This is a genomic window from Dysgonomonas sp., from assembly GCF_035323175.1.
Taxonomy (GTDB): domain Bacteria; phylum Bacteroidota; class Bacteroidia; order Bacteroidales; family Dysgonomonadaceae; genus Dysgonomonas.
The window spans coordinates 13369-71039 of record NZ_DAOKYH010000003.1 but is presented as its reverse complement, the minus strand read 5'-3'; the positions used below and the strand labels follow the sequence as shown (position 1 = coordinate 71039).

Annotated in this window: 45 protein-coding genes and 1 tRNA gene (1 of these 46 running past the window's edge); 26 read left to right on the top strand and 20 right to left on the bottom strand. The window is 39.3% G+C overall.

The features are described 5' to 3' along the window. Nucleotides 1-1219 carry the 5' portion of an ABC transporter ATP-binding protein gene (locus PKC55_RS06000; protein ID WP_291127011.1) on the bottom strand. Its footprint begins 623 nt before the window's first position, so only the first 1219 of its 1842 coding nucleotides appear in the window; the start codon lies at nt 1217-1219; its stop codon lies beyond the left edge, outside the window. Nucleotides 1220-1757: 538 nt separating this feature from the next. Here PKC55_RS06000 and PKC55_RS05995 point away from each other — a divergent pair. From PKC55_RS05995 to PKC55_RS05950, 10 genes are all read left to right on the top strand, one after another. After that, nucleotides 1758-2327: an RNA polymerase sigma-70 factor gene (locus tag PKC55_RS05995; RefSeq protein ID WP_135104631.1), complete on the top strand. Its 570-nt coding sequence runs from the start codon at nt 1758-1760 to the stop codon at nt 2325-2327. 130 nt (nt 2328-2457) lie between these two features. Beyond that, on the top strand, nt 2458-3417 hold the full coding sequence (locus PKC55_RS05990; RefSeq protein ID WP_283686751.1) for a FecR family protein: 960 nt from the start codon (nt 2458-2460) through the stop codon (nt 3415-3417). A 145-nt stretch (nt 3418-3562) separates the two neighbouring features. Further along, the gene (locus PKC55_RS05985) at nt 3563-6910 is read left to right on the top strand and encodes a TonB-dependent receptor (protein ID WP_291127008.1); all 3348 of its coding nucleotides are present in this window, start codon (nt 3563-3565) and stop codon (nt 6908-6910) included. A 48-nt stretch (nt 6911-6958) separates the two neighbouring features. Next, nucleotides 6959-8536: a RagB/SusD family nutrient uptake outer membrane protein gene (locus PKC55_RS05980; protein WP_291028117.1), complete on the top strand. Its 1578-nt coding sequence runs from the start codon at nt 6959-6961 to the stop codon at nt 8534-8536. A gap of 330 nt (nt 8537-8866) precedes the next feature. After that, complete coding sequence (gene ruvX / locus PKC55_RS05975) at nt 8867-9292, top strand: Holliday junction resolvase RuvX (protein WP_291127006.1); 426 nt, start codon at nt 8867-8869, stop codon at nt 9290-9292. Nucleotides 9293-9299: 7 nt separating this feature from the next. Continuing rightward, nucleotides 9300-9863, top strand: a complete 564-nt coding sequence (def, locus tag PKC55_RS05970) for a peptide deformylase (protein WP_283686754.1) — start codon at nt 9300-9302, stop codon at nt 9861-9863. An 11-nt stretch (nt 9864-9874) separates the two neighbouring features. Continuing rightward, complete coding sequence (locus tag PKC55_RS05965; RefSeq protein ID WP_283686755.1) at nt 9875-10687, top strand: polysaccharide biosynthesis/export family protein; 813 nt, start codon at nt 9875-9877, stop codon at nt 10685-10687. Between the two features lies 1 nt (nt 10688). After that, nucleotides 10689-11432: a polysaccharide biosynthesis/export family protein gene (locus PKC55_RS05960; RefSeq protein WP_135104636.1), complete on the top strand. Its 744-nt coding sequence runs from the start codon at nt 10689-10691 to the stop codon at nt 11430-11432. Between the two features lie 49 nt (nt 11433-11481). Then, entirely contained in the window at nt 11482-13878 is a 2397-nt protein-coding gene (locus tag PKC55_RS05955; RefSeq protein WP_324372275.1) for an exopolysaccharide transport family protein, read from the top strand. A 109-nt stretch (nt 13879-13987) separates the two neighbouring features. After that, nucleotides 13988-16048: a tetratricopeptide repeat protein gene (locus tag PKC55_RS05950; protein WP_283686757.1), complete on the top strand. Its 2061-nt coding sequence runs from the start codon at nt 13988-13990 to the stop codon at nt 16046-16048. Nucleotides 16049-16315: 267 nt separating this feature from the next. Here the strand turns inward: PKC55_RS05950 and PKC55_RS05945 are convergent, their stop codons facing one another. Beyond that, nucleotides 16316-18253: a hypothetical protein gene (locus PKC55_RS05945; RefSeq protein WP_291127003.1), complete on the bottom strand. Its 1938-nt coding sequence runs from the start codon at nt 18251-18253 to the stop codon at nt 16316-16318. A gap of 682 nt (nt 18254-18935) precedes the next feature. Between PKC55_RS05945 and thrS the strand changes: the two genes are divergently transcribed. Next, on the top strand, nt 18936-20888 hold the full coding sequence (gene thrS, locus PKC55_RS05940) for a threonine--tRNA ligase (RefSeq protein ID WP_291127001.1): 1953 nt from the start codon (nt 18936-18938) through the stop codon (nt 20886-20888). Between the two features lie 115 nt (nt 20889-21003). Here the strand turns inward: thrS and PKC55_RS05935 are convergent, their stop codons facing one another. Beyond that, entirely contained in the window at nt 21004-21465 is a 462-nt protein-coding gene (locus PKC55_RS05935) for a hypothetical protein (RefSeq protein ID WP_291126999.1), read from the bottom strand. Nucleotides 21466-21744: 279 nt separating this feature from the next. On the opposite strand from PKC55_RS05935, the gene PKC55_RS05930 reads away from it, so the two are divergent. The 6 genes from PKC55_RS05930 to PKC55_RS05905 all read left to right on the top strand — a co-directional run bounded on the left by PKC55_RS05930 (nt 21745) and on the right by PKC55_RS05905 (nt 25250). Further along, nucleotides 21745-22314 (top strand): DUF4468 domain-containing protein, encoded by a 570-nt coding sequence (locus PKC55_RS05930; protein WP_291126997.1) that lies wholly within the window; start codon nt 21745-21747, stop codon nt 22312-22314. 223 nt (nt 22315-22537) lie between these two features. Next, nucleotides 22538-23161, top strand: a complete 624-nt coding sequence (infC, locus tag PKC55_RS05925) for a translation initiation factor IF-3 (protein ID WP_252638338.1) — start codon at nt 22538-22540, stop codon at nt 23159-23161. Between the two features lie 53 nt (nt 23162-23214). Further along, the gene (gene rpmI / locus PKC55_RS05920) at nt 23215-23412 is read left to right on the top strand and encodes a 50S ribosomal protein L35 (RefSeq protein WP_006843779.1); all 198 of its coding nucleotides are present in this window, start codon (nt 23215-23217) and stop codon (nt 23410-23412) included. 102 nt (nt 23413-23514) lie between these two features. Continuing rightward, complete coding sequence (rplT, locus tag PKC55_RS05915; protein ID WP_006798843.1) at nt 23515-23859, top strand: 50S ribosomal protein L20; 345 nt, start codon at nt 23515-23517, stop codon at nt 23857-23859. A 269-nt stretch (nt 23860-24128) separates the two neighbouring features. Next, nucleotides 24129-25043: a DMT family transporter gene (locus PKC55_RS05910; protein ID WP_291126995.1), complete on the top strand. Its 915-nt coding sequence runs from the start codon at nt 24129-24131 to the stop codon at nt 25041-25043. A 135-nt stretch (nt 25044-25178) separates the two neighbouring features. After that, a tRNA-Arg gene (locus PKC55_RS05905) sits at nt 25179-25250 on the top strand. A 223-nt stretch (nt 25251-25473) separates the two neighbouring features. Here the strand turns inward: PKC55_RS05905 and PKC55_RS05900 are convergent. Then, nucleotides 25474-28506, bottom strand: coding sequence for a metallophosphoesterase (locus tag PKC55_RS05900; RefSeq protein WP_291126993.1), 3033 nt, complete (start codon nt 28504-28506; stop codon nt 25474-25476). Nucleotides 28507-29102: 596 nt separating this feature from the next. On the opposite strand from PKC55_RS05900, the gene PKC55_RS05895 reads away from it, so the two are divergent. Then, nucleotides 29103-29414, top strand: coding sequence for a hypothetical protein (locus tag PKC55_RS05895; protein ID WP_291126991.1), 312 nt, complete (start codon nt 29103-29105; stop codon nt 29412-29414). A gap of 378 nt (nt 29415-29792) precedes the next feature. After that, the gene (locus tag PKC55_RS05890) at nt 29793-30221 is read left to right on the top strand and encodes a hypothetical protein (protein ID WP_291126989.1); all 429 of its coding nucleotides are present in this window, start codon (nt 29793-29795) and stop codon (nt 30219-30221) included. A 160-nt stretch (nt 30222-30381) separates the two neighbouring features. Here PKC55_RS05890 and PKC55_RS05885 read toward each other — a convergent pair whose 3' ends face one another. The 6 genes from PKC55_RS05885 to PKC55_RS05860 all read right to left on the bottom strand — a co-directional run bounded on the left by PKC55_RS05885 (nt 30382) and on the right by PKC55_RS05860 (nt 38106). Continuing rightward, on the bottom strand, nt 30382-32991 hold the full coding sequence (locus PKC55_RS05885; RefSeq protein WP_291126987.1) for a hypothetical protein: 2610 nt from the start codon (nt 32989-32991) through the stop codon (nt 30382-30384). Nucleotides 32992-33085: 94 nt separating this feature from the next. Further along, nucleotides 33086-34258, bottom strand: coding sequence for a PBSX family phage terminase large subunit (locus tag PKC55_RS05880; RefSeq protein WP_324372266.1), 1173 nt, complete (start codon nt 34256-34258; stop codon nt 33086-33088). Between the two features lie 196 nt (nt 34259-34454). Next, a complete protein-coding gene (locus PKC55_RS05875) occupies nt 34455-36179 on the bottom strand; it encodes a hypothetical protein (RefSeq protein ID WP_324372264.1) in 1725 nt (574 codons plus the stop codon). A gap of 264 nt (nt 36180-36443) precedes the next feature. Next, nucleotides 36444-36908, bottom strand: a complete 465-nt coding sequence (locus PKC55_RS05870; protein ID WP_291124904.1) for a hypothetical protein — start codon at nt 36906-36908, stop codon at nt 36444-36446. Nucleotides 36909-36921: 13 nt separating this feature from the next. After that, a complete protein-coding gene (locus tag PKC55_RS05865; protein ID WP_291124906.1) occupies nt 36922-37470 on the bottom strand; it encodes a hypothetical protein in 549 nt (182 codons plus the stop codon). A gap of 123 nt (nt 37471-37593) precedes the next feature. Beyond that, a complete protein-coding gene (locus PKC55_RS05860; protein ID WP_324372261.1) occupies nt 37594-38106 on the bottom strand; it encodes a hypothetical protein in 513 nt (170 codons plus the stop codon). Between the two features lie 425 nt (nt 38107-38531). Here PKC55_RS05860 and PKC55_RS05855 point away from each other — a divergent pair, with 425 nt between their 5' ends. After that, nucleotides 38532-39404, top strand: coding sequence for a DKNYY domain-containing protein (locus PKC55_RS05855; RefSeq protein ID WP_291128014.1), 873 nt, complete (start codon nt 38532-38534; stop codon nt 39402-39404). 118 nt (nt 39405-39522) lie between these two features. Here PKC55_RS05855 and PKC55_RS05850 read toward each other — a convergent pair whose 3' ends face one another. Together PKC55_RS05850 and PKC55_RS05845 are read right to left on the bottom strand one after the other, a co-directional pair. Further along, on the bottom strand, nt 39523-41613 hold the full coding sequence (locus PKC55_RS05850; RefSeq protein ID WP_291128017.1) for a T9SS type A sorting domain-containing protein: 2091 nt from the start codon (nt 41611-41613) through the stop codon (nt 39523-39525). A 559-nt stretch (nt 41614-42172) separates the two neighbouring features. Further along, complete coding sequence (locus PKC55_RS05845; RefSeq protein WP_291029058.1) at nt 42173-42562, bottom strand: hypothetical protein; 390 nt, start codon at nt 42560-42562, stop codon at nt 42173-42175. A gap of 265 nt (nt 42563-42827) precedes the next feature. On the opposite strand from PKC55_RS05845, the gene PKC55_RS05840 reads away from it, so the two are divergent. After that, on the top strand, nt 42828-43880 hold the full coding sequence (locus PKC55_RS05840) for a phage portal protein (RefSeq protein WP_291128020.1): 1053 nt from the start codon (nt 42828-42830) through the stop codon (nt 43878-43880). 61 nt (nt 43881-43941) lie between these two features. Here the strand turns inward: PKC55_RS05840 and PKC55_RS05835 are convergent, their stop codons facing one another. Then, nucleotides 43942-44304 carry a hypothetical protein gene (locus PKC55_RS05835; protein WP_291128023.1) on the bottom strand — a complete coding sequence of 121 codons (363 nt, stop codon included), beginning with the start codon at nt 44302-44304 and terminating at the stop codon, nt 43942-43944. Nucleotides 44305-44599: 295 nt separating this feature from the next. On the opposite strand from PKC55_RS05835, the gene PKC55_RS05830 reads away from it, so the two are divergent. After that, the gene (locus PKC55_RS05830; RefSeq protein WP_291128026.1) at nt 44600-45142 is read left to right on the top strand and encodes a DUF6712 family protein; all 543 of its coding nucleotides are present in this window, start codon (nt 44600-44602) and stop codon (nt 45140-45142) included. Between the two features lie 131 nt (nt 45143-45273). On the opposite strand, the gene PKC55_RS05825 is transcribed toward PKC55_RS05830, so the two are convergent. Next, entirely contained in the window at nt 45274-46164 is an 891-nt protein-coding gene (locus PKC55_RS05825; protein WP_291128029.1) for a hypothetical protein, read from the bottom strand. A gap of 250 nt (nt 46165-46414) precedes the next feature. Here PKC55_RS05825 and PKC55_RS05820 point away from each other — a divergent pair, with 250 nt between their 5' ends. Further along, nucleotides 46415-48838 carry a hypothetical protein gene (locus tag PKC55_RS05820; protein WP_324372256.1) on the top strand — a complete coding sequence of 808 codons (2424 nt, stop codon included), beginning with the start codon at nt 46415-46417 and terminating at the stop codon, nt 48836-48838. A gap of 268 nt (nt 48839-49106) precedes the next feature. On the opposite strand, the gene PKC55_RS05815 is transcribed toward PKC55_RS05820, so the two are convergent. From PKC55_RS05815 to PKC55_RS05790, 6 genes are all read right to left on the bottom strand, one after another. After that, nucleotides 49107-49613 (bottom strand): hypothetical protein, encoded by a 507-nt coding sequence (locus tag PKC55_RS05815; protein WP_291127824.1) that lies wholly within the window; start codon nt 49611-49613, stop codon nt 49107-49109. A gap of 68 nt (nt 49614-49681) precedes the next feature. Further along, complete coding sequence (locus tag PKC55_RS05810; protein WP_291127826.1) at nt 49682-50890, bottom strand: hypothetical protein; 1209 nt, start codon at nt 50888-50890, stop codon at nt 49682-49684. Nucleotides 50891-50900: 10 nt separating this feature from the next. Continuing rightward, on the bottom strand, nt 50901-51368 hold the full coding sequence (locus PKC55_RS05805; RefSeq protein ID WP_291127828.1) for a hypothetical protein: 468 nt from the start codon (nt 51366-51368) through the stop codon (nt 50901-50903). 299 nt (nt 51369-51667) lie between these two features. Beyond that, complete coding sequence (locus PKC55_RS05800; protein ID WP_324372253.1) at nt 51668-52330, bottom strand: VOC family protein; 663 nt, start codon at nt 52328-52330, stop codon at nt 51668-51670. A 207-nt stretch (nt 52331-52537) separates the two neighbouring features. After that, a complete protein-coding gene (locus tag PKC55_RS05795; RefSeq protein WP_291127239.1) occupies nt 52538-53326 on the bottom strand; it encodes a hypothetical protein in 789 nt (262 codons plus the stop codon). A 175-nt stretch (nt 53327-53501) separates the two neighbouring features. Beyond that, nucleotides 53502-54326: a hypothetical protein gene (locus tag PKC55_RS05790; RefSeq protein ID WP_291127237.1), complete on the bottom strand. Its 825-nt coding sequence runs from the start codon at nt 54324-54326 to the stop codon at nt 53502-53504. Nucleotides 54327-55558: 1232 nt separating this feature from the next. Here PKC55_RS05790 and PKC55_RS18175 point away from each other — a divergent pair. The 3 genes from PKC55_RS18175 (at nt 55559) to PKC55_RS05775 (ending at nt 57535) form a co-directional block, all read left to right on the top strand. Beyond that, a complete protein-coding gene (locus PKC55_RS18175) occupies nt 55559-56299 on the top strand; it encodes a hypothetical protein (protein WP_524536936.1) in 741 nt (246 codons plus the stop codon). 86 nt (nt 56300-56385) lie between these two features. Continuing rightward, nucleotides 56386-57333 carry a hypothetical protein gene (locus PKC55_RS05780; RefSeq protein ID WP_324372249.1) on the top strand — a complete coding sequence of 316 codons (948 nt, stop codon included), beginning with the start codon at nt 56386-56388 and terminating at the stop codon, nt 57331-57333. Nucleotides 57334-57388: 55 nt separating this feature from the next. Continuing rightward, the gene (locus tag PKC55_RS05775) at nt 57389-57535 is read left to right on the top strand and encodes a hypothetical protein (RefSeq protein WP_324372247.1); all 147 of its coding nucleotides are present in this window, start codon (nt 57389-57391) and stop codon (nt 57533-57535) included. The last annotated feature ends 136 nt before the right edge of the window (nt 57536-57671 follow it).

The following is a 57671-nucleotide window of genomic DNA, read 5'->3' as shown; positions in this document are numbered from 1 at the left end:
GGGCAACTGTTTTCCCTTTAGGTATGGTGAGGCTTACATTCTTGATGACCCAATGGCTGGTTTCGTATTTGAATTCTACATTTCTGTAGGTGATCGATTCGTTTAGCGATACTGGTTTCGGATTAGCCGGATTTTTAATGTTGTTCTCTGCTTTCAGTATCTTGTCGATACGTTCAACCGAAGCCATCCCTTTTTGTATGGCATAAACCGATTTGGATAGGTCTTTGGCCGGATTGATGATCAGATAAAATATAGTCAGGTAATAAATAAACTTCGATGCGTCCATCGATCCCGATCCGTCTAATATAAGTGTTCCTCCAAACCAGAGTACACAAACCACTGCAATCGTTCCCAAGAATTCGCTCATGGGGTGTGCCATCTGTTGGCGGCGAGCGATCTTGTTCGACATGTTTCTGAAAATATTGTTAGACGAGTCGAAACGGGTTTTCATTTTCGGCTCGGCATTGAATGCTTTGATGATACGCAATCCGCCCAGCGTTTCTTCTATCTGCGAAACAAGGCTTCCCCATTGGTTTTGTGCTGTCACCGACCTGCGTTTGAGGCTTTTGCCTACCTTGCCCATAATGTATCCGGCTATAGGTAATAGTATCAATACGAAGATGGTAAGTTCCCAACTGATAAAAAGCATTGTACCCAGATATACGAGTATCATGATCGGGTTTTTGGTAACCATATCGAGCGAACTCATCACCGAGTTTTCCACCTCGTTTACATCCCCTGTCATACGTGCAATAATATCGCCTTTGCGTTCTCCCGAGAAGAAACCGAGAGGCAGCGATAGTATTTTGTCGTTTATCTGTTTGCGGATATCCCGTACCACGCCTGTGCGTACATCTACAATATAGTGAGCACTGAGGTAGGTGGCGCCGGTTTTGAATAAGGTCATTACCACAAGGGTTAGCCCCAAGCCAAGCAATACTGCTCCGCCCGAGTGTGTGGCCATCATATCCGAGAGGTATGCGTAGAAGTTGTTTTCAAGAACCTTATAGTTGAGCATCGTGCTGATGCTTGAAGTATCCACAGGCATGTATTCGTATACCTTTTCGTCTACCTTAAACAATATACGGAGTATAGGTACTATCAGCGCAAAAGAAAATACATTGAGGATAGCACTCAGTATGTTGAACACAAGATTTAGTACTACTTGCCTTTTGTATGGAGGTACAAACCTCCTTATCAGTGTTATAAAGTCTTTCATCAGAAAGTTTTTGGGTGAAAAAATGTCGGGGTTTACGTCCCGGCGAAAAACGGCTGCAAGTTAGCCATAATTCTTTATTTATAGAATAGCTTTCAGGTATTTTAGATAATTGGCATATATGTTGTTTTAATGGAAATGTTTTGTGATATTTGACACTTAATTGGGTGAAGCAAGGCAAATATAGAGTATGGTAATGATATACGGTACGCAGCAGTTGTGCCGACTCTTTTTATTGTGAGATTTTGTGTTAGTATTTCCGTTGTGAAAGATTTACAAAAAAATGTAATCTTACAGTTAATATTTTAAGAGTCTGTTTGAATTTTGCTCGTTCCAATTTTTAGAACTATTTTCAGGATGATTTATTCTTTTGAGAAACGATAATAGCAGGCTATTAAAGTTGAACAAAAGGATAAAGGGGACAAAAAGAGACTAAAAATGAACGAAGAAAATCGGAGAAATATTCATAGAAAAATATTCGTGGAAAATTTAAACAGGTTCTAAATAGTTCCTACTTTTGTATTGTCTAAATGATGTATGAATGGTTAACCCTGTAAATCCAAAGTTTAATAGTTTTTTCACTAAATACTATAACCGCTTTGTTCGTTTTGCTAATTCGTATGTACGTAGTATGGATGTTGCAGAAGACCTCACCACAGAGGCCTTCATGATTTATTGGGACAATAAGGATAGCCTGAGTGCAGATTCTAATATAGAGGCATATATATTGACGATAATAAAAAACAAATGCCTCAACTACCTCAAACAAACAGAACGCAGAAGCCAGATACTTACCGATATGGGTAGCTACGCCCAATGGGAGCTCGATGTGCGTATCAGTTCGTTGGAAGCATGCGACCCCGAAGAGATATTCTCCGAAGAGATACAGCAGATTGTGAGAGATACACTGGCCAAACTACCACAGCGAACAATCGATATATTTGTTGAGAGCCGTTACAAAGAAAAATCGCATAAAGAAATAGCCGAAATGTTTGGCATTACTACTAAAGGAGTTGAATTCCACATCTCAAAAGCCTTGAGCTTGCTTCGACTAAACCTGAAAGATTACCTTTCGGCGTGGATAGCACTTTTCTTTATTCTGAATAAGTAGCTCTTGTTTATAACCGAATTTTATTTTTAATATTTGTTAACAATATTTTGACTAGGGATGTACTGCCTTCGGTTGTTATTCTTATACACGACATTCTTATAGAAAAAATATAAATAGTCGCAAAAAGTAAATGGATTCAGAATTGTTATTTAGGTTTTTTGAAGGTTTAACTACTGATAGTGAAGACCAAACAATAAAAGAATGGTTTGATGCATCGCCTCAGAATCAGGAGCAGTTTTATCAGGAGAGAAAACTTTTTGATGCCTTGATCTTGCATCACGATCAAAGCAGCATCACTGCCGATAGTAGCATATTGGTAGAAGAACCGTCGACAGACCGTAAACGAATACTGTTCGGTACATTTATGAAAGTGGCGGCTGTTATTGCTATCTTGCTTATGAGCGGATTGCTGTACATGCAAATAAAAAACAGTAATGAAGACTATGGAATGCAGTCTATCAGTGTTCCTGCCGGGCAATATGTAAACCTTTCTTTGCCCGATGGTACACAAGTATGGCTCAATGCCCGTACCAAAATAGAATATCCGGTCTCTTTCAATAAAAAACAACGTATCGTAAAGCTCGACGGGCAAGCCTATTTTGAGGTGGTGCACAACGAGGATAAACCCTTTATAGTAGAAACATCGAAAGGAAATGTGAGTGTACTGGGAACCAAGTTTGATGTGATGGCGTATTCGGGTGAAGACGATTTCGTGGCCACACTGATGGATGGTAAGGTAAAAGTAGATCTTACGTCCGACCCTAGCCAGTCGTTGATCCTCAGCCCCAACACCAGAGCCGTTTTGAGAGATGGTAAGCTCGAGGTTTCGGGTATCGAAGATTATGATGCCTACCGATGGAAAGAGGGTTTGATCAGCTTCAACAATGCATCTTTTGGCAGCATTATGCGCGACTTTGAAAAAATATACGGACTAAAAATCAATATAGAGAATACGCACGTAGGCAAATATTCGTACACCGGTAAGTTCCGTTTTGTAGACGGCATCGACTATGCGTTACGGGTTTTGCAAAGAGATATAAAATTTGAATACCAAAGGGATCCTGAGACCCATATCATTAATATCAAGTAAAAATACAATCACTCTAAAATGTAAGCCAATGAAAAATACCTGATCGTAACAAAAAGTGCCAAAAAATGCTGCAACATTTTTTGGCACGTGAAACCAATACAGTTTTAATAAAAAAGAGTATCAATCTCATTAACAAAACAAATCTATGAAAAATAATGATTTGAAGGATGTTTTTTATTTAAAATATCCGGAATTAAAACAATTGACAAAAATCATGAGGGTTTTTATTTTATGTCTATTATGCAGCATCCAATTTCTATTTGCTGAAAACTCTTACTCTCAGAGTGCAAGAGTGACAATGAACCTGAAAAATGTTAAGTTAGCCAAAGTCTTAAACGAAATCGAAAGCCAAACCAGCTATTTGTTTATTTATAACAACAAGGTTGGTGTAGATCAGACAACGACTGTGAACGTAAAAGACAAGCCCACTGCGGAGGTGCTTGATCATGTGTTGAAGAATACAAATATCAGCTATAGCATGGAAGGTGCGCATATTATCCTTTCGGCGAATGCAAATACCAAAGAAACCGGTGCAACTCAGCAAGACAGGTTGGTAACAGGTACTATAAAGGATAAGAATGGCGAACCGCTTATCGGGGTTAGTGTAGCCATAAAAGGTACTTCTACAGGTACAATGACCGACATTGACGGTAATTTCTCGATAAAAGTTCCTGCAGGAAAAACGTTGGAAGTAACTTATATTGGTTATGTTTCGCAAACGCTGAATGTAGGAAATCAAACTTCGTTCGACGTAGTATTGAAAGAAAGCGACGTGAACCTTGACGAAGTGGTGGTAACCGCTTTGGGTATCAAGAGAGCACAAAAAGCATTGAGCTACAATGTACAAGAAATAAAAGGCGATCAGCTTACAGGTGTAAAAGATGTAAACCTGATGAACTCCCTGTCGGGTAAAGTTGCCGGTGTAAACATCAATGCATCTGCTGCCGGTATCGGTGGAGCTACACGTGTGGTAATGCGTGGATCTAAATCTATAACAAAGGATAACAACGCATTGTACGTGATAGACGGTGTGCCTATCTTCAACGCTAATAAGGGCGGATTGAATCAGAACAATGAGTATGCCGATCAGCCTCGTGGAGAGGGAATCTCAGACCTCAACCCCGACGATATCGAAAGCATGTCGGTGCTTACAGGTCCTGCCGCTGCTGCCCTTTACGGGTCTAACGCTGCAAATGGTGCGATTGTGATCACAACCAAAAAAGGAGCAACAGGTAAACCAAAAGTGACAATATCGAACCAGACTACATTCTCTCGTCCGTTTGTGATGCCTGATTTCCAAAACAAATATGGAAACAAAACAGGTGAGTATAAGAGCTGGGGCGATGTGCAAAACAAATACACTTACAATCCTTCAGACTTTTTCGATACAGGTGCTACTTCCCAAACATCGGCTACACTGTCGGTAGGTACAGACAAGAATCAGACATTTATGTCGTTGGGTTCTACTAAAGCCAATGGTATAATACCTGAAAACGATTATATGAAATACAATGCAACGTTGAGGAATACAACTAAATTCTTGAACGATAAAATGATCCTCGATTTCGGCTTTAGCTATATCAAGCAAAAAGACCAGAATATGATGGCTCAGGGACAATATTACAATCCGCTTACTGCAATATATACGTATCCGAGAGGTGAAGACTTCAGCTATGCTAAAAACTATGAATTATATAGCGATGCATTGGGATACAACGTACAACAGTGGAAGTTTGGAGACCAAGGCTTAGGGATGCAAAATCCATATTGGATTATCAACCGCAACAGAATGGTAAACAAGCGTGACCGTTATATGATGAACGTCAACCTGCAATACAATATCTTCGACTGGATGAATGTAATGGGACGTGCACGTCTCGACAATTCGCAGAATAACTTCACTCAGAAGAATTATGCTTCTACTCACCAATTGTTTGCATCCGAAACAGGACGTTTCAAGTCTACAAAAGAAGACTATAAGCAAGCGTATGCCGACTTGTTGTTAAACATCAACAAGTACTTCGGCAGCTACTCTTTGTCTGCCAATATCGGTACAAGTATCTCTGATATGCGTTCCGACGAAAGTGGCGTAGATGGTGCATCGTTGATGATCCCTAACTTCTTTGCGATAACAAATATCGACAAGAATGCTCCTAAAACCAGATTGATACAAGATGGCTGGCACGAACAAACTCAGTCGGTATTCGCCAATGTGGAACTAGGCTGGAAGAGTATGTTATACCTTACATTGACAGGTCGTAACGACTGGGCTTCTGCTCTTGCAAATACAAGCAACAGCTCATTCTTCTATCCATCAGTAGGGGTTTCGGGTGTGGTATCCGAAATGGTGAAATTACCAAGCTTTATTTCGTACATGAAAGTACGTGGGTCTTACTCTTCGGTAGGTTCTGCTATTCCTCGCAACCTGTCTATCCCGACATACGAATATGACGAGCAGGGCGGTTTCTGGAAAACCAACACATATATGCCGATTACAGACCTTAAACCTGAAAGAACAGGATCGTGGGAAGCCGGATTGAGCTCTAAATTCTGGGGTAACAGAGTAAGCTTCGACATGACATGGTACAAGTCTAATACCAAAAATCAGACGCTTAAAGTACCGGTATCACCTACTACAGGATACACATCGATGTATATACAAACAGGTAATGTAGAAAACCAAGGTGTGGAAATCACATTGGGAGCCGACAACAAATGGGGTAACTTCAACTGGAACTCTACATTTACTGCCAGCTACAACAAAAATACGATTAAGCAGCTCGGTAAATATGCTGATCCTGTTACTGGTGAAATGGTTACACTTGAGTCTATTTCTCAGGGCGGTATCGGAGCTTCAGAATTCCGTTTGATGGCAGGCGGTACAATGGGTGACTTCTATGTTAAGAAAAAATTGAAATATGATGATAAAGGCGCTGTCGTTCTGAACGAAAACGGTAGTCCTGAACTCGAAAATACAATGGATAAAGTGGGCTCGGTGCTTCCAAAATGGAACCTAGGCTTTAGAAACGACTTCAGATGGAAAGATATCAATTTCGGATTCCTCGTATCGGCACGTTTGGGCGGTATCGTTGTTTCTCCTACACAGGCTATTTTGGACGGATTTGGTGTAACTAAAGCTACTGCCGTTGCCAGAGACAATGGAGGCGTAATGATCGGTAATACGAAGATCGACCCTTACAAATACTATTCTGTAACAGGACAAACCGAAGGCTTATTGTCAGATTATATCTACAAAGCCACCAACGTTCGTTTGCAAGAAGTATCGGTAGGTTATACCCTGCCTAGTAAATGGTTCAACGATGTAATGAAAGTAAATGTATCGTTCGTAGGGCGCAACTTGTGGATGATCTACAACAAAGCACCTTTCGATCCTGAAGCAACAGCTTCTACCGGAACTTACTTCCAGGGTATCGACTACTTTATGCAGCCAAGTCTTCGCAATTTGGGATTCAGCGTTAAGGTAGAGTTCTAATATTAATTCATTACGATTATTGTTCATACAATATTAAAAGTTAAAATTATGAATAACAATATATTTCAAAAGATAAAAACAGGACTTGCTTCAGCACTGTTGTGCTCACTTGTTTTGGTATCATGTACCGACAACTTCGAAGACATGAACAGAAATCCTGCTCAACCTACCGACAAGGAAATCCTTGAAGGTTACTACAAGCTGGGTGCATTTTTCCCTCAGATGCTCAATTATGCGTACCCTGCACAGGAAAATGCTTATCAGATGGGCGAAAACCTTATCGGTGACCCATACGGACGTTATCTGTCTATTGCAAATACATGGTCTTCAAACTTCTCTACTTTCAATGCACCTGCCGGATGGATCAACTCTCCGTTTAAGGATGCTTTCGAAAAAGTATACGGAGGATGGACACAAGTGAAGGAGCAAACCAAAGGTGAAGGACCTCTTTATGCATGGGCTCAGATATTGCGTGTTACATCTATGCAACGTATCACAGACCTGTACGGACCTATCCCTTACTCCAAAGTGGGTGGTGGAAGCCTTGGTTCGGCTTACGACAGTCAGGAAGATGTATACAAAAATATGCTTACCGATCTGGATGCTGCTATTGCCGAGCTTACAACATTTGTTGCTGCCAACCCGAACTATACGGCGATGGCTAAGTTTGACAAAGTATATAGCGGAGATTTTACCAAATGGATAAAATATGCCAACTCGCTCAAGCTTCGTATGGCAATGCGTATCGTATATGCAAATCCTGAACTTGCTAAACAAAAAGCAGAAGAAGCCGTAAAACATACGTTGGGAGTAATTGTAAGCAATAATGATATTGCACAGAATGCATTCCCTCAAAATCCAATCTGGACAGTAACGACATCATGGGGCGACTCGCGAGCTTGTGCCGATATTATCGCCTATCTGTCGGGCTATAGCGATCCCCGTTTGTCCAGATATTTTACAAAAAGTCAGGTGGCAAATGGTCCTGAATATCTTGGTTTGAGAACAGGTATTGCTGTTCCGGGAAAAGACTGGGCCGATAAATATTCGTCTGCTACTTATACCCAAACAGCACCAACGCTGTGGCTTCCTGCTTCGGAAGTAGCATTCCTAAGAGCCGAAGGAGCACTAAGAGGCTGGGATATGGGTGGTACAGCTAAAGAACTTTATGAAGAAGGCGTTAAGCTGTCATTCTCTCAGTGGTTGGCAAGCGGAGCCGATGCATACCTGCAAGATGCAGTAAGCAAACCGGGCGACTACAATGATCCTGATCCTGCGTTGGCAGCAAAAGCCATAAGCACGATTACAATAAAATGGAATGATGCAGATCCGTTCGAAACCAAATTGGAGAGAGTTATCACTCAGAAGTGGATTGCAATGTATCCGCTGGGACAAGAAGCATGGAGCGAACAACGCCGTACCGGATATCCACGTTTCTTCCCTGTATTGTTAAATTCGAATACCGATGCAAATCTGAAAACAAGATTCGCTTCTCGTATTCCGTTCCCGCCTGATGAGCAGAACAATAATACACAGAACTACAACGAGGCTGTGAAACTGCTAGGCGGACAAGATAACTATAGTACAAAACTATGGTGGGATAAGAACCCGAACAAAGGATGGTAAAAGGTAAAAGAAAGATGATTGCCCTTTTATATGTAAATGCCCGTTTCGGCATCTGATAGATTTAATATTGGATTTCGGATTAGTACAGGCAGTAAGACTCGTTCTTGCTGCCTGTATATATTTTAAGAAAGACTTGTATTGTTACGATTTGCATGCCGACCGAAAACAATTGTTGTTTCATGATGTTACAAATGTAGAGATGATTGATTAGTCGGTATCAAAATTATGCTCCCCAAAAGATGAAGCAGTCAAAAGAAATGACACGCTTATTATATTTACTTCTTTATATTAGAGGGAAATAAATATTTTTTCTACCTTTGCCGAAATAATATGGGAAGATATTTAGCTCTGGATTATGGAACAAAGCGGACAGGTATCGCAGTATCGGATACACTTAAGATAATAGCTAACGGACTGACTACCGTGCCCACCCATACTCTTTTGGATTATCTGAAAACATATTTGCAGAAAGAAGATGTAGAGCGCATCATTGTGGGTTTGCCAAAACAAATGAATAACGAATATTCGGAGAACATGAAGCACATCCGTCCATTTGTTAAGAAGTTGCAATCTCTCTATCCCGATATGCAGATAGAATATTATGATGAGCGGTTCACTTCAGTCTTGGCACACAAAACAATGCTGGACGCAGGATTAAAGAAAACAGACAGACAGAACAAAAGCCTTGTAGACGAGATCAGTGCAACTATTATACTGCAAGGGTACATGGAAAGTTTACGATTACAAAGCAAATAATTAAACAATGATATTACCAATATACTTATACGGACATCCGGTGCTTAGGAAAGTCGGAGAAGATATTACAAAAGATTACCCAAATCTGGAGACGCTTATCGGCAATATGTTCGAAACCATGTACAATGCCGATGGCATCGGACTGGCAGCACCTCAGATAGGATTGGCTATTCGCCTTTTTGTGATAGACCTCGAGCCGCTGGCCGAAGATGAACCCAAATACGCAGGATTTAAAAAAGTGTTTATCAATCCTCGGATAGTAGAAGAGTCAGGCGAGCCTGTGAAGTTGGAAGAAGGATGCCTCAGCATACCGGGAATCAATGAAATGGTGGAGCGTAAAGAGAGAATCCGCATTCAGTATCTCGACGAAAATTTTGTAGCTCACGACGAGGTGTATGAGGATTTCTTCGCACGTTGCATTCAGCACGAATACGACCATATAGAAGGCGTACTGTTTGTAGACCTTATCTCGGGAATCAGAAAACAATTGATAAAATCTAAATTAAATAACCTACTAAAGGGGAGGACAAATTGCCGATATAGAGTAAAACCGGTGCAAACAAAAAACTAAGACCTGTTATTATGAAAAGTGTGATCAAGGTATTTATAATACTTGTTTCTATTTTTTACAGTCTTAGCTCTTGTGTAACAAACAAGGACACAGACTTTTTACAAGACATAAAACTTAAATATCCCGAAACGTCAGTCAAGCCCGATCAATATCGTGTGATACCGGGCGACCAACTCAGCATTGTTGTATATGCATGGGATGAACAAACCAAAGCCATGTTTTCGGCTTATACCCCTCGTTTTTCGGGGCAAGGTATCAGCGAGCGTACAGGTGTAGACGCTTACTCGCAGACAAGAGGTCTCGATGATGCAGCCGGAGTACCTCCTGTAACCGTATATGCCGACGGAACGATAACATTTCCCTACATCGGTAAGGTGTATGTGCAAGGGCAAACGATGCTCGAAATAAGGAATGTTATATCCAACAAGCTGAATGCCTATGCCGACGGAACTACTGCCGAAGTGTCTCTCTACAACAGATACTTCAGCATACTTGGCGAAGCGGGGGCAAACCGCATACATATGCCCAGTACCACTATGACTATCTATCAGGCTCTCTCTATAGCCAGCACGATAGGGGCATACGCCGACAGATCGAAAGTGAGCATTATCCGCCAGACGGAAACAGGCTCTACCGTAAAAACATTCGACCTCCGAAGCAAGGATATCATAGATTCGGAATATTACTATATACAGCCCAACGATGTGTTGTATATCCCTCAGATGAAACGTAAGTTTCTTGGTACAACCACTTCTTTTGCCGGTTTGTTCGGTTTGCTGACATCAGTGGCCGGGGTTATTGTATTTACACTTAGAGTATTTTGATATGAAGGCTATAATATATTACATGTTATCCGGTTTGATGATGGTTGGTATATTCTCTTCCTGCATCTCGAGTGAAGAAATAAATTATCTGCAAAATATCAACTTGCAATATCCTCTACAGCCCTATACCGAATACAGGCTGGCTGTGGATGATAAAATATCATGCTCTATCTCTACCAGCGACGAAGAAGTATTCCGTGCTTTCAACTCGGTGGTGGGTCCCAATCAGAATGCTCTCAAAGCATATACTATATACAGCGACAGTACAGTTATTCTCCCTTTCTTCGGCAAAGTGAAGGTCGCAGGCCGTACGGTTCAGGAGGCAGAAGATATTATCCAGAAGCTGATACAGGAGTCTATCCTCGATGCACAGGTAAAAGTGACATTGTCAAGCAACTATTTTTATATACTTGCGTCTAACAAACAGGGCTTCTATTCTGTTTATAAAGATAATATGACCATTTATCAGGCATTGGCCATATCGCAGCAGACTACGGGTACGATGGATTTGTCGAAGGTAAGTATCATCCGTAGAGACGCTTTGGGAAATTCGATAGTAAAAACTTTCGACCTCAGAACCCAGGATGTGATTCAGTCCGAGTTTTACTATATACGTCCCAACGACCTGATATATTTCCCTACAAACAAGAATTCGTTCTTTAATATAGAATCGTTAGGCTCGTTTGCGGCAACGATGATGATCCCTCTTACATTCCTCGTGTATACGGTGATGTATCGCTGGTGATCGATATAAATACAAAAGCAACCCTTTCTAGCACAAATACTTTTTTACGATGGACATAAATAATAAACCTGGAGCTGATACGGACCCGTATTTCGAAGAGATAAAGGCCAAGACGACCTTGTCTTTCGACTTCGTACTTTGGTTTTACCGCATATTGAAATACTGGTATCTCTTTGTTATTTCGATAGCGCTGTTTATGGCATACGCATTTATAAAAAATAAATCGTGGGTGCCTTTCTACGGAATTCAGGCTATGATAATACTCGAAGACCGGGGATCGAGTATGATATCGGGAGCAGTGCCGCTGGGAAGTATCTTGCGTAACACCGAAAATCAGCAGATTGTATTGGAATCGTACGGGCTTACCGAAAGAACGGTAAAGAACCTGCCGAAGAAGATGCATATCGACTACTTTATCCAGACAAGGTTTAAATATATCAGCCTTTACACCGATTCGCCCATCGAAATTGCTATCGACAGCCTCGAAACAGATATTACGCCCGGGGCATACAGCAAAGTCTTTGATGTGGCATACGTTAGCGATAGCCAGATACGTGTGAGCTACAAGGATGGCTTGGACGGAGAACCCGAAGAAGCCTTCAATGTAGTGTTTGATAGTCCTGTAGAGAATAAATTCTTTAAAGGGACGATTCGCAAAACGAAAAACTTCAAGCGCGACTTTCTGCCCTTTAGCTTCCGCTTTTTTACCAATAGCCAACTCACAGGGATGTATAGCGGACGGGTGTCTACTGCCCTCAAAACCGAAAACTCTACGGCTCTTACCGTCAGCATGTACGGAACAGATCCGGCTAAGGATATGGATTATCTGAAAGCTCTTTTGGATGAATTTCAGGATTATAATCTGGCTTTGAAAAATCAACAGGCCGACCTGACGATCAAATTCCTTGATGCCCAGATAACCGTTATCAACGACTCGCTGAATATATCACGTCTCAAGCTCGAACGATTCCAAAAAGAGACGGGAGTATATGAAGTGTCTTCGGCTACCGTGAGGCGGGAGCTTGATGTTGCCGATGTGGATAGAGATCAGGTGGCGATGCGAGAAAAAACAGTACTGTTTACTACACAGAAGATCAAAGAAGGCATTATGGGTAGTGCAGAGCTGATAGATCCTATAAGTATAGGGTTGACAGACGAAATAAAATTGTCGAGATACGTTGAGGAATATAATCAGGAGCTTAGAAAGTCGAAGAACTTAGGACCTAAGAGCCCGATTTATATGACGGCTATCAACAAGCTGAACGAGAGCCGTGTGCAGATATTGAGGGAGCTGCAACTTATTCAGGTGAAGCTTCAGGATCAGAAAGACCTCTTGGTGAAGAAATACCAGAACCTCGATCTCAAGCTCGACAACCTGCCTCCGCAGGAACGAGACTTGATAAAATATCAGCGAGAATACAATGTCAACGAGATGTATCACCAGTTTCTTACCCAAAGACAGTACGAAGCCAAGATACAAAGAGCATCCAATACACCCGACAACTTTATATGGGAATATCCACGTATGGTTGGCGGAGCGATGAATACGGGCGAGAAGAGCAAAAATTATATGTACTTCCTGATGATAGCTTTGGTTATTCCGTTGATCTTTGTCGTAGTCAAAGAAGAGGTTCTCAATTTTGCGATTACATCTAAAGAGGAGTGTGAAAAAATATCGGGATTGCCTGTTATCGGGACTATCGAGAATATATCGAAAAAGCTGGCGGGCGGTGTTGTGCTGGTGAAGAATTTCCCCAAATCGAGCTTTGCCGAGTCGTTCCGCAATATGCGTGTACGCATAGAATATATGGCTCAGCGTGAAAATAAAATCACCATATTGGTTACCTCTACCGAACCTGCCGATGGTAAAACGTTTATCGCTACCAATGTGGCTTCTGTTTACCAGTTGATGGGTAAGAAGGTAATTATTGTCGATCTCGACCTCAGACGTCCTTCGGTAGGAAAAACACTACAGATCGACGCACAAAAGGGAATATCCAACTATCTGATAGGGCAGGTTACTCTGGACGAGATCATTATTTCGCACCCCGACTACGGATTCGATATTATCCCAGCCGGAACGCTGCCTCCTAATCCGAGTGAGCTGATCAAGACTGCCAAAACAAAGCAATTGTTGGAACACCTGAAAGAAGAATACGACTATGTTATCGTAGACTGTAGTCCGGTAGGTCTTGTTTCCGATGCTTACATCCTTTCTTCTATGGCCGATACAACGCTGTTTGTGGTTCGCCGAGCCAAAACCAACAAGGCGTTCTTCAAGAGCGTGATTACACAACTTGGGTTCGATGGTGTAGAAAATATAGCCTTGGTGTTCAACGATGTGAAGGGTAGGGAAGGTTATTATGGAACATCACGCTACTATGGTGACAAGACATACTATCTGAAGAAGAATTCGTATTATCACGACGACTATTTTGAAAGTTAAATTTCGAAAAACTAAAAAATATAAAAAAGAGAGGCTCCAACGGTCTCTCTTCTTTTTTGTTAATGTATTATTCATATATTTGCCAATCGTTGATTAATACACTATAATCGTGAAAAAGTTTCTATTCTCAATATTCCTTTTATTCAGCAGTCTGTCTAGTTTTGCCCAAATAAATACGGATAGAGTAATCCTCATCGGTCGAAATTCGCTTTATTATGAAGATTACGTGCTTGCTATTCAGTATTTCAATCAGGTGATAAAAGCAAAGCCGTATCTTGCCGAGCCTTATTTTTATAGGGCAATCGCAAAATATTATCTCGACGACTTTAAAGGAACGGAAGACGATTGTACGCTGGCATTGGAGCGAAATCCGTTTATATCGAAGGCATATCAGTTGAGAGCCGATGCCCGTCAAAATCAGAATAATTACGACGGGGCGTTGGAAGATTATAAAGTGTCTTTGGATAACTACCCGAACGATAAGTTTACGCTCGTAAATATGGGTATTGTCAACATTCAGAAGAAAGATTATGACCAAGCCGAGAAATATCTGAACGAGCTGCTTCGCATATACCCCACATATACTCAGGGGTATCTAACACGTGGCGCCATGTATCAGGAAAAAGGAGATACCATTCAGGCCTTCGAAAACTACAATGAAGCCATCAAGCAGGATAAGTATATGGCTCAGTCGTATTCTATGCGTGGATTGCTCCATTACTACAAGAAAGACTATGATAAGGCTTTGGCGGACTTAGACGAAGCTATAAAGATAGAACCTCTCCAATCGGGCAACTATATCAACCGGGGGCTTATTCGTTATTCCAAAAACGACCTTCGTGGTGCTATGGCCGACTACGACAAGGTTATAGAGCTTGATGCAAACAATATAATTGCTCGCTTCAACCGAGGCTTGTTACGTGCACAGGTGGGTGACGATAACCGTGCCATTGCCGACTTCGATGTAGTACTCAAGTTTGAGCCTAACAACTATATTGCTTACTTCAACAGGTCTCTCATAAAGAGTAACATCGGCGACTACAATGGAGCGATTGCCGACCTCAATGTGGTGCTTGCCCAGTATCCCGAGTTTTATCACGGATTCTATAGCAGGGGCGAAATCAAACGCAGGCAAAACGACCTGAAGGGTGCTGAGCGTGACTTCAATTATGCCCGAAACGAAGAGGCCCGTAAGAATAAAGAAATGGCAGCCAAAGGCATTACCGAAGAGGAGGCTAAGACAAGGGAAACATCCGATAAGGATATCGATAAATTTAACTTGCTTGTTGTTGCCGATAAGAAAGACGAAGAAAAGAGCAAGTACGAAAGTAACTCTCGTGGACGTATTCAGAATAAGCAAGTGCGCCTTGAGCTCGAACCTCGCTTTGTGATTACTTATTACGAAAAACCGAACGACATCAGACGTTTTGTATATTATAGCCAGTTGGTAGACGGTCTTAACCGCAAGTCTACATTGCCCAAAAAGTTGAGGATAACCAATAGCGAAGCCGCTCTGAATGAGCCTCAGATAGCGGATCATTTCTGGTCGATAAACGAACTGTCGAAACGGATAGAGGAAAGCCCTGCGAATGCAGAGTTGTACTATGCTCGTGCATTGGATTACATGCTAGTCCAAGACTTTGGCAACTCTATTGAGAATTTCAATAAGGCGATTGCTCTCGATCCTCGATTTACGTTGGCTTATTTCGACTTGGCGGTGGTATATACCAAGCAATTGGAGTTGAAAGAGAACGTTCCTGAATATGATAAGAAATCGGAACAGCCCGATGCCCTTTCTTCTTTGACAGGAGCTAATGCGAAGAAAGATGCTACTTTGACTGGGGCAGGAGCATCGATGCTCGATCCGGGAAAGATGGAGTACGACCTCATTGTGAAGAACTACAGCAAGGTTATAGAGCTTAACCCTGAGTTTGTATATGCTTACTACAACAGGGCGGAAATACGCTACAAGCAAAATGATTTCCGTGCGGCAATCTTAGACTATAACGAAGCCATCAGGCGCGACCCTCAGTTTGCAGAAGCATACTATAATCGTGGATTGGCACGCTTCCAGATCAAGGACAAAGACCGTGCTTTGGATGATATGCGCAAAGCAGGAGAGCTTGGTGTGATAGAAGCTTATAGCATTATCAAGCGTATGACTGAATAGTCTTCTGCTGATTAAGTAACTCAATTGAAATCAAATAATAAACCTTTTATTAGCTCCGAGTTCGGAGCTAATTTTTATTATATCTACGACGGGGATTTGCCGGTGAGAGGTTATGACTAAAAATAATCGGTTGAAATGATCTCTCGAAAATAGGGGATACACTCAACCTTACTTCCCCCCTAAAAAACAAAAGAAGCCTGTTTATATACAGGCTTCTTTCTAATATGCAGTAGAAGTGTTTGTCCCCACTTCTTCAATAATATAAATTTACGGTGTATTTATCCCATTAAATTGAGCTTGCTTTATTGCCCAAGCTAAGGCATTTGCCATAAGTCGTGCATTTTCTACATTACCTCCGGTCCATCCCGTACGTGTGGTAGGTTTGAAGCTGGCGTCGATAGCTAGAGGATATGTAGAAGCCGATCCACCCGCTCCTGATCCTGTCGTACCATTGAAGTTGGCTGCAAACCCGCCCTCACTTATGAAGAGGAGGTTGTATCTTTTGTGCTTCAATATCATTGGTGTTCCACTGTTATTTTTAGATATAATTACTATATCGTCATCATCGGGTAAGCCTTGAGCACCCGAAGCACCATAACTGTCATTACCCCACAAAAGCCCACGTATATCGCCAAACGGACCATTCACAACGTCGTCATTCACAAAGTTTAGAGACATCACATTGGTTGTTGTCCAGTCTGCCGTGATGGTATATCCCGGATACAGAGCTTCAAAAAAAGCTTTCACCATTGCCTGACGTTCGCATACAAAGATAAGGACACCTCCTTTTTTCAGATAATCGACCAAATTGCTTGCCATAGTTGCTTTATCGAGAGGGTCGAGGTCAAAACCAGTGATAACAATATCGGGTTTTGTATCCAGATAGCTTTTAACAGTGGCTGTATTGTAGGCTGCTCCTCCGCTTACAACATTGTATGGATAGAATGTTTGATTCGCTGAATAAGGTACTATCTTAACGGTGCTGTTTTCTGTATTACCAAAGTTGACAGAAGCATCCATCATTTTTCTTAGTCCCGATCCGGGCTGACCTAGATATCCGGCTGTATTTTCATAATATCCGAACGCAAATACCGATTTTGTAGGATAGCTTACCACAACGGTTGCCTTACAGGTGGAAGCATTTGAAGAACTGTTGGATGTGATTGTCATTACCTTGTTTTCTACACTGGTGGGAGTACCATAGCCTTGAAGTTTTACTGTTTGGCTGGCAGTACTTAGCAGACCCGAGCCTTTGAAGTAAATGCCATCTACTGTGTTTGTTTCAATAGAGTAGGTTGCTCCGTATGGGGCTGTTACATTCAATGTCACTTCAATGTAATTTGCATCAGGGTCGAGCGGTTTATTTAGCTCATATACACCTCTCACCTTAGTGGCAGTACAAGACATATTGTAAACAGGTTTCACCGAAGAATCTTCCACATTGATTCGCAAAGGGTCGCAAGTGGTCAGTTGTTTTCCGTTAAATGTTATTTTTATGAGATCACCTGCTGTTCCTACTGTATGGTTGGTTGGTGTTCCTGCACCGGGGATAGAAAGGTAATAATAACCCGTAGTCAGAAAAACGCCCGAAGCAGTAAAGTAATAGCCGTTAGACGGATCGGGCATTGTAATTATATTGTATGCCCCTGCTTTTGTTACGTGCAGTGGTATAGTCATGTAATTGCTTGCGTTTAGCGATACATTGTTTTGGTATATCCCCGCAAAGGTCAACGAGTCGCAATTACCTATTTCTACAACGGCGTTACCAAGCTTAGATTCGAAGCAATTCCACTTTTCACCGTCCCATTGGTTTAGTCCCAGACACAGTTCCTTATCGTCGTCTTCTACCAGATTATATACAATCAGTCCGGTGTGCATCTGATCTATGCCCGTCTTGTTTGCCGCATAATCATCGCTAGGTCCGGAAGTCGGATTGCTCGAATCTTTCAAAAACATAGGGAAGAGCTGATTCTTCTGTGAGAGGTTTACACGTGGTAAGGCTAACCCTTTGGAGGCATTGGCTGTACCATCAATAATATTGTCTTTATCTTTCAGCTGCAATAATGCTCCGGTAGCAGAAGGTTCACCCGAACCAATGGTTACTTGTGCATTTGTTGTCAGATTTGTGCAGAAAATTGCTATCAGCAATAATAATACCCCGAAGGATATGCGTTTTGGCATTTGTCTCATGTTTGTCTGCTTCATGTAGTTTTCAATTTTAAGTTTTATCAATAATCGTGTATAATCGCATAGTCTTGTTTGTTGTAAGTATCTATTTTTTTTATCGCTTTTTTCTTTTTTATGAAAATTGCAAGTCGTGCTATTTATTCTCTGGCATAGAGACAGAGGAATAAGATTTTAATTTTTATAAAATACAGTATTTGTTTAGTATACACTTTTGTAAAGTTTTATGTCTAATTTGTTTATGACAAATAAAAGAGAAGTAAGTGGATTGAAAATAAAGAAAAATTATATGTAAACCGACTTTATGCTACCAATGAAATAAACATATCTTGTGCATCATCAGAAAGAAATATATGCTCAATAAACATATTGTTCTGGTCAGAATTCATAAATAAGTCTTCCGTATTACCGACTTGTGTTGCCTCGTTTAATAAATGTTTGTCACAAATATTATGCAAAGATAATATTATTATATAAAAAAACAACCCTTTAATAATCATATAACTAAATACATAAGAAGAGTTTATGAAGAAAGCTTCAATAACGTAGGTTTCGGAAAGATGGATGCGGGGCGTAAATAGTGGAATTGAATAAAATCTGTGATGGCTAATTATATTAATCTGTAAAAAATGTTTATTTTTGCAAGTTCTGGAAAGCAGCTTATTTGTAGGAGCTGCATAACTAAAAAAAGAGAAAGACGAATATGATTAAAATTACATTTCCGGATGGTTCCGTAAGAGAATTCGAAAAAGGAACAACATCTATGCAGGTTGCTGAGAGTATCAGTTCCCGTTTGGCGCAAGACGTGCTTGCCGCAAAGGTAAACGGGGAGGTTTGGGATTTAACAAGACCAATAGATACGGATGCGACGATCGAATTGCTGAAATGGGAAGATGAAGACGGAAAGCATGCATACTGGCATTCGTCGGCACACCTTATGGCCGAAGCGGTGCAGATACTTTACCCTCATGCAAAATTTGGGATAGGCCCTGCCATCGAGAATGGATTCTATTATGATATAGACTTTGGTGATACTCCTGTCAAAGATGCCGATTTTCATAAGATCGAATCTAAAATGATGGAGCTGATAGCCAATAAGGAAGAGATCAAACGTCAGAGTATAACAAAGACCGATGCGCTCAAAATGTTTGGCGACCGTAACGAGGGGTATAAGGTAGAACTTATCAACGACCTCGCGGACGGAACCATTACAACATATACACAAGGGGTATTTACCGACCTTTGCCGTGGCCCTCACTTGCCCAATACATCGTATATCAAGGCAGTGAAGATACTTAGTGCGGCGGGTGCATACTGGCGTGGCGACGAAAAGCGCAAGCAGCTGACACGTCTTTACGGTATCACTTTCCCTAAAAAGAAAATGCTCGACGAGTACCTTTTGATGCTCGAAGAAGCCAAGAAGCGTGACCACCGCAAAATCGGAAAAGAGCTTGAACTGTTTGCCTTCTCCGAAAATGTGGGTAAAGGCCTTCCATTGTGGTTGCCTCGTGGTACACAGTTGCGCCTCAAACTCGAAGACTTCCTGAAGAAGATACAGAAGAGATTCGAATACCAACAGGTGATGACACCGCATATCGGTAGTAAATTGCTTTACGTGACTTCGGGTCACTATGCAAAATACGGACAGGATTCTTTCCAGCCGATACATACACCGGAAGAAGGAGAGGAGTTCTTGTTGAAACCGATGAACTGTCCTCATCACTGCGAAATATACAAAGTTGTTCCGCGCTCATATCGTGACCTGCCTTTGCGTATGGCGGAGTTTGGTACTGTATACCGTTACGAGCAAAGTGGCGAGCTTCATGGACTGACAAGGGTACGTGGGTTTACTCAGGACGATGCGCATATTTTCTGTACGCCTGAGCAGCTCAAAGAGGAGTTCCTCAAAGTGATGGATATTGTATTTATCATCTTCAAGGCTCTTAATTTTGAAAACTTCGAAGCACAAATCTCGCTCAGAGACCCTAACAATCGTGAAAAATATATCGGTAGCGATGCAAACTGGGAAAAAGCAGAGCGTGCCATTATAGAAGCCTGTGAAGAAAAAGGCTTGCCGGCACGTGTAGAGCTTGGCGAAGCGGCTTTCTATGGCCCTAAACTCGACTTTATGGTGAAAGACGCATTGGGTCGCCGTTGGCAGTTGGGAACAATACAGGTAGACTACAATCTTCCGGAGCGTTTCGAACTCGAATACACAGGAGCCGACAACCAAAAACACCGTCCGGTGATGATTCACCGTGCGCCGTTTGGGTCGATGGAGCGTTTCATTGCCGTGCTTATAGAGCATACAGCAGGAAAATTCCCATTGTGGCTTGCTCCCGATCAGGTGGTGATATTGCCTATCAGCGAGAAGTTTAACGACTATGCTCACCGTGTGTCTCACTATTTCAAGCAACAGGGTATCAGTTCGCAGGTCGACGACCGTAACGAAAAGATTGGACGCAAAATCCGTGACAACGAATTGAAGCGTATCCCTTACTTGCTGATTGTAGGAGAGAAAGAAGCAGAAAGTGAAGAGGTTTCGATCCGCAAACAGGGGGATGGTGATAAAGGCTCGATGAAGTTTGTGAACTTTGCCGCACAGCTAAATGAAGAAATGGAACAGATGATGAATGCTTGGGAACAGCAGGCTTAAGTATCGTCATTTTTACTACGTAATATAAAAGAGTCCCAAAAGTTATAAGAACTTTTGGGACTCTTTGTATTTGTACAAGAATTCAGCTTTCTTATTGTTCCGATTCTGAGAGCATTCACTTAATTATCGTTGCCTCGAATATTTGCTGTAAGTCTTTTTTGCTTCTGATGCTTTCAAACTTAAATGCTCCTATCGTTAATGCACATCCCATAATCAACATTACGTAAGGAATTAAAGAAAATATGCCGAACTCATTCTCATTTATTAAAAAAGGAAACAAGATACCGATGAGAATAATGAATGAGAACCAGAAGCCCAAAAAAATAATAACATAACTAGGAAGTTTCATTTTTACTCTGATTATGGTCTTGCCCCATTCGTTGTGAAATTCGCCTTTGATTTTAGGTGAAAAAGAATTCTGATAATTTATATTGCGTTTTATCTCAAATGCATTACTTGTGGAGTATCCTTTGTACGTATTCTGTATTCTGATAATGTCGTTTATTCTATTTTGTATATCATTTTCGGACAGATGAGTCTCGTACACAATGTTTTCGTAAGGTAAAATGTTTTTCATCTAGCGTATTTTATTCATTCTTTTGATAAAGTTAACAATTTCCGATTAGATACGATAAGGCAAGAGTACGATTTTGTGTAGTTTAATCTTTGCTACTTACTCTTTGCATTCTCATCGTTTTATGGATATGCCGATGATGCTCTAAGGGTTACATTAATATATACTGTAATATATAGAGTATAATTTGATCCTGTTTTTGGCTAAGTTTGTCTGTTCATGCGGTATTTAAGGTTTTATTTCGTATATTAGTTTTTTAATGCAAACATAAAAGACAATACAATGAAAAAAACTTTATTAATTACACTCATTTTGGGAGTGATCTCATTATCCTCTTTTTCGCAACAATTTGAATTAACCCCCGAAGGGTTGAGAGACGCTGCTGATACATCGAAAGACTTTTTAGTTATTCCTGTTGACGGAAAAACGGCATCAGACTTGTATAGTATGTCCAAGCGGTATGTAAATGAAAAAATGTCGAATCCCAAATTTGCAATAAAATCCGATTTAGATGGAGATTATTTGCGATATAGTCTTTATTACCCAACGATATTCAGCTTTTCTAAAATGCTGGTTAGTCTCAAAATAAATGGCGCTTATCAGATAGAAATGAGATTTCGGGATGGACGTGTTCGGTATAATATCACAACTCTGAGTTTAACCTTCGAGGAGGGTGGCAATGAGTTTTATATTGCTGCCAGTAAAATGAAAGGCTGGGCTATTTTTGATAATAAGGGAAAACTTTTGATGAAAAATGAAAAGCAAAAACTTGAAGACCATTTTAATAATGAAGTGAAGATGTTTATTGATTTCATTCAATCGGATGGAGCTAGTGTAAATGATAATTGGTAAATAAGAGCCGTTATACAAAACGAAATCTGATTAATTGAAACTAAAGTGATGAAGCTGTGGCAATTTTGGATGCATAAGTAAGAATAGGAGACATCCCCCTTTGAATTAAAAAGATAGGGAAATTTATACAAATTCAATAAGTTTTTTATTACCTTTGCACCCAGCTTTGTTTTAAAAATAAAAATAAAGGAAAAATAAAGGAAAAGAATCTAACATTTTTTGAATGAGGAACAATAGATTTAATCAAAAAAAAGAAGAGTTACACAAGATCAATAATAACATTCGAGCTAGAGAAGTTCGTTTAGTCGGAGATAATGTCGAGCAAGGGGTATACTCTATTGGTGAGGCTTTACGATTGGCTGATGAGCTTGAGCTTGACCTCGTTGAAATCTCTCCAACAGCAGAACCTCCTGTTTGTAGGATTACAGATTATCAGAAATTCCTCTATCAACAAAAGAAAAAGCAAAAAGAAGCCAAAGCCAAATCGGTGAAGGTGGTGGTGAAAGAAATTCGTTTCGGACCACAGACCGACGATCATGACTTTAACTTCAAGTTGAAACACGCCAAAGGATTCCTCGAAGAAGGTTCTAAGCTAAAGGCTTATGTATTCTTCAAGGGACGTTCTATCTTGTTTAAAGAACAAGGAGAGGTGTTGTTGCTTCGTTTTGCTACCGAGCTTGAAGACTACGGAAAAGTAGATCAGTTGCCGGCACTTGAAGGTAAGAGAATGATCATGATGATGTCTCCTAAAAAATCACCTGCAAAGGCTGCTCCTGCTAAACCGAAGGAAGATAAGCCAAAGGTGAAAGTGGAAAAGAAAGAGGACGAAGAAAAAAGCGCAGAATAAGCAGTTCGAAAGAATTGCATTCGTATATAAATTAATTTAATTAATAAACTGAGATGCCAAAAAAGAAGACTAATTCCGGTGCCAAAAAGAGGTTTGCCCTTACCGGAACAGGAAAAATCAAAAGAAAACATGCTTTCAAAAGTCACATCTTGACTAAGAAAACAAAAAAACAGAAAAGAAACCTTACTCACACAACAACAGTAAGCAAGGTGGACGAAAAGTCTGTTAAGCAATTGTTGGGAATGAAATAATTGTATTTCTTAAAAGCAAGTTTTAAAGATTTATTAACCGGATGTATGCAGCAAAGTGTTTTTGAAATAAAAAAACCGCTATCATTCAAAACAACGTAAATTATGCCAAGATCAGTCAATCATGTTGCTTCGCGCAACCGCAGAAAAAAAGTTCTGAAATTAACAAGAGGTTACTATGGAGCCCGCAAAAATGTGTGGACAGTAGCCAAAAACACATGGGAAAAAGGTCTTACCTATGCTTTCCGTGACCGTCGTGCTAAAAAACGCAACTTCCGTGCACTTTGGATACAACGTATCAACGCTGCTGCACGTTTGGAAGGTATGTCTTACTCTCGCCTGATGGGCGCTCTTCACAAGAATGGAGTAGAGATCAACCGTAAAGTTCTTGCAGACCTTGCAATGAACCATCCGGAAGCGTTCAAAGCAATCGTAGATAAAGTAAAATAAAGAATATCTTTATATACAAAGAAAAAGCAACCCACTGTGGTTGCTTTTTTTGTTTCTATACGTTATCGAGTTTGTCTATTATGGGGCTTTTCTTCGTTGTTGATTTTGTTATTGTATAAAAAAGCTATACTTTTGCAGCTCAGATAAGGATTTTGCTACTTGTACTCCAGCGTTAGGGAAGAAAATAGGGAGTATGGGTATCCTTTTGTAAAGAGTTCTTTGCATACCCTAATAATTTAGATATACTAATTTTTAAATTATTTTGATTGATGAGTAAAAGCAAAATTTACCTGCCTCTCTTAGTGTTGGGAACTGCATTTTGGGGAATTTCGTTTCCTTTATCCAAAGATGCATTCGATTCTATCCACCCTTACACATTCATGTTTTATCGTTTCTTGATTGCGACTTTCATTCTTGCTTTGATATTCTACAAGCAGATTCCGAAGATAAACAGTGAAACAATCCGTAAAGGCGCTATTGCCGGGCTATTCCTTTTCATGGGTATTTGCTGGCAAACGGTTGGGTTGAAGTATACAAGTTCGTCCAATGCCTCGTTTATTGCAGGGGTAGAGGTCGTGCTGATTCCTTTGTTTGCGTTCCTATTTATGAAAAGATCTATTCAGACACGAATGTGGGTGGCGTGCCTTTTGGCTTTGGCAGGGTTGTATATTATTGCCATGGCGTCGGGGTTCTCAGACTTTAGGATCGGAGACCTGATGGTGTTTGTGGGGTCGTTGTTTTATTCGGTTTACATATTGTATGTAGGCAAGATAAGCACAGACTCACGGTCTGAGGTAACGGCTATTCCGTTTGTTATCATACAGCTATCTGTTTGTGCTCTTTTGGCGGGTGCATTAACTGTATCTACGCAGGGCGTTGGGGCTGTCTCGATGTCGTTGCCTTTTGATGTATGGAAGGCACTGCTGTTTGTCGCCATTTTGTCTACGGCTTACATGTATTGTATTCAGAATGCGGCTCAGAAGTATATCGAGGCCGAGAAGATTGCGTTAACATACTTGTGCGAACCTATTTTTGCGACTGTATTTGCGTATATAATATTGAATGAAGAGATAACTAGCCGAACAGTGATTGGAGGTACACTGATTCTGTCGGCAATGCTTTTGGCGGAAGTAAACGTCATGGCTGTATACCGACGTATCAGGGCGTTCTGTACTGTGAATTAAATTGAATGAACCGATTGTAGTCAAAAAGAGATATTCGCTGAGAGTGTCTCTTTTTGTTCTTTGTGGGAGGCTGTAAGATAATTTTGGATTGTATACAAAAGCTGGGAATAATTTTATATTTTTGTGTCGCCTAACGGCCCTGTAGTTTAATGGATAAAATAAAGGATTCCGGTTCCTTAGCTGTGGGTTCGATTCCCGCCAGGGTCACAAGAAAGCAAGTATAGCGACTGTATATCATTGGATATATAGTCGTTATTTTTTAGGGGTATCGCAAAGATGTAGAATGTATTGCTAGGGTTGTTTTGATTTATTGTATCTTGATTTGTTGCATAAATAACATAATAAGGAGGCCTTAAATTTTGAATTCAATAATAAATTATATAAATATTTTAATAAAAAATAAATACTCTAGTGTGTTGAAATCATATCATTAGTTTAGGTATTTCTTTGGATTATCATAAATATCTTTAGTTCTATTTACCTGTCTAATATTATTTATTGACTTTTTCAGGTTTTCCATATCTTTTATAGAATACTTTAGATCTGTCCCGACTGATAATATTTGATTTTCAATATAATCTTTAGTATCCTCAGAAAGATAAACCCCAAACATAAGATGGGATAATAACTTTGATATTATAGCAAATTTAATAATATTACTGGAGGTGTGTTTTATAAGATCTGGAATATATTTCTTATTAGATTTTAAGTCTAAATCTATAACTAAAGTGTATAATATATAAAGTTTGAAATCATTACCAGGATACTTTTTCAACTGTTCTATTTTATCTAAAAAAAGAGTTTCTAAATTACTTTGAGACAAAGCTTCTGACAAAAAACCTTGTGCAACAAAGGGTGTAAAAGTGGATAATAAACTCAAATATTCACTCGGATTTTTTTCTTTTAAACCCTCTTCTAAAATTAAAAATGATAAATTACATGTTGAATCTAATATAAAATCAAGTACTTTGTCATTTAAGCTACTCTCATTAATATTAGAATTTCTGAAAACGCGAGATAAAATAAATAAAAATTTCTCTAAATTTTGAGAGTTTCTCTCTATACTCTCATAAATTTTCTTTTGGCTTACCTGATAACTATTATCAGTGTCAGACATTGCTAGACTATTTACTTCTGATGATACAACTGAGAACATTTTAAGCTCATTCATTTTTTGTTGTAATTCCTTACTTTTTGCATTTAATATATCATCTTTAGTTGAGTCAATATATTTCTGAGTAGCCTCATAAAAAAAATCATTTGTTTTGTCATATATTTTATTGATGAAATCTTTATCTTTTTTATTAAATCCAGCTATTAACTCCAATTCATTACCAAAAGATAAATATATTGTATCATTATTTATAATGTCGTCTCTTAGTCTTGCTGCATCTTTTAGATGGTATGCAATGAAATACTCAAATATTCCTTTTAAACGGAAACCGTACCTCCCTTGTATATTCTTTATTATTATACCTTTATCTATTAGCAACTTTGCTAATAACTCAGTCTCTATTACAAACCTACGATTTTTTTCTTTATATTCATGCATAAACAAAACCAATTCATCATATGAGATACTATATACAGCTTCTCTGTATGCAGTGACTAGATAGATAGCTAATTCACCAAGAAACTCCTTTAAAGATTCATAATTTATTTTAAAAATACGATTTGTAACAATATCCTCTTTGTCTAATAAATTGTCAATATATAACTCGATAAGTTCGAAGTTACTCTCGAAATGTTTATTGTTAGAATTTTTGTATACCCAAATAAATAGAGAAACAGTCCAATAGTTAACAGGAAGATTTAATTGTTTAAATACTGTTTTTATATTTTTCAGGATTTGTCCTTTTATCTCTATATCACAATCTAGGTTATTTGTAAGAGTCCTAATTTCTTTTGCTGTTAAAGAATGTATATATATGGGTTTAGATATTTTATCTAAATCGTTATCCATTTGCTGAGATATAAGCATTTCATTAATTGAATAGATAACCGAACAATTAGGTGTTTCTTTCAAGAAATTTTGTATTTCTGCTAAAAGCGTTTCTGTTGGATCTTTATAGATGTTATCGACAAGGATTACTAATGAATAATTATTTTTATATTTCTCAAGAAAAGCTCTACTAAGATTGTATTTAGTAATAAACAAATCATCAATTTTTTGTCGACTTTTCCAAAATTCAGCATTAATTATAAGAGGTATCTTTTGATAATAAGAAAAGTCTTTCAAGAGACTAAGATAAATGTAGTGTAACAAAATAGTTTTACCATATTTATCTTTACCATAGATAGCAAAATTTACTTTCTCATTTAAAAGCGAATCAACTGTAATTATCTTACTTGTATCTTGCTGCTTAGAGAGCCCTTTTAAAGACATTGTTGGTGTATTCTTTAATAATGGGGTTTCAAATAGATCTAAGAATGTATTATTGTTTGATTCAGAAATAAATAGATTCCTCAATTGCGAATTTTCATTTTCAAATATTTGATTAAGTAATAATGTAAACTCTATCTTCTCTCGTTTTTCTTTACCGATAGGAATATTTACAACTTCGGAGCTTACAGGATAGTGAATGTAATCACTATCGATTCTAAAACTATTAAAGTTTATTTTTGCATTCTCAAAATTTATATCTAATAAAAAATAGCCTACATTTTCATTTTTAGATATGTCGCAATTACATGACTCTGAAAAGAAGTCTACAATACCTCTATCTGTAATGTAACTTTTTTGAATCTTATTTTTGTGAATATGACCTGAAAATTTCACACTAAAATGATTCAAAATAAACTCATCTATTAATACTCTATTGTAATAATTAAAATCGCTTGTGGGATGGTGTAAAAGTATAATACTGAATGAATCATCTTCTTCAATCTTGTTTTTTATGTCTGATAAAAAAATATTAGGGAATAACAATCGTCCAGAGTCTTCGTCATCTCTACACCGCCAAGAGGAATTGATTGTAACTATGTTTATAATCTGACCTCTATCATTAATTTTAGTTATAGTATATAATGGGTGAATAATAGTGTTGTCTTGATAATGAGAAGCTTGTACATCAATATAATTCTGAATATTTTTCAAGCTTAATTCAAACTGAGATTTATCAATAATAAATTTATCTAAGTCATCATTTGTTCTTATTTTATCAATTGCTTCTGTTACTAATTGCATTTCTTGATCTCTATGCACATCATGATTTCCTGCACAGATTATAATATTTTGCTTATCAATATTCAGCTTGTAGGCTATATCGTATACAAAAACACTTAATGCTTTATTAAAATCTTCTATGTTATTGCCTGTTTGGACAAGATCACCTGTGAAAAATAAATACTCAATATCTTTTCCTTTATTATTTTCAACGATTCTATTTTTTATTTCATTAATTTTCGCATGGCACTTCTCATTGTCAATAAAGTGCAAATCAGATAAATGTAATATTTTCATATGATATTAGTATATATTATAAAAATAAATCAAAGATAATCTTTATTCTGAAAAAATAAAGATTTCTAAAATATTGTAAATTAATGATTGATAATACTCATTACTGAACATCAATTTTTTAATAATAAAGACTAGAATCAAATCTACAGTGTAATTAAAAAAACAAAATTTAGTCTACTAAAAAAACTTTGATAGATCTATTGTTGAGTCTCAACTATCTCCAATACTATTTATCTATTCACGCCCTTGACTACAATCTACTTACCCCTTCCTCACATCCATAACTCAACCTTTCCGATGGACATCTTCTTTTTTAAGAATATAAATTAACATTTTTTACACTTTTTAGTGATTGTGTAGCGAACTTTTTCGGAGGTAGGCTGTTTTATGTCTGTAGTTTTGTAAAGTTTGTGTTAAGGTTGGGAAGTCTGCGAAGTGATTTCGCGGGCTTCTTATTTATTTTATTCCTTTTGAAAATTTTTTAAATTTGTAGCGAATAGCTTTATAAATTACAAATATGAAAAAACTACTAACGCGAACTTTAATCTTATCTTTTTTTATCTCCCTCAATTCATGTATGGTAATCAATTCATTACTTGGTATTAATCAATGTAATTATCCGAATTGCGACAGGGAATGTGCCAATAATTGTAACTATTGCTCGTTCCATTGCGATGGTTATGGCCTTCCCGCTGATCTCAATACCAGAACAGGGAAGTCAATTGATAAACAGTTGGAGCAATACCGAAACGATCAGAAGAGGAAGTGATTTCGATACTTTAAAAGAAAAGAGCATATACAAATATCGTCAGAAGCATAGCCGATATAGTAAAGAATGGGATAAACAAAAATTTATCCATCCTCTTGCTAATGAAAAGATAAACCAGAATATTGATAGAGACAATTAACCCTACAATATATGCTTTCATGGTTTTTCCTACAACCACAAAAGGATTATATAATAAATACGCGTCGCTCGATTGTTGGGGATAGCCGTATAGTTTTTCTACTATATACCCTATTATCAGATATAGAATAATAAGACCTAAAAGATATAAAAGGCTATATAAAGCACTGTAGGCAACTTTTTTCATAAAGCAATCGTCGATTTCTGTATTTTTTGTCACAATTTATTCAAAAGACGAAAGTAGCAATAAGAAATCATTTTTTGATTGAACCGTTTCTCGATTATTACTTTTTCCATACGCAGAAATCTCATTTTAACAAAAATTCTTGCTTCCTCAGCTATTTTCTATATCTTTACACTCAAACAAACCGAGACAAAAATGAAAAAACTACTATCCATAATCCTACTACTCAGCCTGTCTGTAGCCTTCTATTCGTGTGGAGATGATATGGAAGAGGAAATGAAGAAACCCCAAGAATTTGTATGGAACGGCGATTGGAACGATCCTGCCGACCCTAATTTTAAGCCGGAAGGGTTTAATCCGATAGAGGGGGTATGGAGGTTTAATTGGGATACTGATAGGGGAATTTGCTTTTCTGAAGATTTCAAAGTATATAATGTATACTTCCATCCCAATGGAAAATATACTATGGAATTGTGGAGAGAAAAATATATCATCAATGATAAAGCCTTTAAAAATCTGCCAAATGAAATAAATAGATATAAAGTGAAAAACAATAAATTGCAATATACATATGAACTTGAAAAGGATGAATCATGGTCAAATCTAACAAAAGTCCAAGAATAGAAAGAGGGTGTATCAAAAGCAATTTTTACGATCATTCTGTCATCCTGGCTGTAGGGAAGAATCTCTTTTGAGAGGAGAGACGTTTCACTATCGTTCAACATAACAATAGAAAGTAATACGTTGATAGTATGTTTTTATTTTTGATATACCCTCTTCTGTATTATTTTATTTTGCGAATGAGTTTTAGTGTTGCCTGATTCTTACCTAAAGGGTCATAACCATCTATTTCAGCTACATTATAAAGGTCTCCGTTGAATCGGATAAGCGATTTATTTAAATTCTTATATTCTTCCGCACTAAGTATGCAATCAATTATTGTGTAATCGTTGCTGTTGTCAAGCAGGAAGAAGAAATTTTTCATAATCGAATCGGTTTTGTTTTCATAATCCAATATCATTTTATATGTATCATTATATTCGTTAGAAACAAGGGCAACCTGTACATTCCTGTTCTTTATGGTTTCAATATTAAATATTCCTGACTTATACCAAAAACGTTGGGCTTTATCATAATATCTTTTCTTTAACATTTCTGAATAATCCCCATCCCATGCTTCATATTCGGAAATAATAGGTACTTCTATGACGAATTCGCCCTTACTATCAAGTAACCTCCTGTACCAGTTGTAAGAGAATGTCGATGTTTGTGTTATTTTATTTGTTTCATTACTGCCTGTATAATATTGTCCACCACCACTATTCCCCGAATTGGTGAGTTTTTCATCCGTTTCCCTGCCGGTGTTTTCATCTATTTTATTTTTCATTGTTCGGTAATAACCTTCTTCGTTTGTATCAATTGTAAATCCCAATTCATACATATAAGGCAGTTTTAGCGATTCGTTTCGATGTTGTCGGATATTTGCATATCTATCGATATCTATTATGTTATCCAGAGACTGAACAATTTCGTTGCCTTTTATTCTTAGTTCAAAATTAATATCCCCTTTATGAGTAAGCTTGAGGTTATAAGCTTTGCAGAAGTTGTCTATCCAATCATTAATTTTTATTCCGTTAGGTAAGAAATTGGTCAAATTTAAATTTCCTTCGTCAAAAGAAGCCGGGTCATTCCAATTCATTGGGATACCGGGTTTACTAGAGCCATTCTTATCTACAGTAAGCCAACTTCTGTATGGACTGAATGGGGTAAGTGAGAGATCAAATTCAATACTATGATTGTTCCAGCCCCTGTTAGACTTTTCGTAAGTGGATGTGGATACTAGGGCGATGCGTTCTCCTGCATTCAGCCAGACTATCTGAGATATATGTCCGGTTGCAGTGCCGGTACTTCGTGCTGTTTTTGTTGCAGGTGCATTCTCCAGTTCTACTTTAAATAGGGATGCTTCTGTTCCATCTTCATAGATATAACCTGTACTTTTTACAGCGGAATAGAATCGACTATCTATGCCATCTTCAAAGCCATAACTCCACGATTCCCCACCGCTTATTGCCATTGGGTTGTGCTGTAAACCATCTGTCACTGTAGGGTTTTTGTAAGTTGAGTATGAGGAAGACTCTCCACCCCATGAAAAACCGCATATCATATTCAGGTTTTGTTTCGGATCTATAAATGTCACCTCGTGAGGCTTCGGATATATATTTCCGCTTTGTCCCTCCTTTTGATTAAGATTATTCTGGTAAAAGGAATTATCGAAATGTTGTTTCGGCAGAAATGTTCCCTCAGTATATCTTAAAACTTTTACCTCATACATGGGGCTACCAAAAGTTCCCGGAATAATCTGTGGACCTCTATCAGTAGAGAGCGAGGCAGATTTTATAGCTAGATTAACGTCAAAATCAAGTTTGTAAAGCCCATCCTCTGGAACAACCATTTTTACAACTTTTGCTACTCTGCTGTCTTCCACACTTATATTATCGCCCGGATCTTCCCTTTCACTTACTTTTATGTTTTGTGAATAAAACAAATCAGTGTTGATCGACATAAGATTTGTACCCGCTTTCTCTAAAGTGTCGTATTGTGTTTCCTTTTTGTTGATATTTTCTTCCATATAGTTTCCCCAAGTGCCCTTGATTCTCATTCTGGAAGCACTCCATACCATTCTGAATTCTTCCGGATTCTTGTAACTGACATACAGGTTATTTATCCTTTCATCGTTTAGGGCATCTCCGGTAAGAGTATAGTCGGCATTCTTAAATATTTGCTTTAACATGTGAATACAATTAACAGAAGGAGGAATATCTTTTACATCCAATAATACCGAATCATCTAAAGTAACTTTAAACTCATCTGTAATGTTTTTATTATTAGTGTCTTTCGGCAACAACCCATACAGCACCAACGGAAATATACAAGGCGATATTTCTCCATATACCGATTTGTCGTGTCCCCCTGTATTATATCGTGTAATATCGTCTACCCCTGTAAATGGAATAAGCCATTTTCCTGCCTGATTCATCATCGTTTCGCCAAAAATATCCTTTGCGGTGAGGGGAGCGGGCACTCCCAGATTGCCTTTGTAACTGTTTTGCGTGATCTCGCTCAGGCGGAATTTACCATCGAGTATAAGGATACCATCCACATACAGGCGAGCGTCTTCATAGATGCGAAATTTACCCTGTACCTCCTCCACATTCACATGGCTGAAAATCTCGTTGTTGTTGGGTGTGGCAGGCAGCGTTATCTCGTAAGACATCTGTGCGTCTTTCACGCTCAACTCGGCAGGATTGATAAATTGGCGTTTTAGCCGTATGCCGAGGCTCTCGGGAGTGTTGATGTCGCAAAGGCGGTTTTTGATGTATAGTTCTATGCTCATGATTTGTATTGATTTGTAAATTAAGTGACTGTTTAGTATTTGTTATGCTTCCCGGCTGTCGGGATAACAAAAGCAACAATTCGTTTATTCATATCTATCTCCTTCCCTTTATTATCGAATAGCTCAACTCCGAACCACGTTCCATCAGCTTGTTGAGGCAGACATACCGTTGCGCATCTATCGAGTGGTTGTAGCGGTCGATGGGGCGGTTTGTAGCCTCGCCGTTGATGTCGGTCTGCCAGCGATAGTTGCGGTACTCATTGATGATATTCGTGCTTCGCTGCGTGATGCGCTTGCGGTAACGGTTGAGTATCGAGATACCTGTAACGATGCTGTCCTTGCCTTTCTGTGCAGGTTCTACTCTCCATCCTTGCGACCTTATCTCGCTGATACTCTTCGGTTCTGCACTATCGGCTACGATAGGGATGTCTTGCGCTATGCCGTAAGATCGCAGGGTGTTGGATATCATCATATTGTCGTACCCTTTGTCGTATAGCAATTCGTCTATCCACAGCTCGCCTTCCGACAGACGTATGTCTACTATCGCCGTAGGGTCGTTGGTGAACCCGAAGTCTATGCCTATCCAGCGGTTTTTGTAGGTATGGGGTATCTCTTTCACTACCTCCCAATTGGTCATAATAGACCCTTTGAGCGAACCTGTAAGCCCTTCGCCATACACCTGCCACCAGTTTTTGTCACTTCGATTCGATTCTATTTCTTTCACCTGTGCCTCGGTCAGATACTCGTTGTCTTTGTATGTGGAATGAATCAGTATGGCATCGTCGTTTAGCAGTACTTTCTGGTCGATCCAGAACTCAAAGCAGGGGTTGCAGTCCAAAAATATCGTATCGGTGGTACGGATAGCCAATTGTCTGAACACTTCATATTCTATATTTATGCACTCGTTGATATACAAAATATTCCGGCTCGGGCCATGTACTTTCGATGGGTTGTCTGCCGAGAAAAATTCGATAATGCAGTTGTTTATCCTGTAAATCTTGTCCGTTGCGTTCCACTGTCGGGCATTCCATTTATTCTCCTTTTGCAGGATTTCTTTAAAGTCTCGGATACAACCTTTTTTGAGGTGCGGCATCGACTCCGATACAATGGATATTACCCTCGGCTTATCCGAATATTCGGCAATAAAGAATAGTAATTGCAACAAGCTGTATGTCTTCGACGAACGTGTAGAACCTTTGTTTACAATGTACCTGTAAGGGTAATTGTAAGCTTTCAGATTTTTGTCAAATACGGTTGTTGTGTTCATTGTATATTTTCTGTTGTTTTCTCTCTTTTTTCTTTTCGCCTTTTGTGTCTATCCCCCCTCCGTCTGCCGTCCTTAGGAGTTTGTAACTCCTAAGCCTTATTATAAGGATTTGAAATCCTGATAAGAACTACTTTCGGATTACAAATCCGAAAGGACTGTGGGACGGTGTTAAATCCGAAAGAACGGTGCTTATTCGCTAGTTATACGAATCAGAATAATGGTATTTCATCTCCACCCTGTAAAGTTCGTCCTTCGAATTTGGCTTTATATTCATTTCATCTACGATGATGTACCGCTGTGTAGCCAGCTCGTAAACCATGCGTGACGCACTCATTTCCTTGAGCCAGTTGCATACATCCCTGCGGAGGGGCATTGTTTGCACGGTGAACTGCTCGGTAACGGTTTTGCTATATACCGATTCGATCTCGCTACTCGTTGTAAAATGAGGAGTCTGCGTTTTGAATATTGTATTAGCCTCAGCCTTAAAATCGGTATGCTCTGTTCCCGAAAAGTTGAAACTGCTCCATCCGCCCAGTCGGTTGAGGAATGCAAAATCCTTAATCTTATATAGGCATTCGGGTAGTATGTCGAACGTGAGCTCGTGACTTATCTGTACGGCTTGCGACTCGTAGCCCGAATATATCAGATATGCACGAACAAGACCTGTGTTGGGGTATTGGAGGAGTAGGCTGTCGATATCAAGCTTGATGGTATTTACCATAAAAAAATCCTTGCGGGCTTTCAGGTGCTTAGTCTCTTTTGCTATCATTTGCCCCGATTGCGACAACAGCTCATAACAGATGCCAAACCGATACTCATCACCAATGTTTTTGCTATGCTCGGCATCGGACAGTATGAAATTGAAATACTGTGTTTGCCCCTTTACATGAAAGAGCTGAGGCTGGTTGGTCAACGGCTTTACCCTCTTTATGGCTTCGGGGTTTTTAGACCTTTCTTTTGTGTCGAAAACATAATCCGAAAGGTCGTTTTTCTCCAACGTGCGGTTGTATCCGTCGATGGAGTAGAGTACAGACGAATGGTAAAAAGGCGTGGTATGAGAAACGGTTTTGTCGGTGATCACACGTTTTGCTGTAAACCGAAAATCTTTGATCGTTCCCGTGTCAACCCAGTCCTTTTCCTTCAGAAATGTTGTGGGTATCGTGTTGTTTTCCAGTATGTTCGTGTTGAACCACAGCGGGGTATATGAATATGCTTTGGTAAGGGTTATTGCCTTTATGCCCATATTGCTGTCCGAGGGGGTGTCGTCTTCGCCAAGGAATATGCCTGTGTCTTTGTACATATCGAGGTGTATTCCCACGTTGTCATAACCGATAGCGATCGTGTCTGTGCCTGCGGGATAAGTCTCTGCGGGATTGCCTGCGACACCGAAAAAAGTTCGGTCTCTGCCATTGCTGTTTTTTCGAAAAACAAACGAAAAGACATACTCTTTTCCGCTACCGTTGGATACGATATTTATTGTTTTATTGTCATCCGGCGATATGGAGATTTTGAAATTCTTGAAGAACTCATTTTTCTCCAAACCTTCTTTCAGAGCCAGTGCCGTGTTGTGGTATTCGTATTGCCAGGCAGGTCCCGAGTATTCATTGTACTTGCCCAGATAGAAGGCTCCGGGCTCGTTTAGTTTATCCGGGTCGGATGTGCCCTCAAACTTATGCTCTATGCCCGATTCGGCTTCAATGATGCTAAATGATGATATATTCTCGTATATCTTTATGCCCTGCACATCGGGTCTGATAAAGACATAGCCACACCCTGTGAGCTTGAGTTGTATCTCTACCGGCTTGCCTTTTGCGGCAACATTGGCTTCGAACTGTATATAATTGGGGTTACCCGCCAGAGAAACCTTTGCGGGTTTTATCGTTGCTTTGGCTATGTCAGAGCCGTTAATAAAGTATCCCATATTGTGATGTTGTTTTAGTTGTATGAAAATGTTGATGTGTATTTGTCCGTCCTAAGTCTCCGTCCTTAGGGGTTTGCAACCCCTAAGCTTTACTATTAGGATTTAAAATCCTAACAAGAATTACTTTCGGATTGCAAATCCGAAAGGACGGTAGATTTCTGTCTGTAGGTGCGGGGCTTGTCCCTGCCCGTCCAATTGAGGGTAACCACAAGGGTTACCCCTACAAAATACCTGAATAACTATTGCTGATTACTTATCTATCCGTCAGTTGAAATATTTATTCAATTCGTCGATCGTTGCTTCAAAAAGTTGGTCGTACCATTCGGTTTCAAACTTACTATCTATCCTTTCTTCCAATGTTGCCAGTATGGGGCGCCCTTCGTGTCCGTCTCGCCAGATAGCACGTGCGATGAGAAAAAGGGTGCTGTTGTCACTCGGGATGTTTCGCGATAATGCCCAGTCTCGCAGCTCATCCAATGGCGGAAACTTACCTTTGCGGGGTGCTCTGCCTTTTTCGAGAAAGGTGATATAATTGTCGAAATAGGCTTCGATTACGATATTTCCTTTTGCCGCTCGCCACGATACGTTTACGTCTTTCGCTTTCTCTCGCAGTGTGTTTTTATTCACCTTGGGGTTTCTGCTGATTTTGTCGTCTTTGAAAATATCGCCAGCAAGAATGGCTATTTCGTTCGTTATCTGATCTATTACTTTTTTTACTGCGGGAGTCATTGCTTTAGATTTATTACTTCTTTATTTTCAGATCAAAATCGGGAAACTTATTCACAAACACTTCGCAATTGCTCGCAGGCGATAAGTCGAAGCTCTTTAAGGTTTGACCTTTTTCGAACTCCTTGCTTGCATCAAACTGCTGATCGATGAGGCATAGGTTTTGCATGTTTGCCTGTGTAAAGTTGACCGAAAAACGACAACCTGCTGCATTGTCGTCGTAGTAATCGCTGAGTGTCATATAATCCCAATCGGGAGTGATGGAGATGCCCAGTGTGTCGCGGTCCCGCTTGATACGCTCTATGATATTCAGCCCGGTAGAGAAGGCAAGGTTTTGCAAGTGGCTTACCGACTCTTCACTTTGCGGGAGAAAAAGAATTGAAAAGCTCACCGAGTTGGAGAATGTATTGTTTCGGTTATTGCCCCGCAAAGGGTCTTCGAGCCAGAAGAGAGGATAGGCCTCTTTGCCGCTGCCCAGCTCGTAATTACGCCCATAGTAGAAGGCTTTGATAAGCTTATGTTCACGGGCTTGCTGCCTGAAAATGTTGATTATACTTTCTATCATTTCTAAAAATTTAGGATGTGTTTATTAATAGATAATTTTCTTAGAAAATGATGAAAAGAGGTGAGGGTCACCTCTTCATCTGTCTCTCAAACTTATACTGGTCTTCTTCGGCGTGCGACTTGTCTATTTTGTAGAGGAGAAATCCGAACACTTCGCCAACTGTTTTTCGAGTGATCGTATCAAATAGGTGTATCTTATCCTCTGCCAAATCGGCAATCGTTTTATACCACCCCCATTTATTGCAAAAGTCTTTGTATCCTTTAGAAACCGGGCGGCTTGAGCCATTACCGTCGAATAGTGGTTCAAAATCGCTTCGTATTCTCTCTTTTTGGATAAAAAAAAACTGATCAGCGGAAGTGCCTTGTCGCATGTCAGGTTTTTGAACATTTCGGTACGTTCGCCCAGCAAGTCAGGGTTGTACTTTTCACCGATAGGGCGGCAAAGGATAGCCAGCAGTTCGGAGAGTTTGCACTCGCTGTCGCTACCGATCACATTTTCGGCATCGACCCATTCGCCGAGGGTAAGTTTGTCGGCAAAGGATACGAAATATTCCGTGTCTCCCACTTTTACTGCGTTAGCAGGGGGCAGTTCGCTGTCAAATACAAAGTCTACAATCTCGGCAAGGGCATTAAACACCTGCGCGGGCGATTCCAGCAGTACATTCGCATCGATATTGCACACATCGGCAACAAAATGCACCAGATCGAGCTTAGTCTCGGGCTTTTGCATGTAAAGTTTTTCGTAGCGTGATAGCTTGATGTCGCTCCAGTTTTCGGGGATCTCTAGTTTTACGTTGTTTAATTCTACTGTTACCATACGTTTTTTAGTTGTTTGTATAGTAATAGATAATTTTGTGGGAAGATGATGAATAGGGCGATTCTTTGTATATTTGGTGATATGTTCGAAGGATGACAGAGGAAAAGGGAGTAGGGGATTGCAAATCCCCTTTAACGAAGTGAGGGATTACAAATCCTCTGCGACGCAGTAGTTTTCGTTTGAGACAATTAAACCTTCTCCAAGATTTATATTCTAACAAGAATAAAACTATAAATGTAAATACTATGAAAAAGTTGATTGCATTACTTATATTGACACTTTTATATACTCATTCTGCTGACTTGTCGGCTATAGAGCATCATTCACAAGAATCTGCCAAAGTGAAGATTTCTTGCCAAAGAAAGATAACGTCATTGGGCGGCGGTTATTCAAAAGATGATTTCTCTGTTTATTTTCGAGGCGAAAAGTTAAGGGGTGCCTCTGCCAGCTCATTTAAATATCTGGGTGGCGGCTATGGCAAAGATAACTGGAAAGTATTCTATCGGGGGATAGTAGTTGAAGAGGCTTCGGCCTCATCGTTTGAATATTCGGAAAGTGGCTACGGTAAGGATAGCTGGAAGACTTTCGTTGGAGGTAAAGCTGTTGCAAATCAAAATCTGCAGTCTATAGGCGGTGATTATTCGAAAGATGATTTCGCTGTTTATTTTCGAGGCGAGAAGTTAAGGGATGCCTCCGCCAGCTCTTTTAAATATCTGGGCGGTGGCTACGGCAAAGATAACTGGAAGGTATTCTATAAGGGGATGGCAGTTGAAGAGGCTTCGGCCTCATCGTTCGAATATTCGGAAAGTGGCTACGGTAAGGATAACTGGAAGAGTTTTTTTAGAGGTAAAGCTGTTGCAAATCAAAACTTGCAGTCTATAGGCGGCGGTTATTCGAAAGATAATTTCAGTGTTTACTTTCGAGACCAAAAGATCGAAGATGCCTCTGCTAGTTCATTTAAATATCTGGGTGGCGGCTATGGCAAAGATAACTGGAAAGTATTCTATCAGGGGATGGTAGTAAAAGAGGCTTCGGCTTCATCGTTCGAATACTCGGAAGACGGGTATGGAAAGGATAACTGGAATGTGTTTTATAGAGGGAGAGTTGTAGAAAGATAAACTTTTTTTGAGGACGACACCGAAAGGGCACAGGTGATTATTATATCTCAGAAGGTTAAATAAGAAATGCGAGTTTAAAAAAACTCGCATTTCTTATTATTCACGTATTTAGCTTATACTATTTATTCTTCATTACTTTTTCTCGAACTATATTGCCTTCGTTATCTGTACTTTCGAAGAAATATATACCCCTGTTCAGGTTTGTGTTTTCTATATTGAAGTTCACTGTGTTTTTTTCTTCATATACTTTTACTCCGTATATATTATAGATGCGGACATTTTTAAAAATAGGAGTATCTTCTACGATAAGAGATTTGGTGGTTGCAGGTTTTAGAGTTACCACTTTGCTTAGAATAACCCCATCTTGACTTACGCTGATTGTTGTTGTTCTAGGTGATGAACCATTATATTTTGATTTCATAAAAAGCCCCCATGTGTAAGGATTCGGATTCATTTCTTGCGTTACATCAAATAAAGATGAGTCGTATGTCCATGTAGGCCTAGTTGTTGATCCTCCTGCTAGAATAAAAGGTGAAACTACCCCATAAGTGAAAGTATCACTCCCCGCCAGATAACGGTAAAGTACAGGAATACTCTTCTGTAATGTTAATTGATCTGCTATACTGACTTCCACAGATACGCTACTTAGAGCCGTACTAGAAACACGATAAGTAGCTCTAGTCGTTCCTTGTCCACTGGTCAAGGTCAGGTGTTGATTGTTTTTCCAAAAGATCTTCTGACTACCTATATAATTTACTAAATCAACACTAACTGTTCCATCTCTATAAACTATACTTTGCCCATAATCAGATATGCTTGGTTCGGGCATATATTTGGTGTTTGTAGTCATAAGACTGCTCCCCAGCCAATTGCTCAAACGGGTGGCGTCACTACCTCCTCCTGTCCAAGATTGGTCTAGTCGACCATAATAGACCGACACAAAAGAGCTATTAGGACTACCAATCAATTGGCCTATTACTTTTTTATTTGAATTAAACAGTGGAGATCCCGAAGAGCCTGGCTCTACAATTCCGTTATCAAAGCCAACAGACCAAAGTGAGCTTATCGGAAAACCTTGTGGTCCAATATTTATTATCTGATTATTTGTCGGTATACTATGGTCATCAAAAGATATCTTCATAACATCTCCCCATGGATGATGGATTGCTGTTCCTCTTGGCGAAATTGCTCCATTACGTTCCCAGCCTAAGAATGAAACTTTCATAGGCCCAAAATATGGTATCGTATTTTTTTTAATTTCTACCAAAGCAAAGTCTGTTGCAGCCCATGCAGATCTGAATGTTGCTCCATTACAGGTAATACCTGTAGTAGGAGAGCTTCCTCCGCAAGCATTTCTTGTGAAATGGAATTTGAACATCCATTTTTCGGCATTTGATTTTTCGGTAGCAGTCAATTCTCTATCAGTATTACTATCAACACAATGAAAAGCTGTCAGAAAATAAGGAGTGCCTTCAGAGGCACTGTTAATCAATGCTCCGCTACACCATTCTGTACCATTACTTAATAGAACTACTGCAATAGCATCAGATTCAATCTTCCAATCCGGATAACAAACTACATCATTATGCGAAGACTGCTGGGCATCGCCATAGCCTTTTAGTTTGCTTGCTTTTGGTGGAGTACTTCCTCTATAGGCATGTATCACTCTTTCTATTGTCAACCTGCTATTCTCTTTCTGATCTGAAGGTTCGAACAGATAAATAGTTACATCATCTCCTTCTATGAGGTCAGTAAGGAAGAATCCACTCTCTGTATGATCTTTTTGAGTCACAGGGCCATAAAGTACTGTGTTTTTTTTGTTGGTTATATATAATTCTGCACCTTCGGGAAGATAGAAGTTGTTAAATACAAAATTAATAGAAATAGCTCCTTTCGATTCGAAGTTCATAGACCACAGTCTCCCTCCATCTATACTTCTCCAAGTACCATCTTTTAGTGTGTAGTTTACATCAAATCCTTTGCCAAAGCGATAAGGCGTATCACCCATCTCGTCTACGATCTGATCCTCTTTAAGCATCCTTTGCACATCGAAGGTTGGCATTTGATGTTTGATCCTCGATTTTGTTCGTTTTTCTAATATTTTTATCTGATCCAAAGCATTTCCTTCAGAGAAGTACCTTGTTTCCACCTGCCCGACGGCAAGTAGCGTGAAAATTGATAAACTAAACAATAGTAAAATTTTTCTCATAACTATAAGATTTAATAATTAAACAATTTGTTATTTATTCTTATGGAAAATAAATAACTCTTATTAACAATGTGTCTGTCGCAAATCTATAGAGCATAAAATCAGATATTATATATAGGATAATATTCTGAACAGATGCTTTTTGTGGTCTTTTGTCAGACCCTGTAATACTTATGAGGTGATATCAATGTTTAGTAACTGAGTTGATAAATGTACAAAAAGATTTTGTGTTGTTGTTAAAATTTAACTAATATTTTTTAATAAATACTTAGTGATAAAAATCAAGTTATAAAATGATTTATAGTATTATTCCTGTCTGTTCTTTGGCGGTTGTAAGCTCAATGTTTTTAATATAAAGATTTGTAAATAAGAGAGGTTGAAGCAAAAAGGGAAGCACGTATATTCACGATATATCCTCTCTGTCATGCTGAGTAACGAAGCTTTTCTATTACTCTTAGGATGGAACAAAAGCGAGAGCTAAGCTTGTAGAATCGTTCTTAACGAAGTCAGCCTCCCAATAATGAGAGACTGACTTATATTTAAGTACGTAAAAGCAATGCTATTTCATTAATATAATTCTTATTATTCCTACACCATGAGTGGTTGGAATAGAAGTTCCATGCCCCGAAGATGAACCACTTGTCGTTTTTGCATATAAATTTACTTCAAGATCAAAATAATTCTTGTCTCCTTTTCTAAAAAAATACCACATAACATCGTCGTAGTAAATAGAGAATTCAACTGTTGTCCCTTTTATCTCGAAATGATAGGCAAAAGGAAGGTTAAAATCAATAGTATCGTAACTTCCGATGTTTAATGTTCTCTTAAAAATTAAAGGCTTTTGATTTGATGAATCATACGTAAATTCAGCAAGTAAAAACCTTGGAGATTGAGAAAATGCTGTTGCTGCTAAAATAGTAAATAGAGAAAGTAGAATAAGTTTTTTCATTTTGTATTTGTTTTTATAGTTAAAAAAAAAGGTTGTTTTAAAATTAATAAAATTTATCATTTGTATTGCAATAACACTTCATCTATCTTTATCGATATTTTCTATGAAGATATCCTTCCTTTTGTCAGGATGACAGAGGAAAAAGCAAAACAGAATAATTTTTCATCATTTTCTCCAATAATTATCTATTGATGTAATTGATAACATCAAAAACGATATGAGAAAAGAAGAAAAAACGTACACAGTAATTAAGCTGTCGGATACCGTGCGCACGTATCCCACTTTTACCAAAAACCACAAAGGCTGGATAAACTACGATCGTGACAATCTCCTGCCACAGCGCATTATCGAGCTCAACAACGAGTCGGCAATCAATCAGGCGGTGATAGAAAACAAAGTGACCTATATCTGCGGATCGGGAATTGACGGAGCAGAGTATTACGGTCAGCCCAATCCAAACGATAGCTGGGACGACCTGATAGAGAAAGTAGCGAAAGACTATGTCTCCTTTGGCGGGTATTGCTTCCAGATCATCCTTAACGAAAATGGGAAGAGCATGAGCCTCTATCATACCGACTTTAGTAAGGTGAGGATAGGAGAGGTGAACGATTTTGGCATCAACCTCAGCTTCTATCTGTCTAACGACTGGCGACGCACGGCAGGTAAGTACGCACCTGTGGCGATAAAAGCTTACGGCAGCGAGGAGATGCAAAAGGGCGTCCCGTATCTGTACTATTACAAAGACTATGCGCCAAGCCTCGACCATTACCCTGTACCGCAATACTACTCGGCATTGAACTACATTGAAGCGGACGGATTGCTCGGCAAATTCTACCGCAACTCTATCCACAACGGCTTTGTGCCCTCTACCATCATCACCATGCCGAGCAACCCGAGCGAAGATCAGAAAGACCAGTTCCAGACGGATATAGAACGCAGCTATGCGGGTACGAACGGTGCAAACAGCATTGTGGTGCTTTGGGGCGAAAGTCAGGAAGTGAAGCCTGTGGTGACTTCATACACGGCGAGCAACAATGCCGACTTGTACAACAATGTGGATGAAATTATCTTTCAAAAGATTATTTCGGCGCATCGTCTTACATCACCTACCTTGGCGGGACTGTCGGGTTCGGGCAACCTGTCGGGTAATGCCAGTGAAATTATCAACTCGTTTGTGCTTTACAACCAAACTGTTATTCATCAGCTTCGCCGACGGATACTGGATACACTCAGCATTTTTACGATCAACAATGGATACAAGAAACTCGAGTTGCGTGACTTGGATATCGTAGAGCAGATTTCTGATAGGGCTATATAAGAATGTGCCAATAGCTGAATCTATTAGCATATTGGCACATCAAAAATATTGGATGCAATTTTTATCTTCTTGGCGGGTTGAGTGGACGATTAGGTCGATTGGGACGGTCGGGATAATAAACTCCGGCTTTGTCACTGTTTACCTCTACCAGCTTCCCGTTCAGGAAATGTAAAAAATAGTAGTCTGTTGGAATCCTTTCGGCTCCCGGCTCATACTGTGTATAACGCAATACTTCGAGATTACCCTCGTTGGTTTGAGTCAACGTTACAAGCTGAAAATCGGAACCCAATCTCTTTATTACTTGCGACTTGGTCATCCCCAATTCCAACTGCTGTACACCTGTTTGCACAGTAGCACACGATGCTAAAATAAGCGAAAACAAAGCAACGAAGAGCGTTCTTTGAAGGAGCTTAATCTTTTTCATAATGTTTAATTTTATATTTAGCTTTATAGTTAAGACAAGCAAAAGTAGTATAAGTTTAATCGCAATATGAATAAAAAGTCGAGAATAATGATAAAATTTCTACCGTTCTTCGCCGTTCTTTCGGATTTAACTACGTTACACTCCGTTGATTGCTAATTATAATCCGAAAGTTATTCTAATAAGGATTTAAAATCCTCATAGTAAGCCTTAGGGGTTGCAAACCCCTAAGGACGAAGGGACAAAGAGGGTAAAAAGGAAGCATGACAAGTAAAAAAACAATTAAACAAAAACAAAAATGAACGAATACATACAAATCCCACTTATCACCGAGAGCCTCTTTAAGCAGCACTCTCCCGTGACAGCAAACACCGACATCACCGAGTTTGTACCTTACATCTGCATTGCACAAGAGCTGCATATAGAGCCTGTGCTGGGCGAAGCATTGATGACTGAGCTCAAGGCACAGATAACCGAAAATACGCTCACAGCGCACAACAGCGACCTCATCGTGCGCCTAGCCCCCGCCTTGTCGTTCTATGCCGTCTATCAGGCGTTGCCTTTCCATTGGGCTACCATCGTCAACAAGGGTATCACCATCCGTGAGAGTGAGAACAGCAAAGCCGTAGATATCAAAGACCTTGCACAACTTCGCCAGTGGATAAAGAACGATGCCGATGTGTTAAAAAATCAACTGATGGACTTCCTCTCCAAGTGTAGTGCCCACTATCCGTTGTGGCGTCCGCAAGATGGATGCTGCGACAAGGTGATGGGCGAAGGCTCAGGAAGGAAATCGTTCGACAGCGGCTTCCACTTCAAAGGCAAGAGGAAAGGCTGCTAAGGAAAGAAATCCCCTAAACTCATTCAAGTTTAGGGGATTTTGTTTTGTATGCTAAAATGCTCCGTTCTTCGGGGTTTAACGTAGTTAAATCCGAAAGGACGTTAAGTTTTTGAGGTCGTGATATTCTAGCTTTATTCTGTCCATTCTATTAACGTATCATTGAGGAAATGTAAGGTGTAACTATGATTCTCTGTGCGAAAAAAGAGTACTTCTATTTTTCCTTTGGGTGTTTGCTGTTCCGAGACAATGCGATAGTCTGTACCCAACTCTTGTATCATTTCGTTTTTGTGCATACCTATTTGTGGTATTATTTCTTGACTCCATTCTACAATTTTATCGTTAACGAAATCTATTGTATAATTATAAAAAATTGTACGGAAATAAAATTCTTCTTTCTTCCCTTCGGTAGATTCTTTTGCAGATACAAGCTTATAGTCTGTGCCTAGTTTTTCTATTATATGGTCTTTAGACATTCCTTTTTTCAGGTTTGGTGTTTCACGCCATTCCACGAGTTTGTCGTCCGCAAACTTTATCGTATAATTGTAAGAACTTGTATAAAAGCGGATCACTTCCATTTTTTCGTCCGCAATCTTTTCTTCTGTAATAGTTTTATAATTTTTTGTATCGAATATTTTAATTATGTCACTTTTCGCAGTTCCCATTTTTAGTCTCGATTCTTTACTCCACGATACTACTTTATAGAGAATAATATTGACAGTATAGTCGTACACCCCTACATGGTAAATGTATGTTTCTTCGTTACCTTTCTTGGTCGGTTTGCTCGATATATACTTATAGTCTGATCCTAGTATCGAGGAAAGATCCCATTTGCTGATCCCTACTTTCAACTCTTTTTCTTTATTTTCTGCCTTGTTGCTGCTTGATGTTGTACCCGATGAGTAAGACGGAGAATTAATGAAATCGGATGCAAAGTCTCCAACAGACTGCAGTGCTTTGCAGCTACAGAATAATATTGTAACAAGCAGAGGTAATAGTAAATATCGATTTATTTTTCTAATCATGTTTTGTCTTCATTTGTGTTAATTTCTTCAAAGGTAAGCTTTAAATTTAATATAGAGAATATGCTGTCTACAAAAGGCGTTTAAACTTTCAACAAATCCGTCCTTCGGGGTTTGCAACCACGAAGTTTTACTATAAGGATTTTAAATCCGAAAGGACGTTACATCTGAAAAAAGCTTGAGAGAAATCTCAGGCTTTTTTTTATGATTCCTCTCCAAATTTATCTCTATATATACTAATAATTAAAATATTATGGCAGATAAAAAAGAATTTACACTCAAGGTTAACGGCCTTGAGCAGAGTATTGAGAATGTAGATAGATTGGTTGATAATATGCTTGGTTTTGAACAGCAGACTATAAAAGCGATATCGGCTCAAGAGGTTTTGCAAAGTGTTATTGAAGCGCAAGATCCTAAAAAGGGCATTGAAAAAATTATTCCTGTTTATCAGAAGTTGAATAATATTCAAGAGCATCTCTTGCAAATGACCCCAATAGGCATAAAAGCACAACAGGAAGCCTATGAGATTGTGGCTAAAGGTATAAAAACACAAATTGAAGGATCGAAGACTATTGACAAGTTAAATAAGGAGAAACTTGATGACTTAAAGAAACTGGAACAGAAGGAAATGAAAAGAGTGGAGAAGCTCGAACAATATAAAATAACCTCACTCGAAAGGATTGAAAAGATCGAAAAAAATAAAAATATCTATCTTTCTGATGATCGTAAGGTAAGAGAAGAGTTTATAGATGCAGAAGAAAAGAAAATAAAAGAATCTACAGAAAAAATTGCCACACAACGCGAAGAAGTATTGAAAAAAAATCTGCAAACCATGCAGGACGAAGCCGATGACTTTTATACACGACAGATACGCAGCATTGAGTATAAGTATAGCCTGGAAGAAGCTCAGATAAGGAAATCTGCTGACCTTACCTTTACTGCCGAAGCAGAAAAAATAGCATATAAAAAAGGAGCTGCTGCCGACGAAGAAGGACTGAGAAATACACTCTATACCAAACTAAAAGACCTGGATGAGCGCAGAACAGCAGAGCTGAATAAAGCCGAACAAGAGCATCAAAAAGCACAAAGTACGATTATTGATAACATTATCAAAGAGCGTTCTGCCAATTTGGAAGTGGAGATTGATACCACATATAAGAAACTGGAAAAAAAGACTAAGAAAATCGTAAAAGAGGTTAAAGATCTTTTTGACGGAATAGATCAGGAAACTCAGAAGTCAATCATTGCAGAATCTGTGAAGATGCAGAAAGCGGCAAAGGATGCCACCGATGCCGTAAAAAAGGAAGCTGCTGCCATGAAAGAGGCTACCACCGCAAAAACCGAATCAGCCACAGCCTCTAAGACTGAAACTGCTGCCACCAAAGAAGCTACTGCTGCTACAAAGGAGGCTACCGATGCCACTAAAAAATACATTGACATAAATGCTACTCGCACCAACTTGAAGTCAAGGCAAGAAGAGATGAAAATAATGCAGAAGTTGCTGAGAGAACAATACGACGAGCAGATAGCAGAATATGATAAAGAAATAGCGGCGGCAGGAGATAACGCCGAAAAACGTAAAAAAATAGAAGACAAAAAGAAAGAGTACACTAGGCAATATGGAGTAAATATAATAAAGCTTGGGCAAGGAATCAATTCCGCCAAAAAGAAAGAGCAAGATCTGGGGATATTGCAATGGGTACAATATGCTCAGAAAGCAGAAGAGATAGCAGGTAGCATAAAGGGAGTTACAGACCAGATATCAGGTGCATTAGGATCTGCATTTACTGCTGTAAGTAAAGCTTACGATGCGGAGATAGCTTCATGGGATGAAAAAATAAAACATCTGAAAAATAAAAATGTAGAAGTCTCAAAAGAAATTGAGAATCAGGGGAAGAAAGTAGCGGCGTTAGAAGCTGCACAAAAAAACGCATCTGCTGCCGGCTTAGAGAAAAGAGCGGAGGAATTAGCGACAAGTTTAAAAGCAGAAAAGGAAATATATCAAGAACAATTAAAAAACAAAGAAGAACTCGAAAAAAAAGAAAGGGAATACGAAAGGCGAAAAGCAAAAGAGCAAGCAAAAAAAGAAAAAATAGAGAAACTAAATCGCAAAGCCACGTTAATAAAAAATATTGGAGAAGCGACAGTCAATGTCGCCCAAGGGATAACCAAGACTTTAGGGGCTTATCCATGGCCGTTAAATCTCGCACTCGCTACTATTGTTGGTGCTGCAGGTGCTGTTCAGATAGGGATTATGACCAAGCAACTGGCCAAATTCCAAGACGGCGGTCTTCTCCACGGCAAACGCCACTCACAGGGCGGTATGCGTATCGAGGGAACAAATATGGAAGTAGAGGGCGGCGAATTTGTTGTCAACCGTGTGTCTACCGATAAAAATCTGGGACTCGTAAAATATATCAATGAGCAACGGCGCGAACTGAAACCAAAAGACCTCGATGCCTTTTTCTCACGTTCGTCTCAGGGCTTGGAACCGTCCTTCAAGCGGATGTTTGCCCAAGGGGGGCAGTTGCCAACCATCGAACCCGCAACCAATGTTGACAACGACAGCCTGATAAAAGCAATTCAAGCTATAAAAATAGAGCCTAAAGTTGCCGTCACCGATATTCACCGTGCACAAGACAATATGGTAAGTGTAAGTGGCTGGTCGGGGGTATAATGGATAGATAGCGGATAGGTTTCTTTCCCTGCTAAAAAGCGTGGCTCATGAGTCACGCTTTTATTATATGCAATCATTTCAATTTACTTTTTTTCGTTCCAAGAGAAAATTTGCAACCTATCGTTCTTCGGGGTTTGCAACCCCGAAGCTCATACTATCAGGATTTTAAATCCTGATAAGAATAACTTTCGGATTGCAATTAGCAATCAACGGAGTGTAGCGTAGTTAAATCCGAAAGGACATTCGTTTGCAACCTTCATATTGCATATTATTTACTGACGTATATGAGAACTGTATTTAGTTTCTTTTTTTCATCATACTGTTTTGTTATTCCGACAAAACCCTCCGGAGGTCTGCTCCATGCGAAATCTATTTTTCCTTTTTTGCGTAGTTCGGTTTCTTTATTTGGCTGTATGCCATAGTCGTTTTCGAGTATAGATACCAACTCATTGAATTCTATAGGATTCTTATTATTTTTATCAAACTCTTTGATATATGAGATTAGCCGAAGCCCACTCTCATTAAATGTTAAAAAACAAGTATTGAATACATATCCGGCCAATTCCATATTCGTAACTTTTATCACGTTTTCCAACAGGGGGATGATTTGTATGTCTTCTGTCTTGATATCGATTAATATTTCGTATGCTTGTTCGATAGTCATACCCAGATAGAATTCACCTAGCCCGGTTATCGGTACGTCTGTTTTTACCGATTGTGCAAAAGATGTAGTGGCGGATAGTAATAAAATAAGAAGGATAATTTGTGTCTTCATAGCTTTTATATTATTTGGTGCATAATAATAGGCTACTTTTCCCCCTTCGACTCAGGGAGATTTGTAATCTATTTATTGTCAAGGTAGTACTTTATTAAGCTGGAAGCAATTGGTGTTACAGCTTCCAGATTAATAAGAGAATCGTTAAATAGCTCTGTATGGGTATTGCCCCGAGCATCTTTTTGTTTATCCATATATGAGATTAATTCGGTTATTGTAAAAGTTTTATCTTTATTTTTGAGACCTTCCTTGTCGATTTGCTCCATATAATTTAATGTGTTGTCGTATATTTCAAAAAGACCTAAAAGCTGGTCATACCAGTCATACACTTCTTTTATATAGCAAGTATCGTTATTACGGGCAATGTATGTTGTAAAATCTCTATTTGGGAATGCCTTTTTTACTTTTTTCAACATTGCTTCGTCTCTCAGAAAGCTGAGCAGATCATTGATAGTTCTTGCATTTTTTAAATAATCCAGATTGTCAAATAAAAGTTGCTCCAAATATTCAGCACTCTCTTTATATTTCATATCGGTTTTTATTACATCAAACCTTTCTTTGTATTTTTTAGTTAGTCTTGTTTCATAATTGTCACGTCCTTTGAGTGTTTTGTATTCTTTTCCGTCGATAGTATAGTATAATCCTTTTTTTACGCCTCTGATCTCATCAGCAACTATTCTTAACGCTTCCGATTTATCGATAGGGGCTTTCTCGTTTTGTAATTTTTGCGATGTTTCTCTCAAAACTTTGCCTAAGTCTCCAATTTTATTGTTGTTTTCTACATATCTATCCAAATCTATTGTCGGTCGTTTGATCGATCTTCCTTTATGCAGGTTTATGATATCGGTATGATATGTTGAAATCATATTGTATTGATCAACAATTAGATCGAAGAGTTCTCTAAATTCTTTCCTGTAGAATGTTTCTCCATTGCAGGCGATAGTAGGTTCCAGTTTTATATGGTTTTTTATCTCTTTGTATTCGCCCGAATCGATCGTTTTTTTTGCATATACATTGGCTATTCTAATATCTGAAATTGCACTCTTATAGAGTTCAAACATTTCGGAAAAAGTATCAAAATAGTCGGAAGTGCAGCGACCGTTTACTTTCATATATTTGATATCTTCGGAAAGTGTTTTCCACAATATTATTTCCTGCGCATCGCGATGTGTTTCCGATACCCATTCGCTGCCGTCTAGGGCATAGTAAACTGCTTGTTGGGCAAATGATGTTACTGTCATCAGCAAAAAGGCTGATGATAAAATGATTTTTTTCATATTATAGGATTTAAAGATTTGCGATGTATGCAACCGACAATTTAGGTACGTTATTATTCGTTTCTATTTTCAGTAAGATTATGTTGTTCTTGGCGTCGTACCATATTGTCGATCCGTCTTTTACAGAGGTGTCACCATACCTTATTTGCATTATGCGAAGTAGATGGTTGAAATCTTTTTCGGCATCGTCCCAATAGGTATATTCCTTTTCGAAACTCCCAAACCAGAGTAACTTATCGAAGCTAAGTATAGTTCTGTCAAACACGACTTCGTCTAACTCTATGTTCTCTACTTCGATATCTGTGTCTAACTTAATAGCTTTAGTATTAGGTGTTTTGTGTTTTTTGATAGCATTTTGCCCTTGTTTCTTTGTCATGCCAAATTTGAAATGTCCGAAACCTTCGATTGGGGGTGTTGAATTTTGAGCAAACGTTGCTAAGCTAAGCACAAAAAATGCTACGATGGTAATTTTTCTCATGATTATTGTGTGTTTGTATTTGTCCTTATCAGTAAAGATAACCTTTTTTATCCAAAAACAGCTACAATTCCCATTAATAGTGGGAATAGAGAGGTTTTTCTCTTATCCTTTACGAGAGGATTTTAAATCCTGATAAGAATAACTTTCGGATTTCAAATCCGAAAGACGAAGCAAAAGCCTTGGTCGCAGGGGATTTGTAATCCCCTGTTTTCTGTCTCCTTTCGGATTGCAAATCCGAAAGAACGTTGAAGATGAAGCAAAAGCCTTCATGAGGACACGAATAGTATAATATTCTAGAATTATTCGATCTCTAATATGTAATTCTCATTAGCTTCATTGTCAAAGACGATTTTTGTGGGGAAAGACTTCGCTAAATCATTTGTAGGGAACCAATTTCTCTGATTATTTACTAATACTAATAAGCCGTAATCATCTCCCAAAGCCGTAAAACTATCGGTACCTGCTTGCTTGGTAAACTCTTTTATACCGTATTTATTCGTTAGAAAGTCAGCCGTTTGACTTGCTGACTCGGATACTATACCAATTTCACTGGCATAAAGTATGGAGGAGCTATCAAACGGTTTTTTCGTTTCGTTATTCACATCAAATCTACAAATCAACTCGAGTAAATTTAGATTGTTATCATAGAAGTAGAATGATTTTGCATTCCACAAGTCGAATTTTGAAACGAAATTATTTTCATCTATGACCGGTATTAGTTGAGTTCGTGCTTTCATCCACTCAAACGCCTCTTCGAATTTATTGTTAGGAATGTCAAATGCAAAATGATAAACAGGTTTGATATTTGTTTTGGTTTGGATAAAAATGATTTTAGTACTTCCCACATTGAAAGATACAGTATTTGGACTTTTATCCTCTGTTTTTACGTTTAAAACGTTGTTATAAAATAGTTCGGTTTCTATAATATTATCTGACAACAGATGTAACTCTTTAATTTTCATGTCTTTTTTTGTTAGTTTAATGAAAGTCAGATACTCTGCTTTGTATATAAAGCAGTAATATCCGTCACAGGGGGATTCGAAATCACCTGTTTTCCGTTCTTTTGGATTTATAATCCGAAAGTTATTTTATTTGGATTTCAAATCCTTATAATAAGGCTTCGGGGTTACAAACCCGAAAGACGAAGGTTGATGTATGTTGCTAAATTTTTACTGTTCGCTCCACTTAGTTTTTGTAAGATCTGTAATTACAAATTCTTTGGCTTCCATGTCGGGTTTCACCTTAAATGTGTAGTGCGTATCAGCTTCCAGTGCACCTTCCGAGATAAAAGCGATATAAGATTTATTATCTATCGTAATTGTTATTGCGCTTGGTCCATATTCACGATTGGCCACAGCTATTGCTTTGTAGCGATTGGTGTTGTTGCTGTCTCTCAAAGGTGTTATTCTTCCGTAGTTATATACTTCAATTTTAGCATTGTCGGGTAGTCCTTCCGTTTCAAATTCGAGCAAGGCATTGGCATGCGTAAATACCAAGTCTTTGATATGCGGACTAACCGTACTTTGATAGTTGCAACACAACGCATCTGCATTGAAAAACTTTTCGGCAGTGCTCTGATCTTTTATATTGGGGTAGACGGGAGGAGTCGGTGACGTCTTCGTTCTTGTTGTATAATCTTTCGATACCAACCATAAAGGTGCATAGCCTGTATCTCCTTCTTTGTAACTTCTGTCGAATAAGAAAGGTTGGTCTTTAGGCGAAAGTACCATTATCTTGTTCTTGTCTATCGAAAAATTGTAATCAGAAGCCGAAGTGCTGTAGCTATAAATGTAACCAATCATAAGCTTCCATTCGCTTCTGTCAGAGAGGTCTACTTTCGAAATCCCTTCTGCTGTTTGCAAAGGCACGCCTTTGGTTTCTTCATCTTTGTTGTCGCTGCAAGATGCGATAAATAGCAGGATGATTAGGGGAAAGCAGTACCGTATAAGATTCTTCATAATATATTGGGTTTCTATATTTGTAAATACGTTTTGAGAATACAAGAATACAAATATAGCCTTTCTTTTGTTGATTATCGCCGGATAAAACTGTGTTTCATCCGTTCTTCGGGGGGCTTGCGTTACAGTTGTGTCACAGGGGATTTGCAATCCCCTGTTTTTTTAATGTTTATTTTCAGTTTACTGTTGTTTTCGGCAGATAGGTCATTTTGTGAATAGACCAGCTTGCTCCCTGAAACTTATGTTTCAAGTCTTTTGCACTCTTGAAAGTCTCGGCATAATATTGCCCTATAGGTATGTTGTACCAATTGGCACTAACCTCATCAAAAAAGTCTTGCCAATTCTGTCTTTCTATTATAGTATTTGCCTGTTCGGCAGTAATAGTTATAGGAACACTAAACAAAGTTGAGTATTTTGCCTCCCAAAAATAGAGATCTTCCGCTTCAGGACTGATATAGTCTCCTTCTTTGTACATAGCTTCTACGTAGAGATGCTTATTTTCAATATATACCTCTATCTTTTCTTTGTTGCCATAGCCTAAAGTTATCCAGCTGTCGGTGTAGGGCTCATATTGAATCCTTAAAGCATTACCCTCAAACTTATATTTACAAACCGCATTCAAACCCTTTATAACAGTGTATGATCTTTGGTCTCCCCAGCCCAAAGGAGTTATATAAGCACAACCTATAAATCCATTTATTTTTACACTGTCTGTTCCTTCAATAAAGATGATATACGAATCTCTTACCACTTCGCCAAAGTTGAGCATACCTCCGTTCATCCGGCTATTATGCACTTGGCGGTACTTACTTGTCTCTATACCCTCTATTCCTCCTTCGCTACTGCCATTCATCGACTTAAACATCAGGCATACAGTATCGGCGACAGCTAATGTTTTGTTTTCTACTTTTGGGGGAATAATTGTATTGTCGTCCGTACAGCCTATCATTACCAAAAGGAAGGAAATAAGAATTGCTCGTTTCAAGTGTTTAGCTTTCATAATATTTGAGGTTTAGATTTTTGTCGTTTAAAGTTAAAATATATTTGTTAAATAGGCTAATTTATTTCTTAAAATAAAACACAAGTTGATTGTTTAGACAATTTTTATTGCATAACCTTTCGTCACAGGGGATTTGTAATCCCCTGTTTTGCTTCTTTTCATCCTTCGTTCTTTCGGATTACAAATCCTTACAATAAGGCTTCGGGGTTGCAAACCCCGAAAGACGAATACATTTCTATCCCCTCTCTTTACCCTAAAAACTCAAGCAAAACATTCCCCATACAAGAGCGTATAACCCCAAGCAAACCCTCCTGCAAAATATAAAGCATAACCGTAAGCCTTATATATAAACATAAACAAAACATAAACTATAAAAGAAAACAGTAAAAGAAAAAGCCTGCTGCTTTTTGCACCTATTTTTCAAAAATGAGGTGTTTTTATCTTTTAGTATTATCCCTGTTTTATTTATCTTCTCTTTTCCGTCCTTTTCCTTTCTCGTCCTTTGGCGAGTAGGGGCGATCCCTTGTGGTCGCCTGTATATAAAGGGGCACGGACAAGCCACTGCCCCTACATCTTTGTCACAGGGGATTTTCGTCACAGGGGATTTGTAATCCCCTGTTTATTCCCTGCATCCTTCGGGGGTTAACTACGTTACACTCCGTTGATTGCTAATTGCAACCCCGAAGCTCATACTATCCCGATTTCAAATCCGAAATAATGGCGCAGGTTACATAAACCTTCCCCACTTATTTGCATTTTATTTTTTCAAAATTATCTCATAGTACGAACCCACAATTTACAACAAAATGAATACACCGATTTACGATTGCATGATCGACGAAAGTGCCGACGACCTGACGGGCATCTATGCCATTTCGTTTGTTGACTTTCCGGCAAACCAAGTCGATTTTATCGCTCTCGACAGACAACAGGAACTACACCTTAGCCGAGATACCGCAAAGCAAGTGCTCACAGGCGTTGTGCTCAAACCGGGGCAACTCATCTACCGCCATTCGCCCCAAACGGGTGACTATTACATCCGCTTTTCGGAGGAGCAGGTAGAGAAAATTGCCCGCAAGATGATGAAAACAGGTGTTGCCCTGCATAGCACCACCCATCAGCACCGGTCGCCCCTCACAGGCAACTACCTCACCGAACTGTGGATAGTAGAAGACCCCGAAAACGACAAATCGAAAGCACTCGGATTTAGCGACCTGCCAAAAGGTACACTCATGTGCAGCTACAAGATAGGAGACAAAAACTATTGGGAAAAGGAAGTGATGAGCGGGCATGTAAAGGGATTTTCCCTCGAAGGCTTTTTCTCTCAGCAAGTTTCCCTATCCCGCATAAATAACAAAAGTATGAATAACAAAAAGAAAAAAGTGAAACAGACATTGCTTGGGCGCATTGCAAACATGTTGCTCGACATCGATGCCGTAGAAAAAGCAGACACGACTGCCAGCGGCACGGCCTATGTGGTCTTTGTTCTTGCCGACGGCAAAGAGGCGTATGTGGATGCCGATGGATTTGTGACGCTCGATGGCGAGCAGATGGCGGCGGGAGAACACAACCTGTCAAACGGAAACCTGCTGGTAGTAGACGAGAACGGACAATTTGTGGAAACACGAGAGCCTTCGGACGATAAAACCAACCCCGAAGATGCCAAAGCCAAACAAGCTTTGCGAAGCAAGAAAAGAGGAGTATGGCTGTCCGAGTTTGACGGAAAAACGGCAGAAGCCCTCAAAGCCAAGATTGCCGAAATGCAGGCTACCATCGAACAACTCCTGCAAGCCCTCGACGAAGCAAACGGAATGCTCGAAGATACCAAAACACAGGTCGAAGAAATGCGCCGCAAGACACCTTCGGCATATCCTGCCGTACAGCTTTCGGGCACAGGCAAGTCTCCTGCCGAGATGAGCACAGCCGAGCGCATGGCAGCGGCTCTTAACCAAACTATCAACAGAAGAAAATAATCAATATGCCAGTATGCTAATCCGAATACATATTGAATATGATTGGCACATCGGCATATTCTCACATTAAAAAATTGAATAAAATTATGGCAAACATTTACGACATTTCATCACTTACTTATCAACCGTCGTCTAACATGGATTGGTTTACAAAAGCCATCTTCGGCGGAAAGCTGATCGAAAAAGGAAAAATCACACCTGTGATCGGGGTGAAAGACACTACACAACTCAACCTAATCGACCTCGAAGGGAATATCCTTCAGGCAGATTCACGCGATTGCTCGTGGACACCAAACCAGATCGCCAAACTAAGCGAAAAAGAACTGAAAGTAAAAACCTACAAAATCAACCTCGAGCAGTGCATCGACGACCTCGAGCGCAAACGCACCGTATGGATGCTTAGTCCGGGAGCCAAAAATCAGGAATTGCCCGCCACCCTCGAAGAGGCAACAATGACAATCCTTGCTTCGGAACTTAGCAGCGAGATCGAAACCAAGATATTCAAAGGCGACAGCTCGGCAGATGCAAACGACTTCGACGGAGCTGTAAAAGTATTGACCGACAGCACACAAGCCATTAAGCTAACGGGCGTATCGCTTACAAAGGCAAATGTACTGGCAGAAGTAGAAAAGGTATTCGCTTCCATCCCCGAAGATGTAATGGCGATGGGCTTGGAAAACGACTCGCTGAACATCTACGTTTCGTACTCGGCATATATGAAGGTCAAAATGGCGTTGGGAGGTATCTGGGGCGACAATGTAGTGGTTAGTCCAAACTTTGCGGTAGAGGGAGACACGGTGCGCTATATGGGCGTGGAGATTGTTCCTGTGAAAGGCCTTGATGATAACGATATGATAGCCGCCGATTCTAAAAACTTCCTTGTAGGTACAGACCTCGTTCGCGACTTGGAGGAAATCCGTTTAGGGCAGTTTGCTGCTCCAAACGATAATAAGATTTTCATCGACGGACGTTTGCGCCTTGGCTTTGCTATCCCTTTCGAAGACGAAGTAGTATTTTATAGTTCAAGTAACTAATCGGCTGTTATATAATGCTCTAATAGAGTTTGTATACGATTTCTTTTGTTCTCAGATGGATATTAAAGGAGTAGGGGCGAGCCCTTGTGGTCGCCCCTATATAAACGGGCAGGGACGAGCCACTGCCCCTACCTATACGACACCACCGTCCTTTCGGATTTGCAATCCGAAAGGACGGTCTTATCCGGATTTAAAATCCTAGTAATAAAGCTTCGAGGTTGCAAACCCCGAAGGACGAAGGTAAAATGATATAGCGAACATTGACATTAAAAAGATGCCAACCAGAAGTACAGTAATATTTGGTTTTCGTATAGTCATAGTTATTTCAAAAATAACAA

What these genes read in the sequence shown, in the direction of transcription:
- PKC55_RS05995 (WP_135104631.1), top strand. Translation starts at nt 1,758, where the DNA reads ATGGTTAACCCTGTAAATCCAAAGTTTAATAGTTTTTTCACTAAATAC.
- PKC55_RS05990 (WP_283686751.1), top strand. Translation starts at nt 2,458, where the DNA reads ATGGATTCAGAATTGTTATTTAGGTTTTTTGAAGGTTTAACTACTGAT.
- PKC55_RS05985 (WP_291127008.1), top strand. Translation starts at nt 3,563, where the DNA reads ATGAAAAATAATGATTTGAAGGATGTTTTTTATTTAAAATATCCGGAA.
- PKC55_RS05980 (WP_291028117.1), top strand. Translation starts at nt 6,959, where the DNA reads ATGAATAACAATATATTTCAAAAGATAAAAACAGGACTTGCTTCAGCA.
- ruvX (WP_291127006.1), top strand. Translation starts at nt 8,867, where the DNA reads ATGGGAAGATATTTAGCTCTGGATTATGGAACAAAGCGGACAGGTATC.
- def (WP_283686754.1), top strand. Translation starts at nt 9,300, where the DNA reads ATGATATTACCAATATACTTATACGGACATCCGGTGCTTAGGAAAGTC.
- PKC55_RS05965 (WP_283686755.1), top strand. Translation starts at nt 9,875, where the DNA reads ATGAAAAGTGTGATCAAGGTATTTATAATACTTGTTTCTATTTTTTAC.
- PKC55_RS05960 (WP_135104636.1), top strand. Translation starts at nt 10,689, where the DNA reads ATGAAGGCTATAATATATTACATGTTATCCGGTTTGATGATGGTTGGT.
- PKC55_RS05955 (WP_324372275.1), top strand. Translation starts at nt 11,482, where the DNA reads ATGGACATAAATAATAAACCTGGAGCTGATACGGACCCGTATTTCGAA.
- PKC55_RS05945 (WP_291127003.1), bottom strand. Translation starts at nt 18,253, where the DNA reads ATGAAGCAGACAAACATGAGACAAATGCCAAAACGCATATCCTTCGGG.
- thrS (WP_291127001.1), top strand. Translation starts at nt 18,936, where the DNA reads ATGATTAAAATTACATTTCCGGATGGTTCCGTAAGAGAATTCGAAAAA.
- PKC55_RS05935 (WP_291126999.1), bottom strand. Translation starts at nt 21,465, where the DNA reads ATGAAAAACATTTTACCTTACGAAAACATTGTGTACGAGACTCATCTG.
- PKC55_RS05930 (WP_291126997.1), top strand. Translation starts at nt 21,745, where the DNA reads ATGAAAAAAACTTTATTAATTACACTCATTTTGGGAGTGATCTCATTA.
- infC (WP_252638338.1), top strand. Translation starts at nt 22,538, where the DNA reads ATGAGGAACAATAGATTTAATCAAAAAAAAGAAGAGTTACACAAGATC.
- rpmI (WP_006843779.1), top strand. Translation starts at nt 23,215, where the DNA reads ATGCCAAAAAAGAAGACTAATTCCGGTGCCAAAAAGAGGTTTGCCCTT.
- rplT (WP_006798843.1), top strand. Translation starts at nt 23,515, where the DNA reads ATGCCAAGATCAGTCAATCATGTTGCTTCGCGCAACCGCAGAAAAAAA.
- PKC55_RS05910 (WP_291126995.1), top strand. Translation starts at nt 24,129, where the DNA reads ATGAGTAAAAGCAAAATTTACCTGCCTCTCTTAGTGTTGGGAACTGCA.
- PKC55_RS05900 (WP_291126993.1), bottom strand. Translation starts at nt 28,506, where the DNA reads ATGAAAATATTACATTTATCTGATTTGCACTTTATTGACAATGAGAAG.
- PKC55_RS05890 (WP_291126989.1), top strand. Translation starts at nt 29,793, where the DNA reads ATGAAAAAACTACTATCCATAATCCTACTACTCAGCCTGTCTGTAGCC.
- PKC55_RS05885 (WP_291126987.1), bottom strand. Translation starts at nt 32,991, where the DNA reads ATGAGCATAGAACTATACATCAAAAACCGCCTTTGCGACATCAACACT.
- PKC55_RS05880 (WP_324372266.1), bottom strand. Translation starts at nt 34,258, where the DNA reads ATGAACACAACAACCGTATTTGACAAAAATCTGAAAGCTTACAATTAC.
- PKC55_RS05875 (WP_324372264.1), bottom strand. Translation starts at nt 36,179, where the DNA reads ATGGGATACTTTATTAACGGCTCTGACATAGCCAAAGCAACGATAAAA.
- PKC55_RS05870 (WP_291124904.1), bottom strand. Translation starts at nt 36,908, where the DNA reads ATGACTCCCGCAGTAAAAAAAGTAATAGATCAGATAACGAACGAAATA.
- PKC55_RS05865 (WP_291124906.1), bottom strand. Translation starts at nt 37,470, where the DNA reads ATGATAGAAAGTATAATCAACATTTTCAGGCAGCAAGCCCGTGAACAT.
- PKC55_RS05855 (WP_291128014.1), top strand. Translation starts at nt 38,532, where the DNA reads ATGAAAAAGTTGATTGCATTACTTATATTGACACTTTTATATACTCAT.
- PKC55_RS05850 (WP_291128017.1), bottom strand. Translation starts at nt 41,613, where the DNA reads ATGAGAAAAATTTTACTATTGTTTAGTTTATCAATTTTCACGCTACTT.
- PKC55_RS05845 (WP_291029058.1), bottom strand. Translation starts at nt 42,562, where the DNA reads ATGAAAAAACTTATTCTACTTTCTCTATTTACTATTTTAGCAGCAACA.
- PKC55_RS05835 (WP_291128023.1), bottom strand. Translation starts at nt 44,304, where the DNA reads ATGAAAAAGATTAAGCTCCTTCAAAGAACGCTCTTCGTTGCTTTGTTT.
- PKC55_RS05830 (WP_291128026.1), top strand. Translation starts at nt 44,600, where the DNA reads ATGAACGAATACATACAAATCCCACTTATCACCGAGAGCCTCTTTAAG.
- PKC55_RS05825 (WP_291128029.1), bottom strand. Translation starts at nt 46,164, where the DNA reads ATGATTAGAAAAATAAATCGATATTTACTATTACCTCTGCTTGTTACA.
- PKC55_RS05820 (WP_324372256.1), top strand. Translation starts at nt 46,415, where the DNA reads ATGGCAGATAAAAAAGAATTTACACTCAAGGTTAACGGCCTTGAGCAG.
- PKC55_RS05815 (WP_291127824.1), bottom strand. Translation starts at nt 49,613, where the DNA reads ATGAAGACACAAATTATCCTTCTTATTTTATTACTATCCGCCACTACA.
- PKC55_RS05810 (WP_291127826.1), bottom strand. Translation starts at nt 50,890, where the DNA reads ATGAAAAAAATCATTTTATCATCAGCCTTTTTGCTGATGACAGTAACA.
- PKC55_RS05805 (WP_291127828.1), bottom strand. Translation starts at nt 51,368, where the DNA reads ATGAGAAAAATTACCATCGTAGCATTTTTTGTGCTTAGCTTAGCAACG.
- PKC55_RS05800 (WP_324372253.1), bottom strand. Translation starts at nt 52,330, where the DNA reads ATGAAAATTAAAGAGTTACATCTGTTGTCAGATAATATTATAGAAACC.
- PKC55_RS05795 (WP_291127239.1), bottom strand. Translation starts at nt 53,326, where the DNA reads ATGAAGAATCTTATACGGTACTGCTTTCCCCTAATCATCCTGCTATTT.
- PKC55_RS05790 (WP_291127237.1), bottom strand. Translation starts at nt 54,326, where the DNA reads ATGAAAGCTAAACACTTGAAACGAGCAATTCTTATTTCCTTCCTTTTG.
- PKC55_RS18175 (WP_524536936.1), top strand. Translation starts at nt 55,559, where the DNA reads ATGTGCAGCTACAAGATAGGAGACAAAAACTATTGGGAAAAGGAAGTG.
- PKC55_RS05780 (WP_324372249.1), top strand. Translation starts at nt 56,386, where the DNA reads ATGGCAAACATTTACGACATTTCATCACTTACTTATCAACCGTCGTCT.
- PKC55_RS05775 (WP_324372247.1), top strand. Translation starts at nt 57,389, where the DNA reads ATGGATATTAAAGGAGTAGGGGCGAGCCCTTGTGGTCGCCCCTATATA.